Source organism: Amycolatopsis sp. NPDC058278 (assembly GCF_042881395.1).
Taxonomy (GTDB): domain Bacteria; phylum Actinomycetota; class Actinomycetes; order Mycobacteriales; family Pseudonocardiaceae; genus Amycolatopsis.
This window is the reverse complement of sequence record NZ_JBHVXZ010000041.1, coordinates 19615-76422: the sequence shown is the minus strand read 5'-3', so window position 1 is coordinate 76422 and position 56808 is coordinate 19615. Positions and strand designations below refer to the sequence as shown.

The window sequence follows — 56808 nt, the reverse complement described above, 5'->3', positions numbered from 1 at the left end:
CTCCGGACGGCCGGGATGCCGGGCCTGCACCGCGGCCTGTTCCCGCTCGCCCTGCTGGGGTTGCGCCTCCTGCACGATCGCGCCGCGCCCACGGACCAGCACCTCGACTGGGGTCCCTACCTTCACTGGGCCCGGCCTCACGTGCTGCTCGCCCAGGGCCGGGAGGCGGAAGCCCGCGCCGCCCTCGCGGCCGCGCCGGAACCACCGCACGACCACCTGCAGGAGGCGATGTGGTGCCTCACCGCCCACGCCGCGGCGCGCCTCGGCGAACGCGGAGTCGCCGCGCGGGCCGCGACGGCCTTGCGGGACGCCCGTACGGAAGACGCCGGCGCCGCCAGCGGAATGCTGACCCTGGGCCCGGTGGCGCGGTATCTGGCGGAGGCGGACCTCAGCACCCAGGGCGCCGGGTAGTGGTGGTGCGGCCGCAACGCGGCCGGCGCGTCACCCGCTCACCGCTCAGGTGAGTTCCAGCAGTCCCCGGCGAACCGCTTCGGAGACGGCCGCCGCCCGGTTGTCGGCGCCCAGTTTCCGGTAGATGCGCACCAGGTGCGTCTTGATGGTGGCTTCGCTGAGGTACAGGGATTCCGCGATGGAGCGGTTGCTGTGCCCGTCGGCCAGCAACCGGACGACTTCTCGCTCCCGTTCGCTCAGCTCCGGCGGCGGGCTGACCACCCGGCCGACGAGGTGCCCGACGACCTCCGACGCGAGGCCGATGCGGCCGGCGGCGGCCTCGCGCACGGCCCGGAAGAGCTCCTCTGGCGGCCCCGCCTTGAGCACGTAGCCGCGAGCACCGGCCTCCAGCGCGCGGACGACGTCCGCGCGGCCGGAGTAGCTGGTCAGCATCACCACGGCCGGCCCGGCCGCCTTGGCGGTCAGCCGGCGGACGGCCTCGGCTCCGTCGATGCCGCGGTCCGTGCCCGCGAAGCGCAGGTCCATCAGCACGACGTCGGGGGCCAGCTCGGTGGCGAGCAGCACCGCCTCCTCGCCGCTGCCCGCTTCCGCGATCACCTCGAGATCCGGCTCACCGTCGAGCAGGGCCCGCAGTCCCGCCCGCACGACCGCGTGGTCGTCGGCGATCAGCAGGCGCAGCGGAGTGGTCGTCATCGGACCGCCGCGGAGGTCGCGGGCACGACCGGGCCGGACCGCCGGCGGCCGGGGACGCGGACCCGGATCCGCGTGCCCCGGCCCGGAGCGGTGTCGACCTCGAGGTCACCGCCGTGCTCCCGCAGCCGCGCCCGGGCCGACGGCAGGCCGACACCCCGGCCCGGACCGGCCGGGTCGCCGGTGTGGTCGAAGCCGATGCCGTCGTCGCACACGTCCAGTTCGACCCGGTCCGGGTAGTGGTGCAGGGTCACCAGCAGGGTCGTGGCGTGCGCGTGCTCACGGACGTTGGCCAGCGCGCCCTGCGCCACCCGGAACAGCGCGGTGGCGGCTCGCTCGTCGAGGCCGGGGCAGCCGGCTCCGACCGAACGGAACCGCACCTGGGCCGCGGTTCCGTCCTGCCGGGCGCGATCGCACAGCAGCCGCAGCGCACCCCCGAGCCCGGCCTCCGCGACGGGAGCCGGCGTGAGGTCCCCGATGATCCGCCGGGTCTCGTCGAGGCCCGCGCTCAGCCGGTCGGTGACCGCGCGAACGCGGGTGCGCGCGACCTCCGGCTCGGCCCAGCTCCGCTCCGCCGCCTGCAGGAGCAGCACGCTGCCGGCCAGTTCCTGGGCGAGGGTGTCGTGCAGGTCCCGGGCGAGGCGCACGCGTTCCTCGAGCACACCGGCCCGGCGCTGCTCCTGCTGCAGCGCCCGGTACAGGGCCACCGTGCCCCAGACGGCCGCTACGGGGATCAGCACGAGTTCCGCGTCGAACCGGCCGGTGGCCGCGGTCAGCTGACCGACCAGCACGACGGTGATCACGGCCACCGCGACCGTCGCGCCACGGCGTCCGAGCGCCCGCAGCACCGCCCACGCCAGCGGCACGGCGCACCAGACGTAGGCGACGGTCAGGAACGGCGGGGTCAGCGCGACCAGGACCGTCCACAGCAGGAGCAGGGCCGCGACCCACGCGTACCGGACGCGGACACCCATTGTGGACCACAGCGCGAGACCGGCCGCGTACACCACGGCCAGCACCGAACTGACGGTGACGATTTCCCAGCACAGGGGGACGTTCAGGCTGACCAGCCGGACCATCGCGGCCCCGACGACGACGAAGAACACGAGGTGTGGCACCTGCCACAGGAGCCGGCTTCCGCGTGCCGACGACGGCGAGTGGTCGGACACGGCGAACCCCCTGGACGGATCATCCAATCAGGACAGTGCCATCCAGGAGCTTAGCCGATGCCGGTGTGGCTCACGTCAAGTTGTGGCTCAGGTCAAGTCAGGCGCCCGGGCGCAGTCCGGGCCAGCCGGGCGTCGGGTCGCCCTTGACCTCGCCGAAGTACAGCGCGAAGGTCTGCTTCCAGCGCTCCACCTCGGCGCGGTCGGCCATGAAGCGGGGGAATCCGCCCAGGTCGGCGTTCGGGTACTCCCAGATCGGCTTCAGCCCGGCCGGCGGCGCGACGTCCGTGCGGACCGACCAGCCGTTGAAGGACGCCTGCTGCTGCGTGAGCGACAGCTGCCAGTTCAGGTACAGCTTGGCGGCGGTCGGGTTCTTCGCCTGCTTGAAGATCGCGGCCCGCTGGCCCCAGGCCATGAACGGGTGCCCGTCGGCGACCACGAACCGCACGGGCGCCGACGCGGGCGAGATCAGCGAGCCCGCGCCGCCGATGCCGATGGCGGCCTGCCCGGCCGTCACCGCCTCACCCGGCGAGTTGCTGCCGCGCGCGAACCGCACGCCCTGGGTGGCCAGCTTCGCCGCCCAGTCCCAGCCGTAGGCCTGGACGTAGCGCGTGTAGAGGTAGAGGACGGCGTCGTCGTCGTGGGGGTACGACGACGCGATCTTCCCCTGCCACTTCGGGTCGACGAGGTCGAGCGGGGTGCGCGGCGCTGCCGACCCGACCGCCGACGTCCCGTACATGAAGCTGAAGGCGAGCGCCGAAACCGCGACCCAGGCACCCTGGCGGTCCTTGAACGCGTCGTGGACCTTCGAGAAGCCGGCGGGCTTGTAGCCCAGCAGGCGCCCCTGTTCCTTCCAGCGCACGAAGTCCTGCACGGTCTGGAGCTGCACGACGTCCGGGACGAGGGTGCCGGTGGCGAACTGGTTGTCGACCCGCACGTCGTGGTACTTGCTGTAGTCGACGATCAGCGTCAGGTCGATGCCCGGGAAGCGGGCCTTGAAGGCGGCCTTGGTCGCGTCCTGCTGGGTCGGGGTGTCGCCACCGGCGTAGATGACGAGCTTGCCGCCCTCCGCCAGCGCGGCCTGGTAGAGCTCGTCGAGCGTCCGGGTCTCCTCGGAGCCGCCACCTGAGGGTGACCCGGCCGAGGCCGACGCCGAGGTGGCACCCACGCCGACGCCGATGGCGGCACCCGCCCCGGCGGCAAGGACACTTCGTCTGCTGAGGAAGGTGGCCACGTCGAGGAAACCTTTCTGCTGGGGGACCATGCGAGGCCCAGGCGCCGTGGGCCACCGCCATTGTGGTGCGACCGAGCCGGTCACCGCATCGCACGGACGGAGCGATCAGGCGCGCCGAAGAGGGAAGCTGCGTTCAACCGAACGATTGAACGGCTGATGCCCCTCGGCACGGAGGCCGCGCGTTCTCCGGCTTGCCGGCAGCACCAGCAGCGGTCTGATCGCCGACCGTGGATCCTCCTCGGTCGCGTCCGAAGAGGACCCACGGGACCTCAGCGGGGAAGGACGAGGTGGTCGGCGATGGCGTACAGCTCCGCCTGCGCGCCGGGGCCCGCGACGGCGATCGGCGCGTCGTGGACGGCCTTGAGGATCCACAGCGTGCGGTAACCGTTCTCGTCCACGTAGCGGGTCGCGTGTCCCTGGACCGGTTGCCCCTCGGTGCCGCGCACCTGGCCGGCCTCGCCGATGCGCACCTGGATCGGCGGCACGGTGCTGCAGGTGCCCACCGAGTAGCTCGTGCGCGAGCCGCCCGGGCCGCCCTGCTCGACGTCGAACGCGCACATCCGCAGGCCGTCGGGCAGCTTGCCGAGGCCGAACGCCGGGGTGACGGTGGTGGTGCCCGGGAAGGCGACGTTCTCCGCGACGCGGCGGCCCGCGTCGATCAGTTGCTGCGCCGACGCCGTGCTGCCCGGCTGGGCGGCGACGTTGACGTACAGCGAGCCGCCACCGGGGTGGGTCAGGTACACCTCGTAGCCGCCCGGGCCACCGGAGTGCGAGCTCTCCACGCCGGCCCGCCCGCCGATGGTGACGGGCCGGCCCGGACCGGACTTGAAGGCGGCCTGCTCGACCGGCACCGTCCGCATTTCCTGCACGTCCACGAGCAGGACCTGACGCCCGGACGTGACGGTCAGCATGTACTCGCCGCCGTACACCGGCTTGTCGGAGCCCGCCGCGCTGCCACCGACGTTGATCCGGTGCGCGAGGTAGTCGGCCTTGCCCGGCGGCAGCCAGCCGAGCGAGTAGGGCATGGCCAGCTCCGCGATGGCCGCCTTGGCCGGTGCGGTGACGGCGGCCGGACCGGCGCCCGTGGCCACCTGGTCGTCGTGCGCGGGCCGGTTCAGCGCGACGACGGCGACCGCGGCCAGCGCGAGCAGGACCACCCCGGCGGCGGCCGCGAGCGGACGGCTCACCACGGCGCGCCTGCGGTCGAGGCGCTGACGCGTGGCCGCCAGCACCTGGTCGCTGTCGGGGGCGTCGTGCTCGTGGGCGGTGAAGGTGTCCTTGATCAGGTTCTCGATGTCCATCAGCTCTCCTTCGCCTGGGCCATCCGGTCGATGCGCAGGCCGTGTCGCAGGGTCGTCAGGGCTTTGCGGGCGTGCGCCCGCACGGTGGCCTGGGCGCAGCCGAGCAGGTCGGCGATGTCGGCGTCGGCGAGCTGCTCGTAGTACCGGAGCACCACGACCGCGCGCTGGCGCCGGGGCAACCGCGCCAGGCGCTGCCACATGTCCTCGCGTGCCGCGTGGTCCGACGCGAAGTCCTCCGGCCGCGCCTCGTCCGGCGGGTCGCCCACGGCGATCAGCCGCGCCGCCCGGCTGCGCCGCCAGGACAGGTAGTCGTTGGTCACCATCCGCAGGACATAGCGGTCGGGGTGCTCGGCGTCGCTGATCCGCGACCACCGCCGGTACACCTTGACCAGCACGTCCTGCACCAGGTCAGCGGCCTGCTCCCGCTCCCCGGTCAGCATCGTCGCGTAGCGCAGCAACCGCGGCAGGTGCGCCCGGACGAAGTCCTCGTAGTCAGCCATCACTATGAAGACTGCCGCCGCGCACGATCCGTGTACCGCCGAACAGAACTTCCTTGCGAACCCCGCGCATTCCTCCCGCGTCCGACTATCTGAACCAGCGCCCCGCAGCGGACGTGGCGTGGACGGCGGTGCGGGACCGCATGGGGCGCTTCCGCGCGATGAGCCGGCTGGGCAAGCGTCACCGGCAGCTGCGGATACTTGTCCACCAGCCCTGCGGTGTGACCGGCCTCACGGGAACGTGCCGGACATGGCCGGACAGACGGTTGTGTGGAGATGAGAATGCGGACCGGGGTACGCGCGGGTGATCACGATGTGTTCGCCGAGCTGTTCGATCGCCACGCCGGCGGGGTGTACAACCACGCCTTCCGGCTGACCTGGTCGTGGTCGACCGCCGAAGACGTGGTGGCGCTGACGTTTCTGGAGGCGTGGCGGCTGCGGCACAAGGTCGAGCCGGAGGGCGGGTCGTTGTTGCCGTGGCTGCTGGGGATCGCCACGAACGTCGCACGCAACACCACTCGCGCCGCGCGCAGGTACCAGGCCGCGCTGACCCGATTGCACGCCGACCCGCCGACGCCGGACTTCGCCCAGGATGTGGTCGACCGGGTCGACGACATCGACGCCGTGGCCGCGGCACGGGCGGCGCTGGAGCGGCTCCGGCCCGGTGAGCGGGATGTCGTGGCGCTGGTGGTGTGGGCCGGGCTCGACCAGGCCTCGGCGGCGCAGGCGCTGGGCATTTCCGTGGGCACCGTGCGATCCCGGCTGTCCCGTGCTCGGGCGAAGCTGCGGGCGACCCGTGATTCCACGGCCGCACGGGAACGCCATCGCGGGAGCGGACAGGAACAGGGCAGCCACACAACCGTGGCCTGGCCCGGACAGGAGGCACGTGATGAGCACTGACCACAGGCGCGACGAGAACATCGTCACCGACGTAGCTCGCCTGCTGCCGACGCCCCCACGGCGTGACCTGCCGGCCAGTCGCACTCACGCGGTCAAGGAGCTGGTTTTGAGCGAGATCACGCCAACCCGCGGCACCGTCCACAACGACACACCACGTCGAAGGCACCTACGCCGCACAGTCCTGCTGCCCGCGCTGGGCACGGTCGTCGCAGCCACCGCCGTCGGGGTCGTCGTCGCCGTCAACCATCCCACTCCGGTACCGGTACCGCCCGCTGCGACAGCGGACTCGCCGGCGGTCCGGCTGCTGGCACGTGTCGCAGCCGTCGCGGACAAACGACCTTCGCCCGCGGTGACCGACACCAGCTACGTGTACGTCGACACCATGCAGGCGTTCACGAGCTCCAGTGCCACCGTCGACAAGGACGGCAACCCGCACGAGGACCCCGCGTCCCCAGGGCTGGGCAAGCCACGACCGCGGCAGGTGTGGATACCGGTCGCCAACCTGTGCGAGAAGAGCTTGCTGCGTCAGAACGGCGTCGACATGGACATCACCGATCGCGGCGGCTCCTGCCCGGATCACGGCAGCCTGAACAGGCCCACCTACCGGCTGCTCGCCTCCCTGCCAACCGACCCGCGCGCACTGCTGGACCGGATCTACACCGAGACCAAGGGACACGGCTCCACGCCCGACCAGGAAGCATTCGTCACCATCGGCGACATGCTCCGGGAATCCGCCGCGCCGCCGCAGATCACCGCGGCGCTCTACCGTGCCGCCGCACTGATCCCCGGGGTCACTTCCGTGCCCGACGCCACCGACGCCGCCGGTCGCCGCGGCGTCGCGGTCGCCCGCGACGACGGCTTCGTCCGCACGGAATGGATCTTCAACGCCGCGACCGACGAATTGCTCGGCGAGCGTGACGTGCTCACCACGGACAGTCCCAGCCGCGGCCGGGCGGGCGACGTCGTCGGCACGACCGCGATCATGACCAAGGCCATCGTCGCCGGTATCGGTCGGACATCATGACCCGGCCGCGCCAGTAGCTCCGAGAGGTGATTGTGCCGTGCGCGGGGTGGCAAGCGCACGGCACAGCACACGGGTGACCGCGGTCAGCGGAAGATTCCGATGTGGTCGGCGACCCACTGATCGAAGGTCAGCGGCGGCCGGCCGACCAGCTTCTCGAACGTGGGCAGGACCTTCACCGCCTGCACCTGGAACTCCTCGCGGGTCAGGTTGCCCAGCGTCGTCTCGACGACCAGTGGCTGGCGGCCGGACTTGGCCGCGGCGTCGCGGGCGGCCGCGATCGGGACGTCGACCAGGTTCAGCTCCCGGCCGAGCGCGGCACCCAGCTTCGCCACGCGTTCCCGGGCGGTCAGCGCCTCCGGGCCGCCGAACCGGTAGCTCTGGCCCTCGTGGCCCGGCTCGAGCAGCGTCGCGACGGCGGCCGCGGCCACGTCACGCGGGTCCACGACCGCGACCGGAGTGTCCACTTGCGACCAGAACACGGTGCCCTGGGCCTTGACCGGGCCGGCCCACAGCCGCGCGTTGGAGCTGAACTCGCCGGGGCGCAGGAAGGTCCAGGCGGGGCCGCCGGGCCGGGCGCCGATCTGCCGCAGGGCCCGCTCGCCGGCCAGGTGCCAGGTGCTGACCAGGTCGGTGAACCCATACTCGGCACCGATGATGGACAGCTTGACCACGTGCCCGACCCCGGCCTCGGCCGCGGCCTGCCCCAGGTTCGCGTCGTGCAGCGGCGTCTCCGGCCCGCCGCCGGAGAGCAGGAACACGCTCTGCGCGCCGGCGACGGCCGCCGGCAGCGTCTCCGGCCGGCCGAGATCACCGGCGACGAACTCCACCCCGTCGCCGAGCACGGCCGCGGCCGCGGCCGGGTCCCGGGTCAGCGCCCGGACCGGGCGGCCCGCCTCGACGAGTTGCCGCACGACCTCTCTGCCGACCGTGCCGGTCGCCCCGGTCACCAAGATCATGGTTTTCTCCCTTTATCGACATAGACGGTTGCCCCTGCGCCGTAACAGCAAGGTAGAGAACTTCGGGCCGGCTCACCTCTCTCATGGTGCGCTGATCCCGCGGGTGGGAATACGGCGCGTCGCGGAGACGTCCGCTGTCGGATGTGGACGTTTCCGCGACGTGCCGGTATTCGCGATGGCCCGCCGGGTCAGGTGTCCAGCGGGCGAGGCCGGCGATGGCACGGCCGAGCCGTTACTCGCCCTGCAGCGGCTGGTCGGCCAGACGGCCGTTCTGGTACGCGGCGATCTTCCAGCCCTCGCCGGTCTTGGCCATCACCCAGGTGGCCCGCAGGGCGCGCGCGGGGTGCGGCTCGGTCTCGCCGTCGGTGAGCACGCCGCCATCGGTGATCACCACGGCGGCCTCCGGCGACAGGAACTGGACGTCGACGATGTTCTGCAGCAGCGTCGTGCCCTGGTGCGCGGCCTTGAACTGGTGCACCGTCATCTTCCGGATGACCTCGCGGCCCTTGAAGTAGCGGTCGCCGGACAGGACCATGCTGGCGTCCTCGGTGTAGGCGTCGGCGAACCCGTCGGGGTCGTTGGCGGCCCACGACGCGGCGATGCCGTCCACGACCGCGCGCACCGCGGCCACCTCGGTCTCCGTCGCCGTGTCAGCAAAGTTGGCAGTCATCGGTGAAGTCCTCTCTGATTTCCGCTCCAGCATCCGCAGGCATGCGCTGCTGTCACCAATGTTGCCGCAACCCGGACACCCGCGGCATCTTCAAAGTTGCGGTCGAAATGGGGAATAAATCAGCACCAAACAACTGTGCTGATCCGTTTATTCCTGGCCGAAATTACTATTTTCGTCGGCAAACCGATCATTGCTGATCCGGACACCGGCAGCCGCCGGGACGCGGGACTGTTCCGGCAGGCGGCTCACCGCCGGCCGCCCCGCCCGAGCACCACCCAGGACGTGCTGATCATCTGCTCCCCGGCGACCGCGCCCCTCCCCCAGGGCCAGGCACCCTTCAGGGCCAAACGCCGCGATATCGGCGGCGCCGGCCGGGCGTTGGTGAACTGGTCATGAATTGTTCCCTTCGGCTGGATATAGAGAGTTCCAGGACCCAGGCCGCACAGCACGCGCCCGTACACCTCGGCATTCGTGTCCGAGTTCATGAGAGCGTTTTCTGACGGGATGCACGTCCCGAAAATACGCTTAATGGACATGGCGAATAGATCGATGAACCGCCGCTGACGCCGCAGAGAATGTCCACGGCGCGTCCGCCACCGGAATCAGCGGCGAGCGGCAGGTGGGCCGGTCGGGGTTGCGTGCCGACACGCTGGCCCTGCGGGACCACGGGCACGTAACGCCGGGTTCTCGTCTGGAAACGGAACCAGCTCCACCACGCGAGCCAAGACATCCCGCGTGTTTCCACGATTTTTCTCGCACCCGGCACCGGCGGTTTACCCGACCGTGAAGCCGCCGCCCGGGGGAACACGTCTCTTCACGTGCGCGGGGTGTTCACCACATATCCGTGACGACGTCATCGAGCACACCGGGACAAGCATTTCCATCAGGGTGCCGCCGACGCGTGCACCGCGCGGTTGTCCGCCGCCGAAACGATCGCCGTCGGCGAGGACGCGTGCACGTGCCTGCCCGGCGCCTCGGCCTTGAGGGCCCGCAGGCCGGCGCGGGCACACCGGCGCGCAGGTCGGCCCAGCCGGGTCTGCGGCACGAACACCTTGCGGCTGTACGTGACCGCGCTCGCGGGGTCCCGGTCCGCGGTCACGTCCGGCGACTGTGGCACGCCGACACAATACAGCGGAATCAACAATTGCCAGTGCGGCCGAGCAACGCGGAAGAAGGCGCTACGGGATGCGGTATCGGTCCGGACAGCGCAAAGCGGAAGAAGCCGGCACGCCGGGCGGCCGTGATACTGGGAACCGACACCGCAACATGTAGCCACCGACGTGGATGCGATTCGGTTGTATGCCGACCGTGGTTCCGGGCGGTGGGGAAGTGTGTCCGCAGCCAGCGAAGCAGGAGGAATGCACGGTGTCCGTGGAAATTGGCATCGCACTGCCAGTCCGGGAGTTGGCAATACTTGGCGCGCGGGACGCCGACCCCCTGCTCAACCTGGCCCGCCAGGTCGAGGAGCTCGGGTTCGACTCGGTGTGGGTCGGCGACTCGTTCGTCGCGCGGCACCGCATGGAGCCGCTAACCCTGCTCGGCGCCATCGCCATGGTGACCAAGGAGATCACCGTGGGCACCGCGTCCCTCACCGCGGTGCTGCGCGATCCGCTGGCCCTCGGGCACATCATCGTGACCCTGGACCAGATCAGCAAGGGACGCTTGAAGCTGGGCATCGGCACCGGCGCCCCGCTGCCGGTGCAGGCCGAGTACGACGCGGTGACCATGAGCTACCGGGAACGCCGCGAGCGCGTGGACGAGGCCGTGCAGGCCTGGAAGAAGGTGTGGCGGGGCGAGGACGGCAGCCTGGTCGGCAAGTACCGCAACCTGTCCGGCCTGCGCGACCAGAGCGCGCCGGTCCAGCCCGGCGGTCCCGGCCTCTGGCTGGCCAGCAACGGCAAGCCGCTCGCGGTCGAGCGGACCGGCTCGTTCTACGACGGGTGGCTGCCGGTGCGCATCGACCCGGACGAGTACCGGCAGTCCCTCAAGCAGATCCGGGAGAGCGCCAAGGCCGCCGGCCGTGACCCGGAGAAGATCACCCCGGCGGTGTACGTGAACGTGAACGTCAACGCCGACGCCGCGGTGGCCGAGGTGGGGCTCAACGACTACACGATGCGCTACAACGAGCTGCCGCTGCCGGCGATGCTGCCCTACCAGATCTACTGGGGCGGGCCGGAAAAGGAAATGGTCAAGTTCCTGCGCGAGTACGTCGAGGCCGGCGCCCGGCACATCGTCCTCCGGATCAGCTCCTTCACCGACTACGAGCGGCAACTGCACGCCATCGCGGAGAACGTCGTACCCGCCATTCACTCGATTCAGGTGGACTGAACATGCGATTCGAAGGCAAAGTCGTCCTGATCACCGGCGGCGGCACCGGCATCGGCCGGGCGGCGGCGATCTCCTTCGCCGGCGAGGGCGCCGCCGTGCTGGTCACCGGTCCGGACGAGGAACCACTGCGGCAGACGGTCAAGGAGATCGAGACGCACGGCGGAACGGCCGGCTACCTCGTCGGCGACATGACCGAGGAGTCCGACGTCCGGGCCGCGGTCGACGCCGCCGTGCACCAGCACGGCGGGCTGGACGTGGCGTTCAACAACGCCGGCATCATGGTGCCAGGGCCGCTGGCCGACCTGGCGCCGGAAACCTGGGCGAAGGCGCTGTCGGTGGCCACGATGACCTGGCTGTCGATGAAGCACGAGATCGCCCACATGCGCGCGCACGGCGGCGGGGTGATCGTCAACATGTCGTCGATCATCGGCACCCGCCGGAGCATTCCCGGAACCGGCGCGTACGGTGCGGCGAAAGCGGCGATCAGCTCCATCACGCGCACCGCAGCGCTGGAGAACATCGGGGCCGGTGTGCGCATCAACAGTGTGAGTCCGGGCCCGTTGGCCACCCCGTTCTCGCTCATCCGCGGCGAGACCGAGGACGAGCAGGCGGCCCGGCTGCGCAGCGCCCTGCCGATCGGCCGGGTCGGCAGCCTCGCCGAGGTGGTCGGCACCGTGCTCTGGCTCGCCTCGGAGGACTCCGGGTTCGCCGTCGGCACCGACGTCGTCATCGACGGTGGCGCGACGGCATGATCCGCGGCGGTGTTCGCCCGGGCCGTTCCGAGGACGGCTCAGGCGAAGCACACGCTGACCGCGGCGGCGGGTTCGGCGCGCATCGCCTGCCGGACCCGCTGCCGGAACGCGGCGGTGAGGACGTCCGCCGGCAGCAGGTCGCGGCCTCGCTCCGGCGGATCCGCCGTGTCGAACGCCCGGACGGCGAGCGCGGCGAACGCCTCGTCGGTGCCGACCAGCCGGGCGTGCACGAACCGCCGGCTGAGCTGCTCGCGCAGGTCGCCCGGGCACTGGCCGACCAGGACCGCGCAGACGCCGTCGTCGGTGGCGGCGACCAGGGCGTGCCCGAGCGCGCAGCCGGCCTCGGCGAAGCGGATCACGGTGCCCAGGCCGCCCGACCGGAACGACGAGGGCGTCATGCCGAGAATGTCCCGGATCACCGTGTAGAAATGCCCGTTGGACCGGAACCCCGACCGGTAGATCGCCTCGGAAATCGAGGGCGCGACGGCGAGCTCGTGCCGCACGCGGTTCTCCCGGGCGTCGGTGAGATAGGCGTGCGGCGTCACCCCGGTGTACAGCTTGAACATCCGGTGGAAATGGAACCGGCTCAGCCCGACCTCGCGGGCGAGCTCGTCGAAGTTGGGCGACGAGCAGCCGTCGCACTCGGCCAGCGAGCGGCAGATCCGGGTGATCGTTGCGGCATACCATTCCCGCAGCCCCGGCCCGTCCGGCTGGCAGCGGCGGCACGGGCGGTAACCCTCGCCGCGGGCCTGGTCGGCGGTGTCGTAGAAGGTGACGTTCTCCCGCCGCGCCGGCCGGGTGCCGCAGGACGGCCGGCTGTACCGGCCAGTGGTCCGGACCACGTAGTAGAACTCGCCATCGGCCCGGGAGTCCCGCTCTTGGACGGCTCGCCACCGCTCGTCTTCACTGACATACGGTTGTTCGTCGTCCATCGGGCAACTCCGTCGATCGGTTTTGCGGGAGCGGTCTGATCCGCTCAGCCGAACTCGCGCAACGCGAATCCGGCCTCCACGTAGAGCTCCGGCCAGGTGCGACCGGAGACGTGCTGGACCTGACTCATGCCGCGGCGGTGCGGTCCGCGCCGGATCGCGTTGCCGCGAGGCGAACCGGAACCGAGCGGTACCCGTTCATGATGAAGGTGGGCGTCGCCTGCAGCTCCGTCCGGTCCACGGCCAGCTCCAGGTCGGGGAACCTGGCGAACAGCTTGCCCAGACCGATCTTGACCTCCTCGCGGGCGATCGCCCAGCCGAGGCAGAAATGCGGACCGACGCCGAAGGCGAGGTGCGTCTTGTCGGCACGGTCCACATCGAACTCGCCGGCCGTGTCGCCGTGCACCTCCGGGTCGCGCCCGACACCGGCGTAGTTGACCAGAATCGCGTCGCCCCGGGGAATCGTGACGCCGTCGATGTCGATGTCCTCGACCGCGTAGCGCAATGGCAGGTGTGCCACCGGGCCCTCGATCCGCAGCCCCTCCTCGATCGCCTCGTCCCAGGAGACCTCGCCGGCGAGCACGCGGTCGAGCTGGTCGCGGTGGGTCAGCAGCTCCACCAGGAACTTGCCGAGGAAGTCGACCGTGGTCGAGGTGCCGGCACCGAGGATGGCGAAGAGCGTGCCCAGCAGCTCTTCCTGGGTCAGCTTGGAGTTCTCGTCGTCCCGGGCGAGGATCAGGTCGCTGGTGATGTCCTCGCCGGGGTCGCGCTGCTTGAGCTCGATGAGATCGGTGATCGCGCTCTGCCACCCGACCAGCAGCGCCTGGGCCTGCTCCGGGCTCACCGTCGTGTTCACCATCATGTCCATGACCTGGGCGGTCTTGGCCCGGGACTGCTCGGTCATGCCCAGCATGTCGGCCATCAGCCGCGCGGGCAACGGGTAGCAGAACCGCTCCCGCAGGTCGACGACCTCGCCGGGGGCGACGGCACCGAGGCTGTCGACCAGCTCGTCGACCAGCTCCTCGATCCGCGGCTGGAGCGCCTGGATCCGCTTGGGGCTGAACGCCTTGCTGACCAGCCGGCGCAGCCGGACCTGGTTCCGGCCGGTCGCGGTCGCCATGTTCTCCATGGTGATCCAGCTGATGAGCTCCCAGTCCGGCGGGATCTGGTTGTCGATGAAGGCGGCCCAGTGGTCCCGGGCGCTCTTGGTGACCAGCGGGTCCTTGAGGATCTGCTTGGCACCCGAGTAGTGGTTGACCGACCAGACCACGACGCCGCCGGGCAGCTCGACCCGGGTGGCCGGACCTCGCCGGCGCAGCTCGTCGGCTTCGGCGTGGATGTCCGTACCTGCGGGGTCGAGTGCGAACGGGCACTGACCAGTCCCGTGATCGTCCACTGTGGCCTCCCTTCTCGTGTGGGGTCCAGCATGTCCAAGTGCGACCACCCGCTCCACTCCGGTCGTGCTCTCCTGCCCGGGACTGATCGCGACCCCGTCGTCGGCGGAAGGCCAGGTAACGGTTCGTATCCGGCCGGGCACGCAGCCATGACGGAACCGGCCGGCCTTCTTCGAGGCTGCTGAATTGCCGGCGCGGGGGCCGGTCCGCGACGGTCACGACCCCGCCCGCTCCTCGTCAGCGGCACCCCTTCTTCCATATTGCTGCGTCCGTTCTTCCGCTCTTCCAACGTGCTCCGTCGCGCCGCGGCGATGGTCGAACTCATTCGGTCGTGGATAGCCTCAGCCGTGGTACGGGGGCCCGGATCCGACTTCGCGTTTCCGGGTGGGGCGGGAATACGCGGCCGATGAGACCGGTGCGCCGGAGGAGTGGAATGATGACGACTCAAGCCGCCGCCGACTGCGAGGAATTCGTGCAGCACACCGAGCAGTTCCGGCGGCAGCTGTTCGCGCACTGCCACCGGCTGATGGGTTCGGTGGACGACGCCGAGGACGCCGTCCAGGAGACCTACCTGCGGGCCTGGCGCGCGTTCGGCAACTTCGAGGGCCGTTCGTCGGTGCGCACGTGGCTGTTCCGGATCGCCACCAACACCTGCCTGACCGCGATGCGCCAGCGCCACCGCAACGTGCTCCCCGCGGGCCTCGCGGGCCCCGACGACGAGGCGGCCACGGCCGTCCTGACCGCGGCCTGGCGCGGCCAAGAAGAGCCGCCCCAGCACGGCTTCGCCGACCCCGCGGAGATCGTCGCGCTGCGCGACAACCTGCGCCTGGCCCTCATGGCCAGCCTCGCCTACCTGCCCGCCCGGCAGCGCGTCGTGCTGATCCTGCGCGACGTCCTCGACTGGCCGGCCAGCGAGGTCGCCGAACTGCTGGAGACGACCACCGACGCGGTCAAGAGCACCCTCAAACGCGCGCGTACCCGGATCCTGCAGCAGGCCCCGGTCGCCGAGGACGTGGTCGAGTGCGCCGAACCCGCCCGCCGCGCCCTCCTCGACCGGTACATCTCGGCCTTCCAGAACTCCGACGCCGACGCCCTGCGCAACGTTCTCCGCCACGACGCCGTCCTCGAAAACCCCGCCATGGCCGTCGCCTAGCGCCGCACGTCCGAAGTTCGTTGCCGGGTGGCGTGGGGCCGGATCTCGCAGCGCCGCAACAGACCGGTCACGCCACTTGATCACCGTCGGACGCGAAACCCCGGCCAGCCGAGCGGTGCCCGCGGTTCCCTGCCCATCCGCCGCCGCCAGCACAATCCTGGCTCGCTCGACACACGCCTACCCCAACGTGCGACACGCTCGGGACGATGTGCGGACCGGGCGTATCGCACGGCCGGAAATGGAAAAAGCGTCCCTCCGCGCGCTGGGCGTGGGGAGGGACGCTTCGTCAGGGGTCGCACGGCCTACGTGGTGCCGATGGACTGGCGGTGGCGGAAGAAGTTGAGCGGATCCCAGCGGCGCTTGGCCTGGAGCAGCCGGGCGTAGTTGTCCTTGTAGTACAGGGTGTACCAGGGGGTGTTGGACTTGTTGAAGTTCGGGTCGCTCAGGTCGCCGTCCGGGTAGTTGACGTAGCAGCCGTCAGTGACGTCGTTGGGCACGGGCACGCCGCCGGTGCCGGCGTAGGCGTCCGCGTAGCCGCGGCGCATCCAGTCGATGTGCTTGGCGTCGTCGGCGGGGTCGGTCCACTGCGCGGACCAGAGCATCTTGAACGCCGCGCCGCGGTGCGGAATCGCCGTCGCCGCCGGGTCGACGGCGCTGATCTGCCCGCCGTACGGGGTGAACTGCACGCCCGCCAGCGGGTTGCTGATCGCGGTGCTGGTGAGGTGCCGGTACACCGCGGCGATCTGGTTGTCCGGGAAGTTGCCGCGCATGAACGTCGACTTGTACTCCGCCCGGTAGGTCGGGTCGTTCAGCGGCGGGTTCGTCGTGCCCAGCATGCGGGTCGCCTCGAGCCAGGGAAGCCGCCGCGCCTGGACCAGCTCCGGCATCGGGCTGATCTCGGCCATCCGGTTGGTGAGCGCGACGTGCTGGGCCGTGACACCGCTCTGCATGTAGGCGATGTAGGTGTCCAGGATCGTCTGGGCGTTGGGGACCGTGGCGTCGACCTGGGTGATGAGCCCGATCTGGCCGTTGGACTGGTGGTTGAGCAGCAGGTAGCTCGTCACCACCCGGTTCGGGTTGTCCGCCGCGCGGTTGGCGATGTGCCAGCTCGCGTAGTTCCGCGCCAGCCGGGTGAACTGGCTTTGGGTGAGGCTGCTCCAGTTGTAGGCGATCGCGCTGATGAGCACGTCGTGCGGCGGGCGCGGCAGCATGGTCCGCGGATCGGAACCGGTCGCGCCGGGCGACTTGAACCAGTAACGGGTGATGACGCCGAAGTTTCCGCCGCCGCCACCGGTGTGTGCCCACCACAGGTCCCGGTTCGGGTCGTTCGGCTCCCGCGTCGCCACCACGGCGCGCGCCGTGCCGTTGGCGTCGACGACGACCACCTCGACCGCGTAGAGGTGGTCCACGACAAGGCCGTCGACCCGGCACAGCGGCCCCCACCCACCGCCGGCGACGTGCCCGGCAGCGGCGACCGAGTAGCAGAAGCCGGCCGGGATCGTCACTCCCCACTGCTTGTACAGGGTCTTGTAGATCTCCAGGAGCGTCGCGCCGGACTCGACGGCGACCGCGTTCATCACCGGGTCGTAGTACGTGTTGTTCATCATGGTCATGTCCACGACGATCTTCACGTCCGGGTTGAAGATGAAATCCTCGTAGCAGTGCCCGCTGGAAATGACGCTCAGCCGCTTCTTGTTCGTGACGGCCTCCTGGACGACCTGCACGACCTGATCCGTGCAGTTGACGATTCGCACGGATTCCGGCGTGCCGATGTACCGCGTGTTGAGACCGCGAACGCAGTCGGCGTACTGCGGATCATTCGCCGTCACGGCCACGGCTGGCGGGACTGCACTCGTTCTCACATTGCCGTTGCCATCCTGAGCGGCCGATGCCGCCATACGCCCACCTCCGGCCAGCCCTGCAATTCCCGCCACACCGGCTCCGAGCACGGCGCGGCGCCCCAGGTTACCGTCAGCCATGGAGTCCTCCAAAGTTAGGCTTGACGAAGACGACTTCACCGGTGTCCGCCACGGTTCATCCGTGCGGGGTGAAGCCACCGATTCGGTCACCGACGGTACTCGGCGTTCGTTCGGCGGGCGCTCAAAATGTTGCTGTCACTTTGGACCGGAGTAGCCCTTCCGAGCGGCTGCGTAATCGCGACAGGCCGGCAGGCAGGCTAGGCGATTATCGCGAAGCACTCCGGCTCCGGTCACCCAAAGTGACAGAAATTAGCTGCCGGCACGGCGGGAAAGAAAGTTGTTGACGGTGCGCTCCCTTTCGCCGCCCGCGCCGGTCTGTACGTGGTGACAAGACCAAACGACCCGACCGAAAGAGAGGTGTGCACGTTGGCTATCAAGCATGGTGTGTTCCTGCCCCAGGGTTTCTCGCTGGAGCTCGCGGGCATGCAGGACCCCGCCGAGGCGTACCAGGCGCTGACCCGCGTGGCGAAGGCCGCGGAGGAGAACGGCTACGAGACGGTGTGGGTGGCCGACCACCTCCACAACGCGATGAACACCCAGCACATGCTGTTCGAGTGCTGGACGACCAGCACCGCCCTGCTGACCGGGACCGAGCGGCTCCGCGTCGGCACCATGGTCACCGGCAACGGTTACCGCAATCCCGCGCTGCAGGCCAAGATGGCCTCGACGCTGGACGTGATCTCGGGTGGCCGGTTCACCTTCGGCATCGGCGCCGGCTGGTGGGAGCCCGACTACCTGGGCTACGGGTACGAGTACCCGGACGCCGCCGAGCGGCTGCGCCGGCTCGACGAGGCGCTGCAGGTCATCCTCGCGATGTGGACCCAGGAAGAGGCCAAGTTCGACGGGGAGTACTACCGGGTCAATTCCGCGATCAACCAGCCGAAGGGCATTCAGCAGCCGCACATTCCGCTGCTGATCGCCGGTGGCGGCGAGAAGGTGACGCTCAAGCTGGTGGCCAAGTACGGCGACCTGTGCAACGTCTCCGGTGACCCGGCCACGCTCGCGCACAAGTTCGAGGTGCTGAAGAACCACTGCACCGCGGTCGGGCGCGACTTCGACAGCATTCACAAGACCGCGCTGACCCTGTGCATCATCGCCGACACCGACGAGGAGGCCGCGCAACAGGTTCCGCCGTGGGCGCCCAGCGTGTTCCCCGGTGACGTCGCCGAATACGGGTTGATCGGCACCATCGACACCGTCCGCGACCGGCTCGCCGCCTACGAGGCCGCCGGCGTGGACGAGCTCGTGATCACCTTCGTCGACGCCCTGGAACTGACCACGATCGAGCGGTACGCGCAGGAATTCCTGCGGTAGTAGCGTACCGGGTATTGGTCGGGTCAGTTCGTGGGCCGCGCCCGCCGAAAGCGCGGGCGCGGCCCACCGGCATGAAGGAGTGACGACATTGCGGAAGATCATCGTTTCGACCCTGGTGACCAGCGACGGCATCGTCGAAGATCCGGGCGGAATGACCGGTTTCGAACACGGCGGCTGGGCGAACCGGTATTTCAACGAAGAGGTCGGGAAACGCTCGCTTGAACGCCTGCAGTCCTGTGACTATTTCCTGTGCGGCGGGCACACCTACGAGATGTTCTCCAAGGCGTGGCCGAACGCCACCGGACCGTACGCCGACCGGCTGAACGCGATTCCGAAACTGGTCGCCTCGACGACCCTGGCCGAGCCGCTCACCTGGAACGCGAGCCTGCTGAAGGGCGACGCGATCGGCGCGCTGAAGAAGATCAAAGAAGAGGACGGCCAGGACATCCTGATGTACGGCAGCGTCACGCTGATGCGCTCGCTGCTGCGCGAGGGCCTGGTCGACCAGCTGGACCTCATGGTCTGCCCGGTCGTCCTCGGCACCGGGCAGCGACTGTTCGGCGAGGGTGGTCCGGTGGTGGAGCTGGAGCTCGCCGGGACCGCCCACCTCGACACCGGCATCGCCATCCTGAGCTACCGCCCGCAGCGGCCCGCGACGAGCTGAGCACCCCGGTGGTCCCACCCGGACTGTGGCCTGGGATCCCCCGCACCACAAGGGATCCGTGGCATCAGCCGGTTGCGGGCACCACGTGCACCGGAACGGCGACGACGGCACCGTCGTCCCCGTGGGACGACGGTGCCGTGCCATCCGCCGCTACGCGGCCTCGTCCAGCTCGGTCGCCGGCGGGTCGGCCGGGACGGCCGCCACGCCGCCGCGCCGGCGCAGCGCGCCCGGCAGCACGACCAGGACACCGAGTGCGGCGAGACCGATCGGGATGCTGATCGCCGGGACGAAGCCGTCGACGAGCGCGGCCGCTCCCCCGCCGGCGCCACCGCTGGCCGTCAGCACCGCGGTGACCACGGCCAGCCCGATCGCGCCGCCGACCTGCAGCGAGGTGTTCAGCAAGCCGCCGGCCAGCCCCTGCTCGTGGTCGGCCACGCCGGCGGTGGCCTGGATGTTGAACGAGGCGAACGCCATCAGGAAGCCGATGCCGAGCAGGACCGTGCTCGGGAACACCGCGGCCCAGTAGCCGGAGTGCTCGTCGACGCGCAGGAACAGCGCGTACGCCAGCACGTGCGCGAGCAGCCCGCCGAAGATCATCCGCTCGGTGCCGACCTTCAAGATCAGCGGTCCGATCTTCGGCGAGCCGAACGCGACGAACACGGCGGAGGGCAGGAAGCCCAGCGCGGTCTGCAACGGCGACCAGCCCAGCACCGACTGCAGGTAGAGCATCACCACGAACTGGAAACCGAGGTAGGCGCCGAAGAACAGCGCGGTACCGAGGTTCGCCGTGGCCAGCGGCCGCGACCGCAGGATGCCCAGGCGCAGCAACGGGCTGCGGCTGCGCCGCTCGATCAGCACGAACGCGACCAGCAGCGCCACCGCGCCGACGAAGCTCAGCACCGTCCGGGGCGCGCCGAAACCGGCCTCCGGGGCCTGCACGATGGTGAACACCAGCAGCAGCGAGCCGGCCGCCCCGGTGATCGCGCCGGGCAGGTCGTAGCCGATGCCGCCGCGTTCCGTGGGGTAGCCGGGAACCACCCTGGCCGACACCAGCAGCGCGACGAGCGCGATCGGCACCGGCAGGAAGAACGTCCAGCGCCAGCCGACCTGGGTCAGCAACCCGGAGAACACGAGGCCGGCGGCGAACCCGCTGGCGGCGAACACCGCGTAGATCCCGAGCGCCCGCCACCGGGCCGGGCCCTCCTGGAACGTCGTGGTGATGATCGACAGCGCGGCGGGCATGGTGAACGCCGCGGCCACGCCCTTGATGAACCGGGTGGCGATCAGCAGCGCGCCGTCGTCGACGACGCCGCCGAGGATCGAGGCGACGATGAAGACCGTGACGGCGGCGAGGAAGACCCGGCGCCGGCCGAGCAGGTCCGCGGTGCGCCCGCCGAGCAACAGCAGGCCGCCGAACCCGAGCGCGTAGCCGCCGGCGACCCACTGCAGCGCGCTGGTGGACATGCCCAGGTCGGCCCGGATCGCCGGCAGTGCCACGCCGACCATCGAGACGTCGAGCGCGTCCAGGCCTACGATCACGGACACGGCCAGCAAGATGGCCCACAGGCGGCCGCTCCACCGCGCCGAGGTGGTGGAAAGTGATGTCGCAGAACTCATGCGCCGACAGTACAGATCCGGTTGTCCGCCGAGTTCTTCCAGAATGCCGGTTCAGGAAGTGTGCGGAAATGTGACCAGCGCACGGGGACCTGCCGCGCGCGGTGACGTACAAGATCTGTCGGCGCCGACGCAGGATTTGATGGAGTCCCTTTCGCGGAATACCGGGCAGTCGACGGCGGACGCGGTGCGGCGAATCTTCGAATACCTGGGAGACCGCGCCTGCCCGGCGGAGGAAATCACCGTCCGCGCGGTCGCGTAATTCGGCAACCCGTATCGCCGCCGAGTTCGGCCGCGATCCGGGTCGCGGCGCGCCAGGCCAGCGCGACCGTGGTGAGCGTGGGGTTCGACGCGGTCGGCGTCGGGATGACGCCATTGCCGCCGACGTACAGGTTCCGCACTCCCCACACCCTCAGCTCGGGGTCGCAGACCGAGCGCCCGTCGTCGGTCGCTCCCATGCGGACGGTGCCCTGGTAGTGCAGTGACGCGCCGCCGGCTGCCAAGGCGGGCTCTTCGGCGAGGGTGCCGACCAGCTCCGCGCTCCGGTGGGAAAGGCCGCGCATGGCCTCGATCGTTTCGAGGTCGCGGGGGGTGTGCGAGTAGCGGATGGACATGCGCGGCATGCCGTAGTGATCGGTCTCGGTTTCGCTGAATTCGACGGCGTCGCCGCGCTGCACGTCCTTGGCGCCGTACCAGCTGACGAGGCCGAGGCGGTCGTCGATGCGCCCGCCGGCGGCGAACCCGTACGGCGAGTTCGCGACCGACATCACGCCGCCCTGGAGGGGCCGGTCGTCGGAGAAGGGGATCAGGACGTAGCCGATGTCCTCGATGCCGGACGCCTCGCCGCCCACGAAAGCGTCGTCGAGGCGGACGAAGGACACCATCTGCAGGTGGTCGTTGAGGTAGCGGCCCAGCGCGGGCGGGCGCACGCCCGAGGCGAACAGGACCTGCGGCGTGCGCAGACCGTCGGCGCAGACGACGACGTGCCGTGCCCGGACCACCGACACCTCGCCCGTACGCCGGTCCTCGAGCTCGGCCCCGGTCGCGACACCGTCCTCCACGACGACCCGGCGCGCCAGCGTCTCCGCGCGCAGCTCGAAGCCGGGTGCGGTCTCCTCGATGTCGCCGAGGATCGCGCCGGTGCCCGAGAAGCGAAGCTCGGCGCCGTCCCACTGGGCGGCGATCGGCATGAAGCCCACCGGCGGCAGGCCCGGCCCCTCGAACGCCTCGGCCATCCTCTTGCGCAGGGCACCGGCGACGCCCTGGTCGCTGCCGAAAGCCGTCACGCCGAGCAGGGCTTCCGCGTGGTCGAGCGCGGCGTCGAGTTCTCCGGCCGCGATGAAGGGCACGCGCTCGGACTGCCGCGGGCGCGGGCATCCCCCGGCCCAGTGGACCCCCATCCCGCCGACACCGCTCGCCATGCTGGCGGCCGGCAGCCCCACCTCACCGTCGGGGAGCACGGGCCGGGGGTCCACGAAGAACAGGCCGGGCAGCACGACCTGCCGGAACTCCGTCGACGGGTCGGCGCCCCCGGCGATGTCGGCCAGCGCCGTCGCCCGTTCGATCCCGGCGTCCGGTCCCTGGGTGAGCAGCTCCGCGGCCCGCCGGTCGGCACGCGGCAGGTTGTGCGTGTGCTCGCCACGCCGTCCCGGCAGCCGCGGACCGACCTCGACCATCAGGATCCGGGCACCCGGCACCGCGTCGCCGATCGTCCGGGCGTAGGTCGCGCCCGCCGGGCCGCTGCCCACGATGAGGACGTCGACGTCAGGAGTTGCAGTCATCTCGGGAAGCCTTTCGCTCACTGTGCCTACGCCGCGAAGAACGCATCGCGCTCAGGGGGCCGCGGACATCGATTCGGCCACGCTCATCACGTATTCGCCGTAGCTCGACTTCGCGAGCTTCTCCCCCAGCGCGTGGCAGTGGGCGGCGTCGATGTAGCCCATGCGCAGGGCGATCTCCTCGACGCAGGCGATGCGGACACCCGTGCGGTCCTCGATCACGCGCACGAATTGACCGGCCTCCAGCAGCGAGTCGTGGGTGCCGGTGTCCAGCCAGGCGAAACCCCGGCCGAGGTCGACCATCCGCGCGCGGTGCTGCTGCAGGTACCGGCGGTTGACGTCGGTGATCTCCAGCTCACCACGCGCGGACGGCTTCAGCGAGGCGGCGATGTCGAGCACGTCGTTGTCGTAGAAGTACAGCCCGGTGACCGCCCGGTCCGATCGGGGCCGGGCCGGCTTCTCCTCCAGGGAAAGCAGGTTTCCCGCCGCGTCGACCTCGGCCACGCCGTAGCGGTGCGCGTCCTTCACCCGGTAGCCGAACAGGACGCATCCGTCCAAATCGGACTTGGCCTGCTCGAGCACGCCGGAGAACCCCGGGCCGTGGAACAGGTTGTCGCCCAGGATCAGCGCGACCCGGGAATCGCCGACGAAGCGGCGGCCGATGACGAACGCCTCGGCGAGGCCGTTCGGCTGGTACTGGAGCGCGTACTCGATGTCCAGCCCGAACTGCTCCCCGGAGCCGAGCAGCCGGCGGAAGCTGGGGAGGTCCTCGGGCGTCGAAATCACCAGGATTTCGGTGATGCCCGCGAGCATCAGCACCGAGAGCGGGTAGTAGATCATCGGCTTGTCGTACACGGGAAGCAGCTGTTTCGACGTCGCCTGGGTGATCGGGTGCAGTCTCGAGCCGGCCCCGCCGGCGAGGATGATGCCTTTCACGGTCTCTCCAAACCTGGTGCACGGATCCACGGCGGGCACACTGTGCCAGCGGCTCGTGGAAGATGGCTCAAACCCCGTCCGAGCGGAGTCGAAGCATCCTTGAGCGGGTGGTGGTCCACTCGCCGGCATGGTCACCAGCTCCGAGCCGTCCCCCGCCGGGCTCCGGCACGACCTGCGGCAACGGGTCGCGGAGCTGGCGGCGGCACGAAGCAACCTGCTCACCGGCCCCTCGCCGGGTGCCACCGAACAGCAGCACGCCAAGGGAAAGCTGACCGTCCGCGAGCGGCTGGAGCTGTTGTTCGACGCCGGTTCCTTCCGGGAGATCGAGGGTTTCCGGCGCCACCGCGCCGCCGGGTTCGGGCTCGAGCACCACCGGCCGCCGTCGGACGGGGTCGTGACCGGCTGGGGGAAGGTCCACGGGCGGACGGTGTTCGCGTACGCCCACGACTTCCGCATCTTCGGCGGCTCGCTCGGCGAGGCGCACGCCGAAAAGATCCACAAGGTACCTCACCGGCCCGGACGTGGTGCGTTCGGTCACCGGCGAAGAGGTCTCGCACGAACAGCTGGCGGGGCCGACGCGCACGCCGGCGTTTCCGGCGTCGCCGGTTTCGTGTACGACACCGAAGAGGACTGCCTCGCCGACGTCCGCCACCTGCTGTCGATGCTGCCGGCCAACAACCGGGAACCGCCCCCGGCCGTGGTCCCGGCCGACGACCGGGACCGGGACTGCCCCGCGCTGCTGGACCTCGTCCCCGGCGATCCGAACCGGGCCTACGACATGCGCGCGGTGATCGAAGAGATCGTCGACGACGGCGACCCGTTCGAAACGCACGCGTCCTGGGCTCCCAACGTCCTCTGCGGACTCGCCCGGCTCGACGGGCACGTGGTGGGGATCGTGGCGAACCAGCCGGCGGCCCTGGCCGGCGTGCTGGACATCCCCGCCTCGGAAAAGGCGGCGCGGTTCGTGCAGACCTGTGACGCGTTCAGCATCCCGCTCGTCACCCTCGTCGACGTGCCGGGCTTCCTGCCGGGCCGGGAGCAGGAGCACGGCGGGATCATCCGGCACGGCGCCAAGCTGCTCTACGCCTACTGCGACGCGACCGTCCCGCGGATCCAGCTCATCCTGCGCAAGGCCTACGGCGGCGCCTACATCGTGATGGACTCGCGGTCGATCGGCGCGGACCTGCCCTTCGCCTGGCCGTCCAACGAAATCGCGGTCATGGGCGCCGAGGGCGCGGCGAACGTCGTCTTCCGCCGCGAGATCGCCGGCGCACCCGATCCCGAGGCCGCCCGCGAACAGCGCATCAAGGAGTACGTCCAGGAGCTGATGCACCCGTACCACGCGGCAGAGCGAAGCCTGGTGGACGACGTCGTCGACCCGGCCGCGACCCGGCGCATCCTCATCGACGGACTGGAAATGCTGCGGGCCAAGCAGGCCAGGCTGCCGTCCCGCAAGCACGGGAACCCGCCGTCGTGACCCCGGAGGACGTCGTGATCGTGCGTGGCGCCCCGGGCGACGACGAGCTGGCCGCGCTCGCCCTGCTGGCCTCGCGTCCGCGCGCGGCGCCGGTGGCCGGAAAGGCGCCCGCTTGGGTGCGGGAGAGCTTCACCGCCCCAGGCTCGTGGGCACGGGGCTGACCAGAGCCGTCAGCGCGCCGAGGGTCTGGTGCCGCAGCACAGCCGTCGGGGTGAGCGGGATCCCCGCACCGGCGGCCAGCTCCGCGACCCGGACCGCCAGCAACGACGTGCCGCCGAGGTCGAAGAAGTTGTCCTCCTCGGCGACTTCGTCCAGCTCCAGCAGGAACCGCCAGATCCCCGCCAGCCGTTCACCCCGCGTCCCCTCGAACGCCGGCGCGGTGAGGGCCCGGCGGTCGAGCTTGCCACGGCGGTTGACGGGCAGCGCGGTGGCGGTGCGGATCACGGCGGGCACACAGTACGGGGGCAACGTGCCGGCGAGGTACCCGCGGAGCTCGGCCGCCGACGGTGGTGTCCCGTCCGGGACGACGGTCGCGACGAGACGGACGTCGCCGGCCGGGTCGGTCTCGGCCGTGACGACGGCCTGTGCCACGCCCGGGTGCCCGGCCAGCGCGATCTCGACCTCGGCGGGCTCGACGCGGTACCCGCGGATCTTGACCTGGTCGTCGAGCCGGCCGGCGAACACGAGATCGCCCGACGGCAGCCGCCGTCCGGCGTCGCCGGTGCGGTAACCGCCGTCGGTGAAGCGCTCGGCGGTCAGGTCGGGACGGCCGAGGTAACCGCGGGCGATGCCGGTGCCGCCCAGCCAGATCTCGCCGGTGGCGCCGTCCGGGACCGGTGCGCCGGCGGCGTCGAGCAGCCGGATCTCGGTGCCGTCGATCGGTTTGCCGATCGGCACCGGCGTGTCCGGCCAGCACCGCGCCCGAGCCGCGTCGATCGCGAACACGCAGCGGCCGACCACTCCCTCGGTCGGGCCGTAGTGGTTGTACAGCAGGGCATCCGGCGCGACCCGGGCCCACGACCGCAGGAGATCGGGCGGGAGGGCTTCGCCGCCGATGACGTACGCGGCACTGCGCAACCGCCGTCCGTCCACCTCGGGCAGCAGGAGGCGCAGGTGCGTCGGCGTGAGCCGGACGAAGCCGTGCGGACGCTCCATCGCGGACAGCAGCTCGTCGAACCCGGCGTCTTCCGGCAGCAGGGTGATCGACTCACCGCGGACGAGCGGGACGAACAGGCTGGTGAAGGAGAAGTCGAACGACAGCGGCGAATGCAGGATGCTCCCCGCCGCCGCGCGGGGAAGCGTGCGCGCGGCCCAGCCGACGTAGTTGGTGAGCCCGGCGTGCTCGACCTCGACGCCCTTGGGTTTCCCGGTCGAGCCCGAGGTGTACAGGACATACGCCAGGTCGCGCGGACTGGGAAAAGAAGGACGCGGCCCGATGGGGGCCGCGGACTCGAGCGACAGCACCGGTACGCCGGCCACCGGGGGGTGGCCGGTGGCCGCCAGCACGGCAACGGCGCCGGAGTCTTCGATCTGGTGCGCGACCCGGGCCTCGGGCAGGGTGACGTCGATCGGGACGAAGGCGCCGCGGGCCCGCAGCACGGCCAGTATCCCGATCACCGCTTCGACGCCGCGGGGTGCGCAAACCGCGACGCGCTGCCCCGGGACCAGCTCGAGCGTCGTGGCGAGCGCATCGACCCGGGCCACGAGTTCGCCGTAGCTCACCCGGGTACCCCGGCAGTCCAGCGCGAGCGCGCCGGGCGCCTCCTTCGCGCGGTCCGCGATCCGCTCGATCACCGTCGCGGGCACGGGAGCTCCTCGGACACCAGGCCGGCCAGCTCGGACCAGGCCCCGTTCGGGAAGAGCTGCCGCGCGCGGACGCCGGCCAGCCGCAGCGGCCGGGTCGTCTCGCGCTGCCAGTCCGTCCACCGCGCCGGCGTGACCACCAGGTCCTCCTCGGTGGCCACGACGGTGACCGGCACCGGCAACGGCGGCTCGCTCTCGTACACGTAGGACCGGCTGAGCGCGAGGTCGGCGAGCACCGGCGGTGCGAGCACGGCGAGCAGGTCCGGATCGCCCAGGATCCGCGGATCGGTGACGCCGTTGCCGGCGAGCTCGGTGCGCAGGTCGCCGATGGGCCGGGGGTCGGTCAGCCGCCCGGGCGCTTCGCAGGAGGCGACCACGAGCCGTCCGGGCAGTTCCCCGCCGCGCCGCCGCAGCTCGCGGGCGAGCTCGAAGGCGAGCAGGCCGCCCGAGCAATGTCCGAACAGGACCGTCGGCAGATCGGGCAGGGCGTGCAGGTCGTCCGCGAGGCCCGAAACCGCCGCGGCCAGATCGGCGTGCGGAGGGTCGTCGAGCCGGCTTTCGCGACCGGGCCAGCGCACGGCCAGCAGTTCGGTGTCCGGGGGCACCAGGTTCCGCCACTCGCGGAACGGCCCGGCCCCACCACCCGCCCACGGCAGGCAGACCAGCCGGGCCCGCGGCTGCGCCGGCCGCGTCCAGTGCGCGATGCTCGCACCGGGCATGTGCACTCCTCTCCTGTCGGTTCCGGACCGGGCCGGACGCCGTCGGCGGCTCACTGCGCGGCCGCGCCGACACCGAGGTCGCGCAGCTGCAGCCGTCGTGCCCACGCCGTGGCGAGCCGCCGGGCCTCGCCGGCGCTCAGCACGTCCGTGCGGTACCGCAGCTGGGCGTGGGCCTCGGGCTCCGGCCAGACCTCCAGCGCGACGTCGTGCCACGTTTTCGCCGCGCTCAGCCGTTCCCGGCCCGTGCACCGCACGCCGGGGAGGTCGAGCGTCGCCACCGCGTAGACGTGGAACTCGAAAGTGACCTGCAGCAACGGAGAACACGGCACACCGGCCGGCGGCTGGTAAAAGGCGCTGATCGGCATCGGCGGGGACGCGAGGGCGGCCCGCAGCCGCTCCGCCGCGGTCTCGACCAGTTCGCCGGCCGGCGCGGCGGCGTCCGGGAACCGCACGGCCGCCGCCCACGGGAAACAGCCGATGACGTTCTCGACCTCGGGCACCGAGCGCCCGGCCACCGGCACGTTGACCAGAACGTCACGAGCGCCGGTGACGTCGTGCAGCGCGCCGGCGTACGCGGCCAGCAGTTCCGCGGCGGTGGCGCTCCGCCCGCCGGGAAGGGGCGCCGGGACGGTGACCCCCGGACCGACCTCGTCCCGGGCGCCGCCGAACGGCAACGCCGTGGCGCCGGCCAGCTGCTCCCGCCAGTAGTGCCGAGCCCGGCGGAGCTCGGCGGCCTGACGGCTTTCCTGGACGGCGATGGCGCGGTAGTACGAGGTCGGCTGCCGCTCGGCGGGCGGCTCCCCGGCGGCCAGCGCGGTGTAGGCGGTGGCGAGGTCCCGCAGCAGGATCTGCTCCGACCAGCCGTCGTACGCGGTGTGGTGCACGGAGATCGCGAGCAGGAAGCGGCGGTCGCCGAGCTCGGTGAGCCAGGCCCGGATCGGGATCTCGTTGGCCAGGTCGAAATCGCGGAGCAGGAACCGGCGGGCGTCCGCGGCGGTGCCGGTCCCGACGGTGCACACCGGGCCCACCGAGCCGGGCGGGTCCACCACCGGCCGCGGGCCGGCGAGGATGCGCGTGCGCAGCGCGTCGTGCCAGGACGTGACGACGTCGAGGGCGCCGGCCAGCGCACCGGTGTCGAGCTCGCCCTCCAGCCAGTACAGCCGGCGCAGCAGGTGGGCGTCGTCGCGCGGGTCGTCCAGCGCGACCCGGTAGGCCATGAACTGGCTCAGGGGCAGCCCGTAGTCCCACCGGCCTTCGGCGGCCCCGGCCGATTCCCGCACGGGCAGGGCGTCGACGACCGCCGCGATCGCCGCCGGCGTCTGCGCGCGCAGCACCCGCACCGGGAGGACGTCGACGTCGTGGCGCACCGAAAGCCGGTTGGCCAGCTTGATCGCGATGAGCGAGGTCGCGCCGAGGTCGAACAGGTTGTCGCCGGGGGCGACCGGCTCGCCGAGCAGCGACGACGCCACCTCGAGCACGGACGCGAGTGCCGATCGCTTCGCGTTGTCCTTCCCCACGGATCTCCCCCGTCAACCAGCGCGATGTACGTCGTGAGCAAGGTATGCGGGCTCGGTGGAGTCCTGGTCGACCGCGGGTGGGTCGACCGTGCGACCGCGGGCGTCGTCCGGTCGAAGGACCTGGGAAGTCGATCGTTAGCACCTCGCAAGATCCGCGCGCACCCGGACAGAATCGAACTCGTCCACATCGCCGAAGCACCCGGAGGGAACCACTTCATGTCTGCTCGCACCTCGATCGGAACGAAAGCGGTCGTGGCCGCCGGTTTCGCACTGGCCCTCGCCTGCACCGGAGCCACCACGGCCTCGGCCGCGCCCGCTGCCGCGGCGCTGACCGCGAGCCCGAGCAGCGGCCTCGCCGACGGGCAGGTCGTGGACGTGTCCGGAACCGGCTACGCCGCCGGCTCGACGATCGTCCTGCTGGAGTGCGACGCCGCCCAGCCGGCCGGCCGGGCGTGCGACAAGGCGGCACTGGTGGCGACCGTCGCCGGCGCCGACGGCGCGCTGGCCGCGAAGCTGACCGTGCACAAGGCGTTCCAGGCGGTCGATCTCAGCACCGGCGCGGCCGGGGCCACCGTGGACTGCGCGACCGCGCACTGCGTGATCGCTTCCGCCGACACCAGCAACACCGGCAGCGAGGGCGCCGGCGTCTCGATCACGTTCGGCTGACCCGCCGTGAGCCCGGTGCCGGTCACGCGCTTCCCTCCCCCAGCGAGCCGTGACCGGCACCTTCCCGGGAAGTGGTTCAGACCATGGAAGAGGTCAGGGAGGTCAGGTGGGCAGCCATCTCGTTGGGCGTCGGCAGCTGCCGCATCGCGTCGCGCACGCTCGCGGTCGCCGCCGAGAAGGCCGGGTCGCCGAGCATCCGGGCGGCCTTCTCGCGCAGGACCTCGTCGGTCGCGTCCGAGGGCAGCACGAACTCGCCACAGCCGTTCTCCGCCAGGAGTTCGGCGTTGAGCGCGGTGTCGGTCATCTGGGGCACCAGCAGCTGCGGGGTGCCGGACGCCAGCGCGGTCATCACCGTGCCGAGCCCGGCGTGCGAGATCACCAGGTCGCACCGCGGCAGCAGGGCGTTGAACGGGACCCCGGACACCACCCGGACGTTGGCGGGCAGCTCGCCGATCAGGTCGGCGTCCGCGGCGGTCACCGCGGCGACGACCTCGACGTCCAGCCCGGCGACCGCGCGGACCACCTGGCCGGTCACCACCATCTTGCGGTCGAACCGGCCCGACGACGTCCCCCAGGAGACGCAGACGCGCTTGCGCGGGCTCGGCTCGTGGAGCCAGTCCGGCAGCACGCCGGGGCCGTTGTACGGCACGTACTGCATCAGGAGGCGGGAGCCCGGGGACGCGATCTGCAGTTGCGGCGGGCAGGGGTCGACGCTGACGGCAGCGAGCGACGGGACCTCGTCGAGCCCCCAGTGCGCCCGCACCTCGGCGAGCGCTTCGGCTTCGAACTCGCGGAACAGCCCGGCGTAGTCGATGCCCCAGGTGTGCCGGATCGCGGGCACGCCCAGCAGGTCGGCCACCATCGGGCCCGCGTAGGTCCAGGCCTCGTACAGCACCACGTCCGGGCGCCAGCGCCGGGCGAAGTCCAGCAGGCCGTCCATCATCGTCCAGCAGGCGGCCACGCCGAGCCGGCAGTTCAGGGTGCCGTGGCGGCGCATGTCGCGCCAGTGCGGCGGGTTCACGCCTTCGGAGTCGGCGAGCCGGCGCAGGAAGCCGCCCATCATCGCGCCGGCGTCGACGCTCTCGCCCACCGCGGCGGCGGGCAGGCCCGAGCGCAGCACGGTACCGACGAGCCCCGGCTGGGTGGCGACGACGACCTCGTGGCCCTGCGCCCGCAGGGACCAGGCCAATGGCACCAGCGGGAAGTAGAGGGTGTTCCAGTTCCATGTCGTGATCAGCACGCGCACGCGACGTTCATCCTCCGATCCCGGTCGCCGACAGCGCTCCGAGCGTCGGGGTGGCCGCTCGAACCGGCGTCCAGAACGGGTGGCGCGCGGTTGCCGTCCCGTTCGGAACCGGGGCAGGATGATCCCCACCCGGACGTCCGGCAGATCCAGTGAATTCCACGAAGAAGGAGTGCACCATGAGCAATCCCTGGCGCGAGGGCACCACACCCGCCAAGCGCTTTCCCGCAGGCGCCGTTCTGGGCTCCGCGATGCCGCTCGCCCTGGTCTGGGTGATCCTCTACCTGACCGGCGCGGTCGACTCGGGCGCACTGATCGGCATCGCGGTCGCGATCGTCGTGCTGGTGCTGTTCATCTGGGTGGCCGCGAGCATCCGGCTGCGACGAGGCCGCTGACCGGACGGACGGCCGGTGGCGTCGCCGCCGGCCGGAAACCGGTCACAGGCAGGCAAACGCCGCAAGGTCGACTTCCGGCACCGGCGGCGCGTTCTTCGTCACGAACCGCTTCAGGTAGGCCCAGCCGTCGGTGCCACCCGAGCCCTTGCTGTCGGGCAGGTATTTGCGGGCGAAGCCGTAGTGCCGGCCGCGCCAGACGAGCAGGGCGCGCTCGGCCGCCGCGCACAGCTCGTCCAGCTCGGGACGGCCCAGGCCGGCCACCACCCGGCGCAGCGGCTGCACCTCCACGTGCGGTTCGCCGCGCAGGCACGACAAGTGCGGGAAGCGCGCGAAGATCTCCTCGCGGCGCGGATCGTGGCCGTGCACCACCAGTTCCATCAGGTGGTAGTTCATCGACTGCACGGCGCTGGCGTCGCCCGTCTCGGCGCGGAACGACATGAACCGCTCCGGCGTGAGCGTCGTCAGCACCTCGAAGATGCCGTTGAGCAGGTCGGCGAACAGGCCGAGCTGACGCAGCCGGAACGCCGACCCGGCCGGCAGGGCGAGCCGCCGGACCAGGAAGAACACCAGCTCACAGGCCTGCACGGACCGCAGGAACACGTGCTCCTCGTGCTTGTCGGACTGCGGGAAGCCCGAACAGCCCAGCAGCAGGAACGCCCGCGTTTCGTCCACCGGCAGCTCCCCCACCCGGCTGCGCGGGGTCGCGGGCAGGTCGGCGACGCGCGTGGTCAGCCCGGTCAGCAGCTCGACGCGCTCGGCGAGGTACGGCAGCTCCGGCAGCGCCCGGCGCTCGAGGTCGAGCAGGTCGGCCAACGTGAGCCGCAGCGCCAGGGCCGCGGCCGCCACCGGGTCGGGCGCGTCCGCCAGGAACCACTCGTGGACGTGCAGGCTGGTGTAGCGGTAGTACTCCGGAATCGGCCGCGGGCTGAACGGCCGGGTCAGCAACCGCAACGGCAGGTTCGCTTCGGTGGGCTCGGCGGCGGCTTCCTCGTGCCACCGCCCGAACAGTTCCCGTTCGGCGGCGGTGAGCGCGAACCGGCCGGCTCTTCGCTGGGCCGCGACGATGTCCGCGCAGACCCCGGTGAAGGCGGCCATCACGCCCGGCCCAGCACGAGGTGCTTGTCGCGGGTGCCGCGCCGGACCTCACAGCCGTGGAAGCCGGCCGCGGTCAGCAGCTCGACGTATTCCGCGGCGCTGCGGTGACGGCCTTCGGTTTCGACGTGCATGGAGAGGTTCATCGCCGCGGTGGCGAGCGGGCCGACGCCGTCGTCGTCGAACAGCCGCTCCATGATCAGCACCAGCCCACCGGGCCGGCACGCGCGGCGCGCGGCGGCCAGCAGCTCGGCGCACGTCCCGTCGGCCCAGTCGGACAGGATGTAGCCGAACGCGATCCGGTCGCCCTCGGGCAGCCGGTCGCGGAAGAAGTCACCGGGCGTGAATCCGAGCCGTCCGGCGAGGCCGAAGCGCTCGCGCGTGCGGGCGACGGCGGGGCCGACCGCCGGCAGGTCGAACACCGTGGCCGTCAGCGACGGCGCGGCCCGCAGCGCGGCCACCGCGAACGGGCCGCTCGCCCCGCCGACGTCGACCAGGTGCGTCGCGGTGTCCAGTTCGGACAGTGCGGCCAGCTCCGCCGAGACGCCGTGGCTGAGGTCCCACATGGCCTGCAGGAACCGCTCGGTCGCGGCCTCGTCGTGGTAGAGCACGTCGAACGGCCGGGTGCCGGCCGGCTTGCCCCGCTCGAGGAAGCCGGCCACCTCGGACATCCGCCCGGCCGTGCTCTCGGTCAGGTGGGTGACGAACCCGCCGAGGTACTCCTCGGCGCCGGAGTCGACGAACGGCCGGAGGTCGGCGGGCACCACCCAGCCGTCCACTCCTGCCTCGAGCAGGCCCGCTCCGCCGAGCACCACGAGGATCCGGTGGAGGGTCTCCCGGTCGAGCCCGAGCTTTTCGGCCACCACTGTGGACGGTGCGGGCGCGGGCAGCAGGGCGTCGAACACACCGTGGGCGCAGGCCAGCTGCACCGCGTGCGTGACGTACAGCCCGTAGACAGCACGTTCGAGCCGTTCGGGGAACACGGGTTCGACCTCCTGGTCGGCAGCGTCGGCAAAGTGGGCGCTTCCACGTGGCAGCGCCGTGTCGGGGTGGGGTCAGCAGAGGGCGCGCATGCAGGCCAGCAGGCTGCGCGCTTCGACGTTCAGGTAGCCGCTGTGCGGGATGAGCGCCGACAGCTGGGCGAGGCTGGCCCAGCGGAAGCCCGGCGGGGTCGCGGCGAACCGGACGTCGTCGGCGACCTCCACGATCCGGTACCGGTTCTCGGCCCGGTAGAACCGGCCGCCTTCCTCCGAGAGGACGACGTCGTACTTGACGTCCTTCCCCCGCGCCGTGCGCACGTGGTCCAGGAACGCGGGACGCCGTTCCGGCGCCAGGTGCAGGTAGTTGTCCGGCATGCACTGCACGGTCGGGCCCAGTTCGACGATGTCGGGGGTACCCGCCTCGACCCTGGCCTGCAGCAGCACTTCCAGGTACCCGCGGGCGCGGCTGGCCAGGAAGGCGACCAGACCCGTGCCGCACGGCGCGATGAGCGGCTGGGTCCAGCTGCGGACCTCGCGGCCGGTGGCCGTGACCGACATCGCGACGACCTCGAAGTAACGGGCCTCCTCGTGGGCGATCACCCGCTCGTCCCGGTGCCAGCGGCCGACCGACCGCAGGGGCGTGAGTTTCGCGGTGAGCTCGCAGTCGCCTTTGACGTGGTTGAGCCAGTTCTGGAGGCCGGCGGGTTCGGGGTCCTGCCGGAAGGACGCGACGACCGCCGGGCCCAGCTCGCCCGCGCGCCGCTCGGGCGGCCGGGCGGTGGCGTTCATCGGGAGGCAGGCCAGCACGGTGCGGCTGTCCATGTTGACCATGTTGTCCTGCCGCAGCAGCTCGTGGACCTGGCCGAGGGTGAACCACCGGAAGCCCTCGTGCAGCGGCACGTCCTCGGTGGTCTCGACGATGATGTTGCGGTTGCGCTTGCGGAAGAACCGGCCACCCTGCTCCGAGTGCAGCACGTCGACGAGCACGGTGCCGCGGCCGGGTTCGGTGAAGTGCTCGAGGTACTTGGTCGCCGCGCCGCCGTGGAGGCGCAGGAAGTTGCTGCGGGTGGCCTGGACGGTCGGGGAAAGCTGGATCACGTTGACGTTGCCCGGCTCCATCTTCGCCTGCATCAGCAGGCAGAGCACCCCGTCGATCTCCTTGACCAGGATGCCGAGCACCCCGACCTCGGGCTGGTGGATGATCGGCTGCGTCCACGCCGGCACGACGCCGGCGGGGTCGTGCACGTCGAGACCGCGGATCGTGAAGAAGCCGCCGGAACGGTGGCCGAGGTCGCCGGTGTCCGGATCGAACGACCAGCCGTCCAGCTCGGCGAACGGGATCGCCTCGGTCGTGAAGCTGCCGCGCGCGGTCCGTTCGGCCAGCCAGGCGGTGACTTCACCGTGCCCGCCGAGCGTCGGCGTGCTCAGCGTGGCCGCCGATTCCAGGAACCGGTCCAGCATGTCCCGCTGAACGAGAGTGGAGGGAGAAGTCACCACCGGTGCACCTTCCTTCGGAAGAAGTTCAGGTGCCCACCCTCGCCGGGGGAACTCGAATCACCCTCGAATACAGGGCGCGGCAACGGTCCTGGAGGGTACTCAGCCGGGGAAGACGCCCCGTTCCATCGCGACCGTGACCGCCGCCGTGCGGTCGCCGACCTCGAGCTTGGCGAACATCCGCACCAAGTGCGTCTTCACGGTCGTCTCGCTGATATGCAGCTCCCGGCCGATGTCCGCGTTCGTCAGCCCCCGGGCCACCAGCCGCAGCACCTGGGTTTCGCGCGGGGTGAGCAATTCCGGCTCGGCCGGCGCCGGGGCGGGACTGCGCAGGTGGTTCACCAGTTTCGCGACGATCGCCGGGGACAGCACGGTTTCCCCGCCCGCCGCGGCGCGGACCGCCGCCGCCAGCTCCTCGGGTGTCGCGTCCTTGAGGAGATAACCCGATGCGCCCGCCTCGACGGCGTGCACGATGTTCTGGTCCGTGTCGTAGGTGGTCAGGATCAGCACGCGGCAGCCCGGCACCTCGGCCACGATCCGCGCAGTCGCCGCGACCCCGTCGAGTTCCGGCATCCGCAGGTCCATCAGCACGACGTCCGGCCGGAGCCCGGCGGCCACGGCGACCGCCTCGGCCCCGTCGGCCGCCTCGCCGACGATTTCGAAGTCCGCCTCCATCGCGAGCAGCCCGACCAGGCCCGCGCGCACCACCGGGTGGTCGTCGGCGAGCACGATCCGGATGCTCAACAGCTCACCTCGATCTTGATCGTCGTGCCCGACCCGGGCGCGCTGGACACCGTCATCATGCCGGAGACCTGCTCGACCCGCGCGCGCATCCCCGCCAGGCCGAAGCCCGAAGCGCCGCCGGTCTCGAAGCCGCGGCCGTTGTCGGCGACCTCCAGCTGCACCGACCGGGCGTGGTAGCGCACCCGCACGCGCACGCGGGTGGCGTTGGCGTGCTTGCGCACGTTGGCCAGCGCCTCCTGCACCGCGCGCAGCAGCACCACCTGGACGTCGGTCGACGGCGCCCGCGGCTCGCCGAGCACTTCCGCGCTCGCTTCGATACCCAGCTCCTGCCCCAGCCGGGCGACGACCTTGCCGATCGCCACGTCGAGCGGCGACGCGCTCAGCCCGGCGGGCCCGGACGCGCTGATCACGGCGCGCACTTCGGCCAGGTTTTCCGTCGCCGTCTTCTGCGCCAGCGCGAGCCGTTCGTGCGCCCGCTCCGGGTCGGCGGGGATGGCCGCGTCGGCCGCGCGGATCAGCATCAGCAGGCTGGTCAGGCCCTGCCCGACCGTGTCGTGGATCTCCTGGGCGAGCCGGTAGCGTTCGGACTGGACGCCCGCCTCGTGGTAGGACTCGGTCAGTTCGCTGCGGACGTTCTCCAGCTCGGCGATCAGCTCCCCCCGCCGCCGGTTCTCGGTGAGCAGCTGGGTCACGAAGAAGCCCACGAGCAGCGCGAACAGCCACACGGTCGCGGTCTGCACGGCGACGTCGGAAACCGCGCCCGGCGTCCAGCCGCGCCGGCCGAGGATCAGGACATCACTCGCCAGGGTGACGGCGAGGCAGGCCCACACCGCGATCCGGATGGGCTGCAGCAAGGCGAACGCCGCGGGCAGGAGCACGTACAAGGCAATCGACATCAGCCCGTCGACGGCCACCATCCCCAGCGTCCCGGCGAAGGCCAGCGCGAGGAAGAGCCAGCCGTACCCGGCCGGTGCCGTGCCGCCCAGCGCGGGCGCGCCCACCACGGCGTAGGCGACGCCGATGAGCGCGACCACGGCGTAGACGAACCAGGGGTCGCGCTCGAACGCGGCGAGCACGACGAGCACGACCCCCATCAGCGCGAAGGACGCGTGCCAGCCCAGCAGGATCCGCAGCAGCCAGCCCTGCCCGCTGGCGTCCTTCTCCGCGGATGTCACCGGAGCCTTCACCCGTCGTCGCGACCCTTCCAGCGGAACGTCGTCAGGCACAGGACCAACCCAAGCACGCCGTACCCGGCGAGCACCAGCGCGACCCGCCCGTGCGCCCAGGACAGCCCGGGCTCGTACTGCTGGAAGGCGTCCGGCAGGAACACCGAGCGCATGCCCTGGCAGAGCCACTTGAGCGGGAACACCGCGGCGATCTTCTGCAGCACGTCGGGCAGCTGGTTGAACGGGATGAACACCCCGGAGATGAACTGCAGGGTGATCACCGGCAAGAACACCATCGCGCCCGCGCTCGCGGCCGGCACCACGCTCGAATAGGCGAGGCCGAGCAGCGTGCACGCGATGATCCCGAGCACGTAGACCCACCCGAACGTCAGCCAGTGCCCGACGTCGGAGGGCAGGTGCAGGCCGAAGAAGAGGGTGCCGACCCCGAGCAGCACGACCACCTGGCCGAGGCTGGACACCAGCACGACCGCGATCTTCCCCACGAAGTAGGCGCTGCGCGGCATCGGCGTGCCGCGCAGCCGCTTGAGCGTGCCGTTCGCACGCTCGCCCGCCACCTGGAGCACCATGCTCTGGAACGAGGTCGACAGGATGCCGACGCCGAGCATCCCGGTGACGTAGATCTGCTGGGCGTCCACGCCGGTGTCCCCGATCCGGCCCCGGAAGATGCTCGCCAGCAGCACCAGCATGATCACCGGCAGGGCGAAGGTGAAGATCACCTGGCCCTTCTCGCGGAAGAACTGCTTGATCTCCAGCGAGCCGCGCGCCAGCCCGATCCGCCACGCGGGCACGGGGAGCCGCATCGCCCGGTCCGCGGTTTTCGTCTCAGTCACCGGTCGCTCCGATCATGCTCAGGTAGACGTCTTCGAGGGTCGGCCGCCGGACGGCGAGGCCGGGGATGTCGTCGCCGAACCGCGCGGCCAGCTCCAGCACGGTCCGCGTCGGGTTCGGGCTCCGCACCTCGTGCGGACCGTCGGCGTCGGTCCAGGACACGACCGCCTCGAGCAGGTGCCGGCCGCCGAGACGCGCCGGCGTGTCGACGTCCACGAGCGCGCCCTTGCTCAGCACCCCGACCCGGTCGGCCAGGTGCTCGGCCTCGTCGAGGTAGTGCGTGGTCAGCAGGATCGTGGTGCCCTCTTCGCGCAGGCGCGTCACCAGGTCCCAGAACTGCCGCCGCACCTCGGGGTCGAAGCCGGTGGTCGGCTCGTCGAGGAAGAGCAGCTCCGGACGGCCGACCAGGCCGAGCGCCACGTCGAGCCGCCGCCGCTGGCCGCCGGACAGCTGCGCGGCCCGCTTGTGCTCGTGGCCGCTCAGCCCGACGGCGCCGATCAGCTCGGCCGGGCGCCGCGCGTCCGGGTAGAAGGAGGCGAAGTGCGTGAGCACCTCGAGCGCCGTCAGCTGCGCGTAGTCCTGCGAGTTCTGCAGGACCACGCCCACCCGCGTGCGCCAGGCGAGGCTCGCCTTGCCGGGGTCCTCGCCGAGCACGTCGATCTCCCCGGAGTCCCGGTCGCGGAAGCCCTCGAGGATCTCGGTCAGCGTCGTCTTGCCGGCGCCGTTCGGCCCGAGCAACGCGAAGATCTCGCCCTGTTCGACATCGAGATCCACGACGTCGAGCGCCACGGTGTCCCGGTACTTCTTCCGCAGGCCGCGCGTCCTGATCACGGTGTCCTTCAGCATGGCGGTCAGGCTAGCCACCCCGGTTCGCCCTTGGCGAGGTGCGAACGATCGATCCGCGGTGTCCTCCGTTCGAAGGACAATCCGCGTGAGCCGCGCTGGACGGGCCTTCGAGTCCGCCGCCCGACGATCCGGGCTGGGCCGACCCGGACCGAGAGGAGCACCGGTGGAGATCATCGGACGCGGTTTCATGGCCAAGAACCTGCGCGAACACGGCATCGACCATCCGCGCACGGTCATCCTCGCCACCGGTGTCGCGACCACGACCGTGACCTCACCGGACGACTACGGCAAGGACGCGGCGGGGTTGTACGACACCCTCCGCCGCTGCCGCCGCACCGGCGAGCGGCTGGTGTACCTGTCGACGGCGTCGGGCGCGATGTACGGCGCGGCCGACTGCCCGACCCGCGAGGACGACGTGGTCTTCCCGCCGCTCGCCTACGGCAGGCACAAGCTGGCCATGGAGGCCGTGGTCGCCCACTCCGGGGTGGAGCACCTGATCCTGCGGATGACCAACCTGGTCGGCCACAACCAGCGTGCCCACCAGCTGCTGCCGGCGCTGGTCGCCCAGGTGCGGTCGGGCCGGGTGCGCGTCTACGAGCGCGCGCACCGGGATCTGCTCGATGTCGAGCACGCGATCTCGATGATCGACATCCTGCTGACGCGCGGGGTGACCGGGCAGGTGGTCAACCTCGGGTCCGGGGTGGCGGTGCCGATCGACGACATCATCCGGCACATCGAAAACCGGCTCGGCCGGTGCGTCGAACGCGAGTACTGCCCGCAGCCGCCGCGGACGACTTCGGCGGTGCCGGTCTCGCTGGCGAAGCTGACCCGGCTGATCCCCGACGTGGTGACCCGGTTCGGCCTCGGCCCGACGTACTACCAGCGCGTCCTCGACCGCTACCTGGCGGCGCCGGTCCTGATCTGACGCCGGTGTTCCCCTCGCCGTGCGGCGAGGGGAACACCGGGGGGGTCACCAGTGCGGAGCGCGGGGCATCCACCGCGGGATGCCGCCTTCGGCGTTGCGGCCCTTCTCCAGGAACGCGATGTTGTGGTAGACGTGCATGCCGACCAGCCCGGACTCGGTCGCCGACGGCTCACCGTCGGTGTCACGCTCCTGGTGGTGCAGGTCGTCCAGCAGCGTCTTCAGCAACCCGAGCATCGTCGTGGGCACCCCGAAGTCGCGGTCGTCACCGCCGTAGCCCGGCAGGTACGAGGTCCACAGGTCCTCGATCACGTAGAAGCCCCCGGTGCGCACGTACGGGAACAGCGCCCGGAACGACGTGAGCACGTGTTCGTTGATGTGGCTGCCGTCGTCGATCACGATGTCGAACGGGCCGTGCTCCTTGGCCAGCGCGTCGAGCTGGGCCGGGTCGTTCTGGTCACCGCGCACCACGGTCAGCCGCGGTCCGGAGAACCGGGACTTGTCGAAGTAGTCGAGCCCGAACACCGAGGCCCGCGGGAAGTAGCGGCGCCACATCTTCAGCGAACCGCCCCCGGACTCCTCGTCCTCGTAGCCGCCGACGCCGATTTCCAGCAACCGCACCGGTTCCTCGCGCAGCGGCGCGAAATGCCGCTCGTAGTGCTGGGTGAACCAGTGCGTCTGGCCCCACTTGTCCGAGCCGTACCGGACGGCCAGCGCACCCAGGTCCGGGGCCCGCGCCGACAGCGCCGCGGTGAGGGTGGCCGACGCCGCGGCGATGGAGGGCTGGCGTTCGCGGGGCGGGAAGTGGGGGTCCATCGCGGTCGCCAGTTCGTAGGCGCGGGCGGGCGACGAGCGCCCGCGCGAGGGACCCCACAGTTCGGTGATCAGGTCCGCGGCGTCGTAACGCAGCCGGACGTCGCAGCCGGGGTGCGCTCCCGGCAGCACGCGCACCGGCTCGCCTGCCCGCAGCACCCACGTGTGGTCCGCGGACTCCCCTCCGTCCGAAACGGACAGTCCGATGTGGATTTCCAGCGGGTTCACGGGCGGGTCGAGCCGCAGCGTCCACTCGGCCACCGCGAGCTCGGCGACCCGGGCGAGGCCGAGCGCGTCCAGCCGGGCCCGGACCTCGTCCGGGCGTCCGCTCGCGGCCCGGATCAGGGACTCGATGTCGGGCGTAACGGTCTTCTCGGAAGTCACAGTTTTCCCTCCAGGGCACGGACGACCTGCGTCACGTGGTCGATGAGCCGGTCGGCGAGGCCACGGGCCTGCTCCTCGCCGATCGCGTCGGTCCGGTACCGCAGCACCCCGCCGACGGCCGGGTGCGGCCACAGCTCCAAGGTGATCTCCGGCAGGGCGTTGCGCGGCGGCACGCGGACCAGCTCGGCTTGCGCGTCGCCGAACCGCACCGCCGCCGGGGGCATCTCCTCCTGCAGCAGGTAGGCCTGCAGCAGCGGATGCCGCTGGTGGCCCTCGGGGATCGCCGGCATCACCGCGGCGAGCGGCACCAGCGGGGGCCGCATCACCTCCTGCAGCTGCCGCGCGGCCGCCGCGGCGAGCTCGGCCGGGTCGTCGATCCCGGCGGGCGGGCGCATCGGGACCATGCTCGCGAGGCACCCGATGACGTCGCCGGCTTCCTCGGTGAACCGCCCGGTGGTCGGCAGCGCGACCGCCGGTGACGGCTCGCCGGTCAGTTCCCGCAGGAGCAGCACGTAAGCCGCGTAGAAGATGGCCATCACGGTGCCGCCGACCGCGGCGGCGGCCCGGCCGACCGCCGGCAGTAGCACCTCGTCGATGTCGAGGCCGACCTCGGCCGCCGGCCCGCCCCACGGCCGGGGGCCGGGCAGCGGGAAGCGCAGCTCCGGCGCGTCGGCCATGGCCGACTGCTTGGTGTAGACCGCGAGCGGGTACCGGTCGCGGTACTGCTCCCACTGCTCGGCCGAAACGCGGTAGTAGCTGGCCGGCCACTCGGCCAGGCCGGGCCGCCCGGCGAGGAAGGCGTCGTAGGCGCGGACCAGGTCCGCGGCGAAGACCTGGCCGGACCACCCGTCGAACGAGATGTGGTGGATCCCCACGGCGAGCACCGATTCGGTGGCGGACACCGGGTAGTACGCGGCCCGGATGGGGAAGTCGGCGCCCAGGTCGAACGGGCGCATCACCCAGGCGCACGCGTCCCGGACCGCGTCCGCCGTCGTGGCCGCCGGGCGGTCGGTCAGCAACCCGGCCAGTTCGGCGGCGGGGTGGATCCGCACCTTCGGCGTCCGGCCGCCCTCGGCGAACCGGGCCCGCAGCACCTCGTGCCGGGCGACGACGTGGTCGAGCGCCCGGCCGAGCGCGGCCCGGTCGACGGCGCCGCGTACCCGGTAGATCACCGGCACGACGGCTTCCTCGAGGTGACCGGCCTGCTTCTGGGCGTGCCAGAACTCGGCGACGGTGAACGGGACGTGGTCCGGCTCGTACGCGGTCTCCGGTCCGGGGTCGTGGTGGCCGGCGACGCCGGGCTCGAGGGCCGGCGCCGCGGCCACGGCCGCGGCGATGGCCTTCGGGGTGCGCGCGGCGAGGATGTCGGGCACCGCGACCAGCCGGCCGAACAGCGCGCCGATCCGCGTGGAGATGCGGATCGCGGTGAGCGAGGTGGCGCCCCGGTCGAAGACGTCGTCGTCGACGCCCACCCGGTAGCCGAGCACCTCGGAGGCGACCTCCCGGAGGGTGGCTTCGAGGCCCACGCCGTCGTCGGTGGACGCCGCGGTGCCCGCACCCGCCGCTTCGGCGAGGGCTCGCAGGTCGAGCTTCCCGTTGGGCAGCTTGGGCAGCTCCGCCACGGCGAGGACGACGTCGGGGACGAAGCCGGCGGGCAGGACCGCGGCGACGGCCTTGCGCACCAGCTCGGGCGGCACGCCCTCGCCGACGTAGAACGCGGCCAGGCTGGTCTTCAGCGCTCCGTCGAACGGCAGCGGCACCACCACGCCCGCGGTGACCCCGGGCACCGCCTCGATGATCCGCTCGACCTCCTCGGCTTCGATCCGGACCCCGCGGACCTTGAGCTGCCGGTCGCGACGGCCGACGAACACCAGCCGGCCCGCTTCGTCCAGCCGCGCCAGGTCGCCGGTGAAGTAGGCGCGGCGGGGCACTCCGTCCAAGGCCAGCGTGGCGAACCGGTTCGCCGTCTCGGCTTCGTCGCCGACGTACCCGAAGCACACGCCGTCGCCGACCGTCACGATCTCGCCGGTCTGCCCGGCCGGGACGATCCGGCGGTCCTCGTCGAGCAGGTACACCGAGGTGTTCACCGACGGGGTGCCGATCGGAACTTCGTCGCCGAAGTCCGGGTCCGTGGTGGACCACGCGGTGGTGCTCACCGTGTTCTCCACGGGTCCGTAGGCGTTGACCACCCGCAGGCCGGGATGCGCGCGCAGGCACCGCTTCACGTGCGCGGCCGAAGCCCGCTCGCCGCCGACGAACAGCACCCGCGCGCCGGCGAAGCACTCGACGTCGTCGTCCACCAGCGCGTTGAACAGCGTCGACGCCATCGCGATGAGCGTCACGCCCTCGTCGATCCGCGCGCGCACCTGGGGGCCGCTCAGGTGCCCGCTGTCGTGGAGCACGGCGGTGCCGCCCTTGATCAACGGCACCCAGAGCTCGAACGCGAACACGTCCCACGCCGGGTTCGCCTGCTGCAGCGAGACGATCCGGCCGTCGTGCCCGTGCCGCCGGTCGAGGGCGGTGCGGGCGACGCCGCTGTGCGGTGCGAGCGCGGCCTTCGGCACGCCGGTGCTGCCGGAGGTCAAGAACACGCAGAACGGCGCCGTGCCGTCGAGTCCGTGTGCGGGCACCGGTGCCCCGCCCGGCAGTGCGTCGATGTCCAGTGTGGACACACCGGCGAACGGCTCGTGGCTCAGCAGCAGCTTCGCCCCGGTCCGCTCGATCAGCTGCCGCACCCGGTCCAGCGGCCAGTCCGGGGGCGCACAGGCGTAGGCGGCGCCGGTGCGCAGCACGCCGAGCAGCACCGCGACCAGGCGCGGGGTGCGCGGCGCCCGGACCGCCACGATGTCACCCGGGCCGACCCCGGCCGCCGCCAGCGCCGAGGCCGCCACCTCGGCGTCCGCCACGAGCTCGGCGTAGGTCACTTCGGTTTCCCGCCACCGCAGCGCCACCGCGTCACCGCAGCGCTCGGCGGTGCGCGCGACCAGCTCTTCGATGCGCGCGCCGCCGGAATACGCCTCCCGGGGGCCGTGCAGCACGGACAGCGTCTCTGTGGTCATCTGTTCCTCCTTGGCGGCCATCCTCGGCACGCTGCCTCAAGCGGCGGTCGACGCCGCTTCGCGCAGCGGCAGCCGGGCGGCGATCTGGTTCGGTGTGGGCAGCTCGTGCAGCTCGGCCGAAAGCTTCCGGGCGCCGTCGTCGAGGGAACCGGCCAGGACGGCGGCCACCTTTTCGGTCAGGAGCTCCTCGAAACCGTCGCCGGGGAAAACGAAATCGGCCGCACCGGCCGCGGCGAGCTGACGGGCGTTGAGGATCAGGTCCGCGCGCTGGGGCACGACGACCTGGGGTACCCCGGCGGCGACCGCCGTCAAGAGCGTGCCGAGCCCGCCTTGGGAAACCACCGCGTCGCAGGTCGGCAGCAGCGCGTGGAACGGCAGTCCCCGCACGACCCGCACGTTCGGCGCGACCGCCTCGATCGCTTCCCCCTCGGCCGCCGGCACGGCGGCCACCACCTCGGCGCCGAGCCCGGCGAGGGCTTCGACGACCCGGCCCGTGACGACGAGCTCCTTGTCGAACCGCCCGTTCGACAACCCCCAGGTGACGCAGATCCGCTTGCCGCGCCGCGGATCGGTCAGCCAGCCGGGCAGCACCCCGGGGCCGTTGAAGGGCACGTACCGCATGGGCAGCCGGGTCACCTCGGGCACGCCGGGGACCGGCCCGCCCGCCACCACCTGCACGCTCGGCGGGCACGGATCGACGGTGACCTCGCCCAGCGGTTCGACCCCCGGCAGGCCCCACCGGGCGCACAGGTCCGCCAGTGCTTCGTCCTCGAACTCCCGGGTGAGGCAGGCGTAGTCGATCCCCCAGGTGTGCCGGACCGCGGGCACGCCGAGCAGCCGCGCCACGATCGGCCCGGCGTACGTCGTCGCCTCGAACACCACCAGGTCCGGCTGCCACGCGCGGGCGAAGTCGTGGAGCCCGCCGGTCATCGCCTCGGCCGCCGCGACGCCGAGCCAGCAGTTGCGCGGCCCGAACCGGCGCATCTGCGCCCATTCCACGAGCTGGGCGTCGTGCCGCCGCGCGCGCTGCACGTACTGCCCCATCATCGCGGCGGTGTCGACGTCGGCGCCGACCGCCACGGCGGGCAGGCCGGTGCCCCGCACCGCGGGCACCAGTCCCGGCTGGGTCGCCACGACCACCTCGTGCCCCGCCGCGCGCAACGACCACGCCAGCGGCACCATCGGGTAGAGGTGGGTCGTCCAGTTCCACAAGGTGAACATCACCCGCACGCGCCGCTCCCTTTCACCCCGGCCAGTTCCGGCAACCCGGCGGCCACTTCGGACAGTGCCGGCTGCGCGGCGGCCTCCTCGGCCAGCGCCGCCGCGGCCTTCTCGTGCGACGCCGAACCGAGCACCCGCAGCACGGTGGCCTCCACGGAATCCGCGGTCGCGGCGTCGAGCGGGACCAGCTCGCCCGCGCCGGCGTCCGCGATCGCCCGGCTGTTGAGCACGTGCTCGCCGAAATGCGGCACGCACACCTGCGGCACGCCCGCCGTGACGGCCGACGCGACCGCACCGGCGCCGCCTTGGGAGACGATCAGGTCGCAGCTGGGCAGCAGCAGGTGCAGCGGCAGGTTCTCGGCCACCCGGACGTTCGCCGGGAGCACGCCGAGCCGCGCGCGGTCCCGGGGCGACACCGCGCAGACGACCTCGGCGTCGACCTCGGCGAAGGCGCCCAGCACCTTGTCCACGCCGAACGCGCGCTCGCCGAGCACGTGCGCGATGGTGCCCCAGGTGACGCAGATCCGCTTGCGGCGCGGGGGGTCGAGCAGCCAGCGCGGGACGGTGCCGGAGCCGTTGAACGGCAGGTGCCGGGCGAAGAGCCGGCGCACGTCGTCGCGGCGCTGCAGGCTCGGCGGGCACGGGTCCAGCGTGGCCGCCCCGTGCACGTCGAGGTCGTCGAGGCCGAGCGCGGCCCGGTGGGCGGCGAGCGCCCGCGGCGCGAACCCGGAGAGGTACGAGCTGTAGTCCACGCCCCAGATCTGGCGCACCGCGGGCACTCCGCACGCGGCCGCGGCGAGCGGCCCGGCGTAGGTGACCGCGTCGAACACCAGGAGGCCGGGTTGCCACCGGCGGACGAGCGCGACCAGGTCGTCCTGCATGACCTTCGCGATGAGCGCGTAGACCGCCAGCGGCTGTTCACCCGCCGCGCGGGCGGCCTCCCAGTCGGTCAGCTCGCCCGCCGCGGCCTCCTCGGCCAGCGGCGAGGCCCAGTAGTACTTCTCGATGATCGGCAGCACGTCGAAGTCGGCTCCGACGGCGACGGCCGGCAGACCTCCGCGCGTCACCCCGGCCACCGCGCCGGGCGGCACCGCGACGAGCACCTCGTGCCCGGCGGCCCGCAGGGACCACGCGATCGGCGTGAGCCAGAAGTAGTGCGTGGGCCAGGCCCACGAGGTCAGCAGGACGCGCACGTCAGCCTCCCACCGCGGCGAGCAGCCCGGCGCCCGCCGCGGCCGGGTCCGGCAACGCGCGGGACTCCTCGCGCAGCGCGGCCGCGGCCTCGGTGAACGAGGGGTCGGCCAGGAGCTCGGCGAGGACGTCCCGGATCGCTTCGACCGTCGCGTCGGCGGCGCCGACCCGCGCCCCGGCACCGGCGCCGGCCAGCTGGGCCGCGTTCGTCTCCTGGTCCGGGATGAGCGGCAGGCACACCTGCGGCAACCCGGCGAGCACGGTGGTGAGGGCACTGCCCGATCCCCCGGGGTGAACCACCAGGTCGCAGCCCGGCAGCACCAGGTTGAGCGGTTGCATCACGACGGTCTGCCAGGTCTTGGGGTACTCCGGGCCGAACGCCTCGGCGCCCGAGGTCGCGAACACGACGTCGAGGCCCAGGTCGGCGGCGGCGGCGAAGACGAGCCCGGGGAGCGAGCCGGCCGCGCCGAACTTGCCGCTGGTCGTCCCCCAGGTGACGCACAGCCGGGGCACCGCTCGGCAGTCCAGAAGCGTGCGCTCGTAGACCGCGGTGCCGTTGTAGGGCCGGTAGGCCATCCGCACCGGGGTGTACTCCACCGGCAGCTGCAGGCCCGGCGGGCACGGGTCGAGCGTCGGGGTGTCCCCGCTGACCACGCACGCGCCGGCGCCGAGGCGTTCGTACAGGCCGGCGAAGGCGGTTTCCTCGAACATCCGCAGCGGGTAGGTGAAGTCGACGCCCCACAGGTGCCGCACGGAAGGCACGCCGAGGGCGGCGGCGACGGCGGGGGCGGCGTAGGTCGTCGGGTCGTGCACGATGACGTCCGCGCGCCAGTCGCGGGCGAACCGGAGCAGGTCGCCGGCCATGGCGTCGGCGACCGGGACGAACATGTCGAGCGGGGTCCGCCGCTCCCGGCGCGGTTTCGCACCGTCCATGAAGGACTTCATCCGCGGCGCGAGGTCGACGTCGGCGCCGATCCGGGCCACCGGCAGCCCGGTCCGGGCCGCCACCGGCACCAGCGACGGCGGGCAGGCGAGCACGACCTCGTGCCCGGCGAGCCGCAGTCCCCACGCCGTCGGGACCATCGGGAACAGGTGCGAGGGCCAGGCCCACGACACGAACAGCAAACGCATACGGCCTCCTCGGCCGGCGACGGCCGTCGAGCGGATCACGGGGTCACCGGCTGCCGGCCAGCGTGCGCAGTTCGCCGACCGTCTCGTCGAGCGTGGCCTGCGCGGCCACCTCGGACCGCAGCCGCCGGGCGGCACCGGCGGCCGCCTCGTCGGCGAGGACCGCGTCCAGTGCCGCCCGCACCGCCTCCGGGTCGTCGTCTTCGACCAGGGCACCGGCGCCGGTGGCGGCCAGCCGCTGGGCCGGCACGAGATCCGGGAAGTACTCGGGCACCACGACCTGCCGCACGCCGGCCGCGACACCGGTCATCATGGATCCGGCGCCGCCGCGGGAGATCAGCACCGCGCTGCTCGGCAGCACCAGGTGCAACGGCAGGTTCTCGACCAGGCGGACGCCGTCGGGCAGGTCCGCGCCGAGGGCGTCCGTGCTCGGCACCGCGACCACCAGGTCGAGGTCCGGCCGGGCGATCGCCGCCACGAGCGCCCGCATCCGCCGCGCCGCGGCGGCCCATTCCTCCGGTCCCTTGAACTGCGGTGAGACGCCCCAGGTGAGCACCACCCGGGGGTGGCGTGGCTCGGTCCACAGCCAGCCCGGCACGGCGCCGGTCCCGTTGTAGGGCACGTACCTCGTGCGCAGGACGCGGCCGGGCACTTCGACCTGCAACGACGGCGGGCACGGGTCCACGGTGACGGTGCCGGCCGAGTCGAAGCCGCCGATCCCCAGTTTCCCGCACAGCTCGGCGAAGGCCAGGTTTTCGAAGGCCCGGGCCGGGGAATGGAAGTCGACGCCCCACAGCACGCGCACGTGCGGCAAGCCGAGTTTCGCGGCCACCAGGGGCGCGGCGTAGGTCGTCGGCTCGTAGAGCACGAGGTCCGGCGCCCAGCTGCGGCAGAACGCCTCGAGGTCGCCTGCCATGTCTTCGGCGAGCGCAACCGACAGGCCGAGCCGCTTGCCGGTGCCGCGGCCCGGGGCGGGTCCGGCATCCGGGGCCGGGCGGATCGGGCGCATGGCGCGAGCCAGCAACGCGGTGTGGTCGCCGCCGCCGCCCACGGACACCGCGGGCAGGCCCGCGCCGGTCACCGCGCCGGCCAGCCGGGGCTGCGTGGCGAACCTGACGTCGTGTCCCGCCGCGCGGAAGGCCCACCCGATCGGGACCAGGGGCCGCACATGGGACGGCCAGGCCCACGACACCAGCAGCACGCGCACGCCGGTTCACCTCCGCCCAGTTACCAATCCGGCCATAGCAGGCCGACCCCCCACGCCGCACGTAACCGTTGCCACGAAGCCATCCGGCCGTGACTGTGGCCGGATCGGCAGCGATCGACACAGCAGTCCGGCCACCGTCGCGAGACCGGCTGGAGTCCGGGTCCAGGATGGGTGGGCCGGTGGGCGGTGGCGAAGCAGGTTCGAGCCGTTCCCGAGGCGGGGAAGGGATCGTGCGGGCATGCGAATTCTGTTCTGCACGTGGGCGTGGCCGACGCACTACCAGCCCATGGTGACCCTGGGCTGGGCCTTCCGGGCCGCCGGCCACGACGTCCGGGTCGCGAGCCAGCCGTCCCTCGTCCCGGTGGTCCAGGCGTCCGGGTTGCCCGCGGTGGCCATCGGGCGGGACGAGGAGATCGAGCCGGTGGTGGCCCGGCTGCTGGCGGAGGACCCCCGGGTGCGCGGCTCGGGCAAGGAGTCCCGCACGGTGTCCGCTTATGCCGGGATAGCGGAGAAGATGGCCGGCCCGCTGCTGGCGCTGATGCGGTCCTGGCGGCCGGACCTGGTGGTGTTCGAGGAGAGCACCTACGCCGCGGCGCTGGTCGCGACCGCGCTGGGCGTTCCCGCCGTGCGCCACCTGTGGGGCGTCGACATCCTCTCCTACCTCCGGTCCTTCGAACCCGCGGCGCTCGCCGCGACCGCATCCTCGCTCGGGTTGTCCACAGTGGACGTGGCGGGTGCGGTGACGGTGGACCACTGCCCGCCCGCCCTGCAGGTGCCCGGCGACTTCACCCGGCGGCACATGCGCTACGTCCCGTTCAACGGCGCGACGGTGCTGCCGGCGTGGGCGGCCGGGCCGCGGACCCGGCCGCGGATCTGCGTGACCTACGGCACGACCAGTTCCCAGCTGGCGTTCTACGAATGCGTCATCGACCGGCTCGTCCACGCGGTGGCGGGGCTGCCGGTCGAGGTGGTGGCGACGGTGGCCGGCGACGACCGGGCCGCGGTCGGCCCGGTCCCGGGCAACGTCCGGATCGTCGAACGGATCCCGCTGCACACCCTGCTGCCCAGCTGCGACCTGCTGATCTCGCAGGCGGGCCCGAGCACCGCACTGACGGCGGTGTCCTGCGGAACCCCGCAGCTGATGATCCCCCAGCTGCCGGACCAGCGCCTCATCTCGGCCCTGGTATCGGCAGCGGGCGCGGGCATCAAGCTGGACCTCGCCGAGGCGGACACCGAGACGATCCGGACGGCGGCGGCCGAGATCCTCGGCGACGCGGCCTACCGCGAAGCCGCGGCCGGGCTGGCGCGGCAGAGCCGGGAGCAGCCCAGCCCGGCCGAGGTCGTCGACGGGCTCGTCGCCCTGGCTCGCTGAGCACGGCCGGTCCACGGGCCGGCCGGCGTCCTGCCGGGCCGCCCGGCGGGTTCAGCCCGGCCGGCCTGCGAACACGCCTGACCCGAGCGCTGCCGACCTGACCCCACCCACGCCAAGGATCCTGGCCCGGGCTTGGGCCAGGATCCTTGCGGCGCGGCCGGCAACCGACGGCACCGAGCGCGCTCAACCCAGCACGGCCCGGTGGAACGCCCGCAGCCCGAACCAGCTCACGCCGGCCGTGCCGCCCAGAAGCACCAGCAGCACCACCCAAGCCGACAGGTGCGGCACGTCCGGCGTCAACGCCGCCCGCAGCGCCTCGCTCAGGTACACCACCGGGTTCGCCAGGACCGCGATCTGCAGCCAGCGCACCGAGCCCAGCGCCGCCCACGGGTAGTACACGCAGCCGAGCATCATCAGCGGGATCATGATGATGCTGAACAGCACGTTCACCTGCGCGGGTTCCACCACCGAGCCGAGCAGCAGGCCGAGGGCGGCGGAGAACACCGAGCCCAGCAGCAGCATCAGCACCAGCAGCGGCCAGTTCGAATAGGACAGATCGGGGACCTGGCCCGGCGCGTGCAGGAACGTCACGATCGGCAGCACCAGCACCGCCGCGAACAGCGACTGCACCGCGCCGCTGACGACCCGCTCCACCCCCACCGCCCACACCGGGACCGGGGTGAGCAACCGGTCCTGGATGGACTTCGGGTAGGACAGTTCCGTGATCAGCGGCACGGTCACGCCGAGCAGGCCGGCGAACAGCATCGAGTTGGCGAGGATCCCGGGTGCCAGCACCGTGCCCGACGTCCCGCCGATCCCGCCGGAGATCGAGGGCAGCACGTAGGAGAACACGAACACCGTCAGCAACGGCTGGACCAGCACCCGGCCGAGCAGCCCGCCGAGCTGCTTGCGGAACACGACGTGGACGTCCCGTGCGAGGAAGGCCAAGAACACCCGGGCCGGGGACACCGCCGGCGTTATGATCGTGGTCATGCCCGGTACGCCCTTCCGGTCAGGGTGAGGAACGCGCTTTCGAGGCTGGGCCGGGCCGTGGTCACGTCCAGCAGCCGGCGGCCCGCCGCGGCGCCCAGGGCGACCAGCTCCGCGATCAGCCCGTCGGTCTCGGGCGTGGACACCCGGACCGAATCGCCGTCCCGCACCACCGGCAGCGAGCCGAAGTCCATTCCGGACACCGGCCCGTCGTAGGTCGCGGTCACCAGCGACACCCCACCCGCGGAGGCGATCAGCGCCGACACTTCGTCGCACACGAGCACGCGCCCGCCGTCGATGATCGCCGCCCGGCGGCAGAACCGCTCGGCCTCCTCGATGTTGTGCGTGGTGAGCACGATCGTCTGGCCCGAGGCGTGCAGCTCGCCGAGCACGTCCCAGACGTTGACCCGGCTGTGCGGGTCGATGCCCGCGGTGGGTTCGTCGAGGAAGAGGATCTCCGGACGCTGCACCAGCGCCCGCGCGATCATCATCCGGCGCAGCTGCCCGCCGGAGAGCTGGTAGAACATCGCGCCCCGGCGGTCGCCGAGGCCGAACTGCTCCAGCAGCTCGTCCGCGCGCCGCCGCGCCGCCGCGCGGGTGCCACCCCAGTACCGGGCCCGGTAACGCAGGTTCTCCTCGACGGTCAGCTCCCGGTCGACGGAGTTGGTCTGGCTCACCAGGCTGATCCGCCGGCGCACCTGGACCGGCTCCCGCGCGGTGTCGAAGCCGGCGATGCGCACGCTGCCGGCGGTGGGCCGCACCAGCGTCGTCAGCATGCCGATCGTGGTCGACTTCCCGGCGCCGTTCGGGCCGAGCAGGCCGAAGAACTCCCCCGCGCGGACGTCGAGGTCGATCCCGGCGACCGCCTCGACCGGGCCCCGTTTCGCCGGGTAGACCTTCCGCAGCCCCGTCGCCGTCACGACGGAGGCCGTCCGCCCGGCCACGACGGGCCGGGCGGGGCTTCGCAATCCCGCCATCACACGGGCTTGCGCAGCACGAGCGACTGGCTCATCACCGGGTACATCGCGGAGACGAGCACTTCCGGCAGCGACTTCACCACGTGTTCGAAGTCGAACTCCGGCGTGCCGAGCAGCTCCCGCGGGTCGCCGGTCTCCAGCTCCAGCCCGCTCGCCTCGATCAGCGCGCCGACGTCCTGGTTGATGCCCCACATGTTCTTCTCCAGCACGCCGAACGGCCGGAGGTCGAGGAAGGCGTCCACCGTCAGGACCAGCTTGCCGCCCGGCTTCAGCAGCCGCGTGCTCGCTCGCACGATGTCGGCGCCTTCGGCGAGGTCCACGTGCTCCAGGACGGACAGGCACAGCACCCGGTCGAACGACTCCGGCTCGAGGTCCGCGTCCTGCAGGCGGGCCGCGACCAGCTCGACGTCGGTCCCGAAGGTGGTGTTGAGCAGCTGGTGCTCGCGCGGCGACAGCGGCAGGTAGCCCGGGTCGGTCCAGACGTTGTAGTCCTCACGGGCCGACGGGTCGACGTTGACCACCGAGCAGCCTTCGAGCGCGGCGACGAACTGCAGGCCGCTCAGCCCGCTGCCGACGTCGAGCACCCGCATGCCCGGGGTGAACTCCGCGACGGCGAACGCCCACGGGTACTCGTGCGCCCGGGTGCCGCTCGCGTACTGGAAGGCGAACGGGCCGTAGTCCGGGTTCGCCGGATCGGCCAGCGCCTCCAGGGGCCGCTGCTGAGGCCGCTTGCCTTCGGCGAGCAGCCGCGCGGACCGGTGTCCGTATGGCGCACCCCACTTCTCGTTCCACGCCTCGAACTCGGCGGGAAGATCCTTGCGTGCCAGCATGGTTCACCTCTCAGACGGTCGCGTGCTCGCGTGCGGCCAGACGTTCCAGCACCGGCACGATCTCGGTGGGCGCGGGCTGGGCGTTGGCCTCGTCGGCCAGCCGCCGGGCGTCGTCGCGCCACTGGGGGGTCTCGAGCAGGTCGGTGACCAGCCCGCGGACGGTGTCGTGCCCGGCGTCCTCGGGCAGCAGCACCGCGGCCGCCCCGGTCGGCGCCAGCTGGTTCGCCACGAACGCCTGGTCGGGGAACTGCGGCACGATCAGCTGCGGGACCCCGTTGACGACCCCGGTCATCGTGGTCCCGTTGCCGCCCTGGTGGATCATCAGGTCGCAGGTCGGCAGCAGCAGGTGCAGCGGCAGCGCGTCGACCACCCGGATGCCGTCGGGGATCGGGCCGAGGTGTTCGCGGTGCGAAGGCGCGACGGTCACGACGACCTCGGCGTCGATCCCGGCGACCGCCTCCAGCATCTGCCCGGCCAGCACCAGGTTCGGGTTCACCTTCGCCAGGGTGGTGCCCCAGGTGATGCAGACCCGGCGCCGGGCCGGCGGCTCCAGCAGCCACTGCGGCACCTCGGCCGGGCCGTTGTAGGCGATGTAGCGCATGAGCTGCTTGGGGTAGTCCGTCGGGAGCTGGATGCTCGGCGGGCACGGGTCGACCGTGAGCGTCCCCTGTGGACTGAACTCGGTGACGCCGAAGCGCTCGGCGAGCCCGCGCAGGAGGACCGGCTCGATGTCCCGGCCGCGGTAGGCGATGTCCGGCGCCATCAGCACCCGCACGTTCGGCACCCCGACCGCGGCGGCGGCGATCGGGCCGGCGTAGGTGGTCGGGCCGTGCACGACCAGGTCCGGCTGCCAGGCGCGGGCGAACTCGACCAGGCCGTCGACCATGGTCTCGGCGATGTCGGCGAACATCTGCAGCGCGCGTTCGCCCTTGGGCTTGCGCAGCTGCTTCCACAGCTCCACCGTCGCCGGCGCGTCCCGGTCGATGTGCATCGTGTCGCGCGTCAGCTGGCTGAAGTCGCAGTCCTCGCCGACTTCGACGGCGGGCTGGCCGGACATGGTGATCGCCTCGGCGAGCGCGGGCGGACCGGCGACCCGGATCTCGTGCCCCGCGTTGCGCAGCGCCCAGGCCAGCGGAACCATCGGGTAGTAGTGCGGGGGCCACGCCCACGCGGAGAAGAGCACGCGCATTCGCGTACTTCCTTTCTGAGACGCCGTATGTCAGGAACTTCGCAGGCAGGCTTGGGGCACGGCTGGAGGATCGCTCACCTCCCGGCGAGCGACCGCAGCTCCGCGACGAGCTCGGCGGGGGCGGGCCGGTCCTCGTTCTCCAGCCGCGCCCGGCGCGCCGCCGCCGCGAACCCGCTCCGCTGCAGCACGTCGAACACCGCGCCGGCGACCGTCGCCGCGCTGAACTCCGCGGCCGCCAGCGCGCGGCCCGCGCCCGCGGCCTCGAGGCGCCGCGCGATCGCCAGGTGGTCCGGCAGCTGCCCGACGGCGACCTGGGGTAGCCCGGCGGCAAGCCCGGTCAGGACGCTGCCCGCCCCGCCCTGGGACACCAGCACGTCGCAGTGGGCGAGGAGCCGGTCCAGCGGCGGGTCGACGAACACCGACACGGTGGGCGGCAGGTCCCCGAGCAGCGCGCGCTGCCGCGCCGAAACCGCCAGCACGACGTTCACGTCCAGTTCGGCCACCGCGCGGGCGGTCTCCCCCGCGAGGAAGTACTGCGGGCCGAGCAGCTCCATCGTGTGTCCCCAGGTGACGCACACCCGGGGCCGCGCCACCGGGCCGAGCACCACCTCGGCCCGCTCCGGACCCGAGCACGGCAGGTAGCGGACCAGCCGCCGCGGCAGGTCGCCCGGAGCGTGCAGGCACGACGGTGTCGGGTCGATCGTGGTGCCGGCGAGCGGGTCGACCGGCCCGACACCGAGCCGTCCCCCGATCGGTTCCAGCAGGCCGGGCAGGAACCGGGCGGCCCGCGCCACCAGGTCGGGCCCGTAGAGGTGGCGGACCGACGGGATCCCGAGCGCGGCCGCCACCAGCGGCCCGGCGAACGCCGTCGGTTCGGCGACCACGAGGTCGGGTCGCCAGGCCTGGGCGAACCGCACGGCGTCGCCCGCCATCTCGCCGGCCAGCCGCGCGAACAGCTTCAACGCCCGGGGCACCCCGTCGGCCGGCGGCTCCGGCGCGGGCCGGGCTTCGGCGGGCAGGACGAACTTCCGGAACTCCGGCAGCACGTCGAGGTCGGGGCCGGCCGCGACCGCGGTCAGCCCGAGCTCGGTGATCGCCGGGCCGAGCGCGGGCTGCCCGAGCACTCTGACCTCGTGCCCGGCTCCGCGCAGCGCCCACGCGAGCGGAGCGACCGGATGCAGGTGGGTGCGCCAGCCCCACATGACGAACAGCACGCGCATCGCCCTCGGCCGCCGGCCGCCAGTGCTCACACTTCCTCCAGCACGTCACGTCCGCGGCACCCTTGCGCGCGGGCGAGCCATCGATCACCGCCACACCGGACCAAGGCGCCATCGGGCCGCACTGGATTCGCCGTCCAGCCGCCCGCTCGCGAGCCGGGGTCGAGCGGGTCTATAGCCGCCATCGCGACACTTCGGCAGCTTTTCGACACCCGCTCTCGAGCGCAGGGGATACGACATGGCCGATTCAGCGAGATCGCTCCTGCTGGAGCAGGTCCGCGGCTACCACGACGCACAGGCCCCCGGGCCGGAGAAGTTCGTCCCCGGCGAAACGCCGATCCTGTCCTCGGGCGCGGTGCTCGACGCGGACGACCGCGTGGCGCTGGTGACAGCCGCGCTCGACCTCCGGATCGCCTCCGGGGGGATCGCGGCCAAGTTCGAGTCGTCGTTCGCCCGGACCCTCAAGCGGCGCAAGGCGCTGCTCACCAACTCGGGCTCGTCGGCGAACCTGCTGGCGATCAGCGCGCTGTGCGCGCCCCAGCTCGGCGACGCCCGGCTGCGGCCCGGTGACGAGGTGATCACCGTCGCGGCCGGGTTCCCGACCACGGTGAACCCGATCCTGCAGCACGGCCTCGTCCCGGTGTTCGTCGACATCGAGCTCGGCACCTACAACACGACGGCCGAACGGGTCGAAGCCGCGTTCTCGCCGCGCACCCGCGCGATCATGATCGCGCACACCCTCGGCAACCCCTTCCCGGTCGCGGAGATCGCCGAGCTCGCCGAACGGCACGGGTGCTACCTGATCGAGGACAACTGCGACGCCGTCGGGTCGACCTACCAGGGCCGGCTGACCGGGACGTTCGGCAAGTTCTCCACCGTGTCCTTCTACCCGGCCCACCACCTGACCATGGGCGAGGGCGGCTGCCTGCTGACTTCGGACCTGAAGCTGGAGCGGCTGGCGAGGTCCCTGCGCGACTGGGGCCGCGACTGCTGGTGCGAGCCCGGCGAGGACGACCGCTGCCTGCGGCGGTTCGATTTCTCGCTGGGCACGCTGCCGCCGGGCTACGACCACAAGTACGTGTTCTCGCAGCTCGGGTACAACCTCAAGAGCACGGACCTGCAGGCCGCGCTGGGGCTGAGCCAGCTGGCGAAACTGCCCGACTTCATCGAGGCGAGGAAGCAGAACTGGCGGCAGCTGCGCGAAGGCCTCGACGGCTTGCCGGGCCTGCTGCTGCCCGAGCCGACCCCGGGCAGCGACCCGAGCTGGTTCGGGTTCGTGATCACGGTGCGCCCGGACGCGGGCTTCACCGCCGGCGAGGTGATCGCCCACCTGGAGGCCAACGCGGTCCGGACCCGGCGGCTGTTCGCCGGCAACCTCACCCGGCACCCGGCCTACCTGGACCGGCCGCACCGCATCTCCGGCTCGCTGGCCAACAGCGACATCGTCACCGAGCGGACGTTCTGGATCGGCGTGTATCCGGGCATCACCCCGGAAATGATCGAGTTCGTCATCGGCACCCTCAAGGAGTTCGTCGCCACCCACTGAACGAGCCTCCCCGGCGGCGGTCCGCTGAAAACCCGTACCTGAGGGGGTTTTATTTTTAACATTGTTGCGAGGTTATATATT

Annotated in this window: 50 protein-coding genes and 3 pseudogenes; 16 read left to right on the top strand and 37 right to left on the bottom strand. The window is 71.9% G+C overall.

Annotated elements, in window-relative coordinates; all coding sequences use genetic code 11:
- Positions 1-411, top strand: a pseudogene (locus tag ACFVYA_RS22395) (SARP family transcriptional regulator); the annotation flags it as partial.
- A gap of 45 nt (positions 412-456) precedes the next feature.
- Here the strand turns inward: ACFVYA_RS22395 and ACFVYA_RS22390 are convergent.
- The 5 genes from ACFVYA_RS22390 to ACFVYA_RS22370 form a co-directional block, all read right to left on the bottom strand.
- On the bottom strand, positions 457-1104 hold the full coding sequence (locus tag ACFVYA_RS22390; RefSeq protein WP_387047580.1) for a response regulator: 648 nt from the start codon (positions 1102-1104) through the stop codon (positions 457-459).
- Complete coding sequence (locus ACFVYA_RS22385; protein WP_387047578.1) at positions 1101-2270, bottom strand: histidine kinase; 1170 nt, start codon at positions 2268-2270, stop codon at positions 1101-1103. The genes ACFVYA_RS22390 and ACFVYA_RS22385 overlap by 4 nt, the downstream gene beginning before the upstream one ends.
- Before the next feature lie 97 nt (positions 2271-2367).
- Positions 2368-3501, bottom strand: a complete 1134-nt coding sequence (locus tag ACFVYA_RS22380) for an ABC transporter substrate-binding protein (RefSeq protein ID WP_387047576.1) — start codon at positions 3499-3501, stop codon at positions 2368-2370.
- 269 nt (positions 3502-3770) lie between these two features.
- A complete protein-coding gene (locus ACFVYA_RS22375) occupies positions 3771-4802 on the bottom strand; it encodes a hypothetical protein (RefSeq protein WP_387047574.1) in 1032 nt (343 codons plus the stop codon).
- On the bottom strand, positions 4802-5302 hold the full coding sequence (locus tag ACFVYA_RS22370) for a SigE family RNA polymerase sigma factor (protein ID WP_387047572.1): 501 nt from the start codon (positions 5300-5302) through the stop codon (positions 4802-4804). Before ACFVYA_RS22370 ends, ACFVYA_RS22375 begins: the two co-directional genes overlap by 1 nt.
- A gap of 279 nt (positions 5303-5581) precedes the next feature.
- On the opposite strand from ACFVYA_RS22370, the gene ACFVYA_RS22365 reads away from it, so the two are divergent.
- Both ACFVYA_RS22365 and ACFVYA_RS22360 read left to right on the top strand, forming a co-directional pair.
- Positions 5582-6199 (top strand): RNA polymerase sigma factor, encoded by a 618-nt coding sequence (locus ACFVYA_RS22365; protein ID WP_387047570.1) that lies wholly within the window; start codon positions 5582-5584, stop codon positions 6197-6199.
- Entirely contained in the window at positions 6189-7223 is a 1035-nt protein-coding gene (locus tag ACFVYA_RS22360; RefSeq protein ID WP_387047569.1) for a CU044_5270 family protein, read from the top strand. The genes ACFVYA_RS22365 and ACFVYA_RS22360 overlap by 11 nt, the downstream gene beginning before the upstream one ends.
- Before the next feature lie 83 nt (positions 7224-7306).
- Here the strand turns inward: ACFVYA_RS22360 and ACFVYA_RS22355 are convergent, their stop codons facing one another.
- Complete coding sequence (locus ACFVYA_RS22355; RefSeq protein WP_387047567.1) at positions 7307-8179, bottom strand: SDR family oxidoreductase; 873 nt, start codon at positions 8177-8179, stop codon at positions 7307-7309.
- Positions 8180-8411: 232 nt separating this feature from the next.
- Positions 8412-8849, bottom strand: coding sequence for an SgcJ/EcaC family oxidoreductase (locus ACFVYA_RS22350; protein ID WP_387047566.1), 438 nt, complete (start codon positions 8847-8849; stop codon positions 8412-8414).
- Between the two features lie 135 nt (positions 8850-8984).
- Here ACFVYA_RS22350 and ACFVYA_RS22345 point away from each other — a divergent pair, with 135 nt between their 5' ends.
- Positions 8985-9245 (top strand): hypothetical protein, encoded by a 261-nt coding sequence (locus ACFVYA_RS22345; RefSeq protein WP_387047564.1) that lies wholly within the window; start codon positions 8985-8987, stop codon positions 9243-9245.
- A gap of 487 nt (positions 9246-9732) precedes the next feature.
- Here the strand turns inward: ACFVYA_RS22345 and ACFVYA_RS22340 are convergent, their stop codons facing one another.
- A complete protein-coding gene (locus ACFVYA_RS22340) occupies positions 9733-9966 on the bottom strand; it encodes a hypothetical protein (protein ID WP_387047563.1) in 234 nt (77 codons plus the stop codon).
- Between the two features lie 248 nt (positions 9967-10214).
- Between ACFVYA_RS22340 and ACFVYA_RS22335 the strand changes: the two genes are divergently transcribed.
- Together ACFVYA_RS22335 and ACFVYA_RS22330 are read left to right on the top strand one after the other, a co-directional pair.
- Positions 10215-11177 carry an LLM class flavin-dependent oxidoreductase gene (locus ACFVYA_RS22335; RefSeq protein ID WP_387047561.1) on the top strand — a complete coding sequence of 321 codons (963 nt, stop codon included), beginning with the start codon at positions 10215-10217 and terminating at the stop codon, positions 11175-11177.
- Between the two features lie 2 nt (positions 11178-11179).
- On the top strand, positions 11180-11929 hold the full coding sequence (locus ACFVYA_RS22330) for an SDR family NAD(P)-dependent oxidoreductase (protein ID WP_387047559.1): 750 nt from the start codon (positions 11180-11182) through the stop codon (positions 11927-11929).
- A 38-nt stretch (positions 11930-11967) separates the two neighbouring features.
- On the opposite strand, the gene ACFVYA_RS22325 is transcribed toward ACFVYA_RS22330, so the two are convergent.
- Positions 11968-12861 carry a bifunctional transcriptional activator/DNA repair enzyme AdaA gene (locus ACFVYA_RS22325; protein ID WP_285992673.1) on the bottom strand — a complete coding sequence of 298 codons (894 nt, stop codon included), beginning with the start codon at positions 12859-12861 and terminating at the stop codon, positions 11968-11970.
- 124 nt (positions 12862-12985) lie between these two features.
- Complete coding sequence (locus ACFVYA_RS22320) at positions 12986-14254, bottom strand: cytochrome P450 (RefSeq protein ID WP_387047557.1); 1269 nt, start codon at positions 14252-14254, stop codon at positions 12986-12988.
- Between the two features lie 434 nt (positions 14255-14688).
- On the opposite strand from ACFVYA_RS22320, the gene ACFVYA_RS22315 reads away from it, so the two are divergent.
- Positions 14689-15405: an RNA polymerase subunit sigma-70 gene (locus ACFVYA_RS22315; RefSeq protein ID WP_387047555.1), complete on the top strand. Its 717-nt coding sequence runs from the start codon at positions 14689-14691 to the stop codon at positions 15403-15405.
- A gap of 54 nt (positions 15406-15459) precedes the next feature.
- Here the strand turns inward: ACFVYA_RS22315 and ACFVYA_RS22310 are convergent.
- Both ACFVYA_RS22310 and ACFVYA_RS22305 read right to left on the bottom strand, forming a co-directional pair.
- Positions 15460-15576: pseudogene (locus tag ACFVYA_RS22310) on the bottom strand (helix-turn-helix domain-containing protein); the annotation flags it as partial.
- Between the two features lie 131 nt (positions 15577-15707).
- A complete protein-coding gene (locus tag ACFVYA_RS22305; RefSeq protein WP_387047553.1) occupies positions 15708-17159 on the bottom strand; it encodes a BBE domain-containing protein in 1452 nt (483 codons plus the stop codon).
- 591 nt (positions 17160-17750) lie between these two features.
- Between ACFVYA_RS22305 and ACFVYA_RS22300 the strand changes: the two genes are divergently transcribed.
- Entirely contained in the window at positions 17751-18698 is a 948-nt protein-coding gene (locus ACFVYA_RS22300) for an LLM class F420-dependent oxidoreductase (protein WP_387047551.1), read from the top strand.
- A gap of 79 nt (positions 18699-18777) precedes the next feature.
- Positions 18778-19362 (top strand): dihydrofolate reductase family protein, encoded by a 585-nt coding sequence (locus tag ACFVYA_RS22295; protein ID WP_285992678.1) that lies wholly within the window; start codon positions 18778-18780, stop codon positions 19360-19362.
- Positions 19363-19512: 150 nt separating this feature from the next.
- Here ACFVYA_RS22295 and ACFVYA_RS22290 read toward each other — a convergent pair whose 3' ends face one another.
- From ACFVYA_RS22290 to rfbA, 3 genes are all read right to left on the bottom strand, one after another.
- The gene (locus ACFVYA_RS22290; protein ID WP_387047549.1) at positions 19513-20979 is read right to left on the bottom strand and encodes an MFS transporter; all 1467 of its coding nucleotides are present in this window, start codon (positions 20977-20979) and stop codon (positions 19513-19515) included.
- A 236-nt stretch (positions 20980-21215) separates the two neighbouring features.
- Entirely contained in the window at positions 21216-22757 is a 1542-nt protein-coding gene (locus tag ACFVYA_RS22285; RefSeq protein ID WP_387047547.1) for a GMC oxidoreductase, read from the bottom strand.
- Between the two features lie 51 nt (positions 22758-22808).
- Entirely contained in the window at positions 22809-23690 is an 882-nt protein-coding gene (rfbA, locus tag ACFVYA_RS22280; RefSeq protein WP_387047545.1) for a glucose-1-phosphate thymidylyltransferase RfbA, read from the bottom strand.
- A 127-nt stretch (positions 23691-23817) separates the two neighbouring features.
- Between rfbA and ACFVYA_RS22275 the strand changes: the two are divergent.
- Together ACFVYA_RS22275 and ACFVYA_RS22270 are read left to right on the top strand one after the other, a co-directional pair.
- A pseudogene (locus ACFVYA_RS22275) lies at positions 23818-25167 on the top strand (acyl-CoA carboxylase subunit beta).
- Complete coding sequence (locus ACFVYA_RS22270; protein WP_387047543.1) at positions 25164-25328, top strand: hypothetical protein; 165 nt, start codon at positions 25164-25166, stop codon at positions 25326-25328. The pseudogene ACFVYA_RS22275 and the gene ACFVYA_RS22270 overlap by 4 nt, the downstream one beginning before the upstream one ends.
- Here ACFVYA_RS22270 and ACFVYA_RS22265 read toward each other — a convergent pair.
- Genes ACFVYA_RS22265 through ACFVYA_RS22255 form a run of 3 tightly spaced genes read right to left on the bottom strand, consistent with a single transcriptional unit; the run spans position 25297 to position 29206 of the window.
- Complete coding sequence (locus ACFVYA_RS22265) at positions 25297-26973, bottom strand: non-ribosomal peptide synthetase (protein ID WP_387047541.1); 1677 nt, start codon at positions 26971-26973, stop codon at positions 25297-25299. The genes ACFVYA_RS22270 and ACFVYA_RS22265 overlap by 32 nt on opposite strands.
- The gene (locus ACFVYA_RS22260; protein WP_387047540.1) at positions 26958-27689 is read right to left on the bottom strand and encodes a thioesterase II family protein; all 732 of its coding nucleotides are present in this window, start codon (positions 27687-27689) and stop codon (positions 26958-26960) included. The genes ACFVYA_RS22265 and ACFVYA_RS22260 overlap by 16 nt, the downstream gene beginning before the upstream one ends.
- A gap of 50 nt (positions 27690-27739) precedes the next feature.
- Positions 27740-29206: a condensation domain-containing protein gene (locus ACFVYA_RS22255; RefSeq protein WP_387047538.1), complete on the bottom strand. Its 1467-nt coding sequence runs from the start codon at positions 29204-29206 to the stop codon at positions 27740-27742.
- Between the two features lie 216 nt (positions 29207-29422).
- On the opposite strand from ACFVYA_RS22255, the gene ACFVYA_RS22250 reads away from it, so the two are divergent.
- A complete protein-coding gene (locus ACFVYA_RS22250) occupies positions 29423-29872 on the top strand; it encodes an enediyne antibiotic chromoprotein (RefSeq protein ID WP_387047536.1) in 450 nt (149 codons plus the stop codon).
- A gap of 76 nt (positions 29873-29948) precedes the next feature.
- Here the strand turns inward: ACFVYA_RS22250 and ACFVYA_RS22245 are convergent, their stop codons facing one another.
- Positions 29949-31118 (bottom strand): nucleotide disphospho-sugar-binding domain-containing protein, encoded by a 1170-nt coding sequence (locus ACFVYA_RS22245; protein WP_387047535.1) that lies wholly within the window; start codon positions 31116-31118, stop codon positions 29949-29951.
- A 176-nt stretch (positions 31119-31294) separates the two neighbouring features.
- On the opposite strand from ACFVYA_RS22245, the gene ACFVYA_RS22240 reads away from it, so the two are divergent.
- Entirely contained in the window at positions 31295-31510 is a 216-nt protein-coding gene (locus ACFVYA_RS22240) for a hypothetical protein (RefSeq protein WP_387047534.1), read from the top strand.
- Positions 31511-31552: 42 nt separating this feature from the next.
- Here ACFVYA_RS22240 and ACFVYA_RS22235 read toward each other — a convergent pair whose 3' ends face one another.
- The 7 genes from ACFVYA_RS22235 to ACFVYA_RS22205 form a co-directional block, all read right to left on the bottom strand.
- Positions 31553-32605 carry a hypothetical protein gene (locus tag ACFVYA_RS22235; protein ID WP_387047532.1) on the bottom strand — a complete coding sequence of 351 codons (1053 nt, stop codon included), beginning with the start codon at positions 32603-32605 and terminating at the stop codon, positions 31553-31555.
- Entirely contained in the window at positions 32605-33585 is a 981-nt protein-coding gene (locus ACFVYA_RS22230) for a methyltransferase (RefSeq protein WP_387047530.1), read from the bottom strand. The genes ACFVYA_RS22235 and ACFVYA_RS22230 overlap by 1 nt, the downstream gene beginning before the upstream one ends.
- Positions 33586-33657: 72 nt before the next feature.
- Complete coding sequence (locus ACFVYA_RS22225; protein WP_387047528.1) at positions 33658-35079, bottom strand: NDP-hexose 2,3-dehydratase family protein; 1422 nt, start codon at positions 35077-35079, stop codon at positions 33658-33660.
- 99 nt (positions 35080-35178) lie between these two features.
- Positions 35179-35820 (bottom strand): response regulator transcription factor, encoded by a 642-nt coding sequence (locus tag ACFVYA_RS22220; protein WP_285992692.1) that lies wholly within the window; start codon positions 35818-35820, stop codon positions 35179-35181.
- A complete protein-coding gene (locus tag ACFVYA_RS22215; RefSeq protein WP_285992693.1) occupies positions 35817-36995 on the bottom strand; it encodes a sensor histidine kinase in 1179 nt (392 codons plus the stop codon). The genes ACFVYA_RS22220 and ACFVYA_RS22215 overlap by 4 nt, the downstream gene beginning before the upstream one ends.
- 8 nt (positions 36996-37003) lie before the next feature.
- Positions 37004-37837 carry an ABC transporter permease gene (locus ACFVYA_RS22210; protein WP_387047526.1) on the bottom strand — a complete coding sequence of 278 codons (834 nt, stop codon included), beginning with the start codon at positions 37835-37837 and terminating at the stop codon, positions 37004-37006.
- Positions 37830-38681, bottom strand: a complete 852-nt coding sequence (locus ACFVYA_RS22205; protein WP_387047525.1) for an ABC transporter ATP-binding protein — start codon at positions 38679-38681, stop codon at positions 37830-37832. Before ACFVYA_RS22205 ends, ACFVYA_RS22210 begins: the two co-directional genes overlap by 8 nt.
- A 163-nt stretch (positions 38682-38844) precedes the next feature.
- Here ACFVYA_RS22205 and ACFVYA_RS22200 point away from each other — a divergent pair, with 163 nt between their 5' ends.
- Positions 38845-39606 (top strand): NAD(P)-dependent oxidoreductase, encoded by a 762-nt coding sequence (locus ACFVYA_RS22200; RefSeq protein ID WP_285992696.1) that lies wholly within the window; start codon positions 38845-38847, stop codon positions 39604-39606.
- A gap of 45 nt (positions 39607-39651) precedes the next feature.
- On the opposite strand, the gene ACFVYA_RS22195 is transcribed toward ACFVYA_RS22200, so the two are convergent.
- Genes ACFVYA_RS22195 through ACFVYA_RS22170 form a run of 6 tightly spaced genes read right to left on the bottom strand, consistent with a single transcriptional unit; the run spans position 39652 to position 48606 of the window.
- Complete coding sequence (locus ACFVYA_RS22195) at positions 39652-40800, bottom strand: class I SAM-dependent methyltransferase (RefSeq protein WP_387047523.1); 1149 nt, start codon at positions 40798-40800, stop codon at positions 39652-39654.
- Complete coding sequence (locus tag ACFVYA_RS22190; RefSeq protein ID WP_387047521.1) at positions 40797-43859, bottom strand: AMP-binding protein; 3063 nt, start codon at positions 43857-43859, stop codon at positions 40797-40799. Before ACFVYA_RS22190 ends, ACFVYA_RS22195 begins: the two co-directional genes overlap by 4 nt.
- A 36-nt stretch (positions 43860-43895) precedes the next feature.
- Positions 43896-45080 carry a nucleotide disphospho-sugar-binding domain-containing protein gene (locus ACFVYA_RS22185; protein WP_387047582.1) on the bottom strand — a complete coding sequence of 395 codons (1185 nt, stop codon included), beginning with the start codon at positions 45078-45080 and terminating at the stop codon, positions 43896-43898.
- Positions 45080-46273, bottom strand: coding sequence for a nucleotide disphospho-sugar-binding domain-containing protein (locus ACFVYA_RS22180; protein ID WP_387047520.1), 1194 nt, complete (start codon positions 46271-46273; stop codon positions 45080-45082). The genes ACFVYA_RS22185 and ACFVYA_RS22180 overlap by 1 nt, the downstream gene beginning before the upstream one ends.
- Position 46274: 1 nt before the next feature.
- Entirely contained in the window at positions 46275-47402 is a 1128-nt protein-coding gene (locus ACFVYA_RS22175; protein ID WP_285992700.1) for a glycosyltransferase, read from the bottom strand.
- Between the two features lie 43 nt (positions 47403-47445).
- Positions 47446-48606 carry a nucleotide disphospho-sugar-binding domain-containing protein gene (locus tag ACFVYA_RS22170; protein WP_387047518.1) on the bottom strand — a complete coding sequence of 387 codons (1161 nt, stop codon included), beginning with the start codon at positions 48604-48606 and terminating at the stop codon, positions 47446-47448.
- A 238-nt stretch (positions 48607-48844) separates the two neighbouring features.
- Between ACFVYA_RS22170 and ACFVYA_RS22165 the strand changes: the two genes are divergently transcribed.
- The gene (locus ACFVYA_RS22165) at positions 48845-49978 is read left to right on the top strand and encodes a glycosyltransferase (protein WP_387047516.1); all 1134 of its coding nucleotides are present in this window, start codon (positions 48845-48847) and stop codon (positions 49976-49978) included.
- 183 nt (positions 49979-50161) lie between these two features.
- On the opposite strand, the gene ACFVYA_RS22160 is transcribed toward ACFVYA_RS22165, so the two are convergent.
- From ACFVYA_RS22160 to ACFVYA_RS22140, 5 genes are all read right to left on the bottom strand, one after another.
- Positions 50162-50971, bottom strand: a complete 810-nt coding sequence (locus ACFVYA_RS22160) for an ABC transporter permease (RefSeq protein WP_387047514.1) — start codon at positions 50969-50971, stop codon at positions 50162-50164.
- Complete coding sequence (locus ACFVYA_RS22155) at positions 50968-51945, bottom strand: ABC transporter ATP-binding protein (RefSeq protein WP_387047513.1); 978 nt, start codon at positions 51943-51945, stop codon at positions 50968-50970. Before ACFVYA_RS22155 ends, ACFVYA_RS22160 begins: the two co-directional genes overlap by 4 nt.
- On the bottom strand, positions 51945-52775 hold the full coding sequence (locus ACFVYA_RS22150; protein ID WP_285992705.1) for a bifunctional 2-polyprenyl-6-hydroxyphenol methylase/3-demethylubiquinol 3-O-methyltransferase UbiG: 831 nt from the start codon (positions 52773-52775) through the stop codon (positions 51945-51947). The genes ACFVYA_RS22155 and ACFVYA_RS22150 overlap by 1 nt, the downstream gene beginning before the upstream one ends.
- A 10-nt stretch (positions 52776-52785) precedes the next feature.
- Positions 52786-53964 carry a nucleotide disphospho-sugar-binding domain-containing protein gene (locus ACFVYA_RS22145; protein ID WP_387047511.1) on the bottom strand — a complete coding sequence of 393 codons (1179 nt, stop codon included), beginning with the start codon at positions 53962-53964 and terminating at the stop codon, positions 52786-52788.
- Between the two features lie 74 nt (positions 53965-54038).
- Entirely contained in the window at positions 54039-55214 is a 1176-nt protein-coding gene (locus ACFVYA_RS22140) for a nucleotide disphospho-sugar-binding domain-containing protein (protein WP_387047510.1), read from the bottom strand.
- Positions 55215-55419: 205 nt separating this feature from the next.
- Here ACFVYA_RS22140 and rfbH point away from each other — a divergent pair, with 205 nt between their 5' ends.
- The gene (rfbH, locus tag ACFVYA_RS22135; protein WP_387047508.1) at positions 55420-56727 is read left to right on the top strand and encodes a lipopolysaccharide biosynthesis protein RfbH; all 1308 of its coding nucleotides are present in this window, start codon (positions 55420-55422) and stop codon (positions 56725-56727) included.
- The last annotated feature ends 81 nt before the right edge of the window (positions 56728-56808 follow it).

What these genes read in the sequence shown, in the direction of transcription:
- ACFVYA_RS22390 (WP_387047580.1), bottom strand. Translation starts at nt 1,104, where the DNA reads ATGACGACCACTCCGCTGCGCCTGCTGATCGCCGACGACCACGCGGTC.
- ACFVYA_RS22375 (WP_387047574.1), bottom strand. Translation starts at nt 4,802, where the DNA reads ATGGACATCGAGAACCTGATCAAGGACACCTTCACCGCCCACGAGCAC.
- ACFVYA_RS22370 (WP_387047572.1), bottom strand. Translation starts at nt 5,302, where the DNA reads ATGGCTGACTACGAGGACTTCGTCCGGGCGCACCTGCCGCGGTTGCTG.
- ACFVYA_RS22365 (WP_387047570.1), top strand. Translation starts at nt 5,582, where the DNA reads ATGCGGACCGGGGTACGCGCGGGTGATCACGATGTGTTCGCCGAGCTG.
- ACFVYA_RS22360 (WP_387047569.1), top strand. Translation starts at nt 6,189, where the DNA reads ATGAGCACTGACCACAGGCGCGACGAGAACATCGTCACCGACGTAGCT.
- ACFVYA_RS22355 (WP_387047567.1), bottom strand. Translation starts at nt 8,179, where the DNA reads ATGATCTTGGTGACCGGGGCGACCGGCACGGTCGGCAGAGAGGTCGTG.
- ACFVYA_RS22350 (WP_387047566.1), bottom strand. Translation starts at nt 8,849, where the DNA reads ATGACTGCCAACTTTGCTGACACGGCGACGGAGACCGAGGTGGCCGCG.
- ACFVYA_RS22330 (WP_387047559.1), top strand. Translation starts at nt 11,180, where the DNA reads ATGCGATTCGAAGGCAAAGTCGTCCTGATCACCGGCGGCGGCACCGGC.
- ACFVYA_RS22325 (WP_285992673.1), bottom strand. Translation starts at nt 12,861, where the DNA reads ATGGACGACGAACAACCGTATGTCAGTGAAGACGAGCGGTGGCGAGCC.
- ACFVYA_RS22315 (WP_387047555.1), top strand. Translation starts at nt 14,689, where the DNA reads ATGACGACTCAAGCCGCCGCCGACTGCGAGGAATTCGTGCAGCACACC.
- ACFVYA_RS22290 (WP_387047549.1), bottom strand. Translation starts at nt 20,979, where the DNA reads ATGAGTTCTGCGACATCACTTTCCACCACCTCGGCGCGGTGGAGCGGC.
- ACFVYA_RS22285 (WP_387047547.1), bottom strand. Translation starts at nt 22,757, where the DNA reads ATGACTGCAACTCCTGACGTCGACGTCCTCATCGTGGGCAGCGGCCCG.
- ACFVYA_RS22260 (WP_387047540.1), bottom strand. Translation starts at nt 27,689, where the DNA reads ATGCCCGGTGCGAGCATCGCGCACTGGACGCGGCCGGCGCAGCCGCGG.
- ACFVYA_RS22250 (WP_387047536.1), top strand. Translation starts at nt 29,423, where the DNA reads ATGTCTGCTCGCACCTCGATCGGAACGAAAGCGGTCGTGGCCGCCGGT.
- ACFVYA_RS22240 (WP_387047534.1), top strand. Translation starts at nt 31,295, where the DNA reads ATGAGCAATCCCTGGCGCGAGGGCACCACACCCGCCAAGCGCTTTCCC.
- ACFVYA_RS22235 (WP_387047532.1), bottom strand. Translation starts at nt 32,605, where the DNA reads ATGGCCGCCTTCACCGGGGTCTGCGCGGACATCGTCGCGGCCCAGCGA.
- ACFVYA_RS22205 (WP_387047525.1), bottom strand. Translation starts at nt 38,681, where the DNA reads ATGCTGAAGGACACCGTGATCAGGACGCGCGGCCTGCGGAAGAAGTAC.
- ACFVYA_RS22190 (WP_387047521.1), bottom strand. Translation starts at nt 43,859, where the DNA reads ATGACCACAGAGACGCTGTCCGTGCTGCACGGCCCCCGGGAGGCGTAT.
- ACFVYA_RS22185 (WP_387047582.1), bottom strand. Translation starts at nt 45,080, where the DNA reads ATGTTCACCTTGTGGAACTGGACGACCCACCTCTACCCGATGGTGCCG.
- ACFVYA_RS22175 (WP_285992700.1), bottom strand. Translation starts at nt 47,402, where the DNA reads ATGCGTTTGCTGTTCGTGTCGTGGGCCTGGCCCTCGCACCTGTTCCCG.
- ACFVYA_RS22165 (WP_387047516.1), top strand. Translation starts at nt 48,845, where the DNA reads ATGCGAATTCTGTTCTGCACGTGGGCGTGGCCGACGCACTACCAGCCC.
- ACFVYA_RS22160 (WP_387047514.1), bottom strand. Translation starts at nt 50,971, where the DNA reads ATGACCACGATCATAACGCCGGCGGTGTCCCCGGCCCGGGTGTTCTTG.
- ACFVYA_RS22155 (WP_387047513.1), bottom strand. Translation starts at nt 51,945, where the DNA reads ATGGCGGGATTGCGAAGCCCCGCCCGGCCCGTCGTGGCCGGGCGGACG.
- ACFVYA_RS22150 (WP_285992705.1), bottom strand. Translation starts at nt 52,775, where the DNA reads ATGCTGGCACGCAAGGATCTTCCCGCCGAGTTCGAGGCGTGGAACGAG.
- ACFVYA_RS22145 (WP_387047511.1), bottom strand. Translation starts at nt 53,964, where the DNA reads ATGCGCGTGCTCTTCTCCGCGTGGGCGTGGCCCCCGCACTACTACCCG.
- rfbH (WP_387047508.1), top strand. Translation starts at nt 55,420, where the DNA reads ATGGCCGATTCAGCGAGATCGCTCCTGCTGGAGCAGGTCCGCGGCTAC.